General features: G+C 68.0%; 52 protein-coding genes and 2 rRNA genes (1 of these 54 running past the window's edge). 29 read left to right on the forward strand and 25 right to left on the reverse strand.

Translation table 11 applies throughout. The features are described 5' to 3' along the window. The first annotated feature begins 246 nt into the window (after positions 1-246). Both BEP68_RS17350 and rrf read left to right on the forward strand, forming a co-directional pair. Positions 247-3,351, forward strand: a 23S ribosomal RNA gene (locus BEP68_RS17350). Between the two features lie 109 nt (positions 3,352-3,460). Further along, positions 3,461-3,578 (forward strand): 5S ribosomal RNA (rrf, locus tag BEP68_RS17355). A gap of 122 nt (positions 3,579-3,700) precedes the next feature. Here rrf and BEP68_RS17360 read toward each other — a convergent pair. After that, on the reverse strand, positions 3,701-4,477 hold the full coding sequence (locus tag BEP68_RS17360) for an IclR family transcriptional regulator (protein WP_410054844.1): 777 nt from the start codon (positions 4,475-4,477) through the stop codon (positions 3,701-3,703). 52 nt (positions 4,478-4,529) lie between these two features. On the opposite strand from BEP68_RS17360, the gene hutH reads away from it, so the two are divergent. From hutH to BEP68_RS17380, 4 genes are read left to right on the forward strand one after another with little or no spacing between them, the layout of a single operon-like run. Next, on the forward strand, positions 4,530-6,071 hold the full coding sequence (gene hutH, locus BEP68_RS17365) for a histidine ammonia-lyase (RefSeq protein ID WP_187250714.1): 1,542 nt from the start codon (positions 4,530-4,532) through the stop codon (positions 6,069-6,071). Then, positions 6,064-7,743, forward strand: a complete 1,680-nt coding sequence (gene hutU / locus BEP68_RS17370) for a urocanate hydratase (protein WP_053097822.1) — start codon at positions 6,064-6,066, stop codon at positions 7,741-7,743. Before hutH ends, hutU begins: the two co-directional genes overlap by 8 nt. Continuing rightward, positions 7,740-8,957, forward strand: coding sequence for an imidazolonepropionase (gene hutI / locus BEP68_RS17375; RefSeq protein ID WP_187250715.1), 1,218 nt, complete (start codon positions 7,740-7,742; stop codon positions 8,955-8,957). Before hutU ends, hutI begins: the two co-directional genes overlap by 4 nt. Then, positions 8,938-9,843 carry an arginase family protein gene (locus tag BEP68_RS17380; RefSeq protein ID WP_187250716.1) on the forward strand — a complete coding sequence of 302 codons (906 nt, stop codon included), beginning with the start codon at positions 8,938-8,940 and terminating at the stop codon, positions 9,841-9,843. The genes hutI and BEP68_RS17380 overlap by 20 nt, the downstream gene beginning before the upstream one ends. A 22-nt stretch (positions 9,844-9,865) precedes the next feature. On the opposite strand, the gene cls is transcribed toward BEP68_RS17380, so the two are convergent. Continuing rightward, positions 9,866-11,326 (reverse strand): cardiolipin synthase, encoded by a 1,461-nt coding sequence (gene cls, locus BEP68_RS17385; protein ID WP_187250717.1) that lies wholly within the window; start codon positions 11,324-11,326, stop codon positions 9,866-9,868. Positions 11,327-11,461: 135 nt separating this feature from the next. Next, positions 11,462-12,739, reverse strand: coding sequence for a DUF445 domain-containing protein (locus BEP68_RS17390; protein ID WP_053097814.1), 1,278 nt, complete (start codon positions 12,737-12,739; stop codon positions 11,462-11,464). Positions 12,740-12,866: 127 nt separating this feature from the next. Here BEP68_RS17390 and BEP68_RS17395 point away from each other — a divergent pair, with 127 nt between their 5' ends. The 3 genes from BEP68_RS17395 to BEP68_RS17405 are packed head-to-tail and all read left to right on the forward strand — an operon-like array spanning position 12,867 to position 13,860. After that, entirely contained in the window at positions 12,867-13,148 is a 282-nt protein-coding gene (locus BEP68_RS17395) for a type II toxin-antitoxin system prevent-host-death family antitoxin (RefSeq protein ID WP_053099257.1), read from the forward strand. Continuing rightward, entirely contained in the window at positions 13,145-13,558 is a 414-nt protein-coding gene (locus BEP68_RS17400; RefSeq protein WP_187250718.1) for a type II toxin-antitoxin system VapC family toxin, read from the forward strand. Before BEP68_RS17395 ends, BEP68_RS17400 begins: the two co-directional genes overlap by 4 nt. Before the next feature lie 29 nt (positions 13,559-13,587). Further along, the gene (locus BEP68_RS17405) at positions 13,588-13,860 is read left to right on the forward strand and encodes a metal-sensitive transcriptional regulator (RefSeq protein ID WP_053097810.1); all 273 of its coding nucleotides are present in this window, start codon (positions 13,588-13,590) and stop codon (positions 13,858-13,860) included. A gap of 22 nt (positions 13,861-13,882) precedes the next feature. Here the strand turns inward: BEP68_RS17405 and BEP68_RS17410 are convergent, their stop codons facing one another. Beyond that, positions 13,883-15,430, reverse strand: coding sequence for an amino acid permease (locus BEP68_RS17410; protein ID WP_053097808.1), 1,548 nt, complete (start codon positions 15,428-15,430; stop codon positions 13,883-13,885). Between the two features lie 156 nt (positions 15,431-15,586). Here BEP68_RS17410 and BEP68_RS17415 point away from each other — a divergent pair, with 156 nt between their 5' ends. From BEP68_RS17415 to BEP68_RS17435, 5 genes are read left to right on the forward strand one after another with little or no spacing between them, the layout of a single operon-like run. Then, positions 15,587-16,942 (forward strand): glutamine synthetase family protein, encoded by a 1,356-nt coding sequence (locus BEP68_RS17415; RefSeq protein ID WP_187250719.1) that lies wholly within the window; start codon positions 15,587-15,589, stop codon positions 16,940-16,942. Beyond that, positions 16,923-17,675: a gamma-glutamyl-gamma-aminobutyrate hydrolase family protein gene (locus tag BEP68_RS17420; RefSeq protein WP_187250720.1), complete on the forward strand. Its 753-nt coding sequence runs from the start codon at positions 16,923-16,925 to the stop codon at positions 17,673-17,675. Before BEP68_RS17415 ends, BEP68_RS17420 begins: the two co-directional genes overlap by 20 nt. Continuing rightward, positions 17,672-19,033: an aldehyde dehydrogenase family protein gene (locus BEP68_RS17425; RefSeq protein ID WP_187250721.1), complete on the forward strand. Its 1,362-nt coding sequence runs from the start codon at positions 17,672-17,674 to the stop codon at positions 19,031-19,033. The genes BEP68_RS17420 and BEP68_RS17425 overlap by 4 nt, the downstream gene beginning before the upstream one ends. A 47-nt stretch (positions 19,034-19,080) precedes the next feature. After that, entirely contained in the window at positions 19,081-19,860 is a 780-nt protein-coding gene (locus tag BEP68_RS17430; protein WP_053097800.1) for a 3-oxoacyl-ACP reductase, read from the forward strand. Positions 19,861-19,893: 33 nt separating this feature from the next. Continuing rightward, a complete protein-coding gene (locus tag BEP68_RS17435) occupies positions 19,894-20,622 on the forward strand; it encodes a FadR/GntR family transcriptional regulator (RefSeq protein ID WP_053097799.1) in 729 nt (242 codons plus the stop codon). A gap of 34 nt (positions 20,623-20,656) precedes the next feature. Here the strand turns inward: BEP68_RS17435 and BEP68_RS17440 are convergent, their stop codons facing one another. Together BEP68_RS17440 and BEP68_RS17445 are read right to left on the reverse strand one after the other, a co-directional pair. After that, positions 20,657-22,045, reverse strand: a complete 1,389-nt coding sequence (locus BEP68_RS17440) for an aspartate aminotransferase family protein (protein WP_187250722.1) — start codon at positions 22,043-22,045, stop codon at positions 20,657-20,659. A gap of 36 nt (positions 22,046-22,081) precedes the next feature. Continuing rightward, a complete protein-coding gene (locus tag BEP68_RS17445) occupies positions 22,082-23,566 on the reverse strand; it encodes a CoA-acylating methylmalonate-semialdehyde dehydrogenase (protein ID WP_072591932.1) in 1,485 nt (494 codons plus the stop codon). Between the two features lie 99 nt (positions 23,567-23,665). Here BEP68_RS17445 and BEP68_RS17450 point away from each other — a divergent pair, with 99 nt between their 5' ends. Next, a complete protein-coding gene (locus tag BEP68_RS17450) occupies positions 23,666-25,204 on the forward strand; it encodes a PucR family transcriptional regulator ligand-binding domain-containing protein (RefSeq protein ID WP_315985329.1) in 1,539 nt (512 codons plus the stop codon). 1 nt (position 25,205) lies between these two features. Here BEP68_RS17450 and BEP68_RS17455 read toward each other — a convergent pair whose 3' ends face one another. The 6 genes from BEP68_RS17455 to BEP68_RS17480 all read right to left on the reverse strand — a co-directional run bounded on the left by BEP68_RS17455 (position 25,206) and on the right by BEP68_RS17480 (position 31,232). Then, positions 25,206-26,600 (reverse strand): aspartate aminotransferase family protein, encoded by a 1,395-nt coding sequence (locus BEP68_RS17455; RefSeq protein ID WP_187250723.1) that lies wholly within the window; start codon positions 26,598-26,600, stop codon positions 25,206-25,208. Beyond that, positions 26,597-27,064, reverse strand: a complete 468-nt coding sequence (locus BEP68_RS17460) for an Lrp/AsnC family transcriptional regulator (RefSeq protein WP_053097793.1) — start codon at positions 27,062-27,064, stop codon at positions 26,597-26,599. Before BEP68_RS17460 ends, BEP68_RS17455 begins: the two co-directional genes overlap by 4 nt. An 88-nt stretch (positions 27,065-27,152) precedes the next feature. Continuing rightward, complete coding sequence (locus BEP68_RS17465; protein WP_053097792.1) at positions 27,153-28,313, reverse strand: acyl-CoA dehydrogenase family protein; 1,161 nt, start codon at positions 28,311-28,313, stop codon at positions 27,153-27,155. After that, positions 28,310-29,068, reverse strand: a complete 759-nt coding sequence (locus BEP68_RS17470) for an alpha/beta fold hydrolase (protein WP_187250724.1) — start codon at positions 29,066-29,068, stop codon at positions 28,310-28,312. Before BEP68_RS17470 ends, BEP68_RS17465 begins: the two co-directional genes overlap by 4 nt. A gap of 44 nt (positions 29,069-29,112) precedes the next feature. Continuing rightward, complete coding sequence (locus BEP68_RS17475; protein ID WP_072591928.1) at positions 29,113-30,027, reverse strand: sugar kinase; 915 nt, start codon at positions 30,025-30,027, stop codon at positions 29,113-29,115. After that, entirely contained in the window at positions 30,024-31,232 is a 1,209-nt protein-coding gene (locus tag BEP68_RS17480) for an MFS transporter (protein ID WP_187250725.1), read from the reverse strand. The genes BEP68_RS17475 and BEP68_RS17480 overlap by 4 nt, the downstream gene beginning before the upstream one ends. 389 nt (positions 31,233-31,621) lie before the next feature. Between BEP68_RS17480 and nrdH the strand changes: the two genes are divergently transcribed. The 4 genes from nrdH to nrdF are packed head-to-tail and all read left to right on the forward strand — an operon-like array spanning position 31,622 to position 35,478. Continuing rightward, positions 31,622-31,855, forward strand: coding sequence for a glutaredoxin-like protein NrdH (nrdH, locus tag BEP68_RS17485; RefSeq protein ID WP_042537838.1), 234 nt, complete (start codon positions 31,622-31,624; stop codon positions 31,853-31,855). A gap of 6 nt (positions 31,856-31,861) precedes the next feature. Then, entirely contained in the window at positions 31,862-32,323 is a 462-nt protein-coding gene (gene nrdI, locus BEP68_RS17490) for a class Ib ribonucleoside-diphosphate reductase assembly flavoprotein NrdI (protein WP_053097788.1), read from the forward strand. 20 nt (positions 32,324-32,343) lie between these two features. Further along, positions 32,344-34,464 carry a class 1b ribonucleoside-diphosphate reductase subunit alpha gene (gene nrdE / locus BEP68_RS17495; protein WP_053099256.1) on the forward strand — a complete coding sequence of 707 codons (2,121 nt, stop codon included), beginning with the start codon at positions 32,344-32,346 and terminating at the stop codon, positions 34,462-34,464. 33 nt (positions 34,465-34,497) lie between these two features. Then, positions 34,498-35,478: a class 1b ribonucleoside-diphosphate reductase subunit beta gene (gene nrdF, locus BEP68_RS17500; RefSeq protein WP_056279164.1), complete on the forward strand. Its 981-nt coding sequence runs from the start codon at positions 34,498-34,500 to the stop codon at positions 35,476-35,478. Between the two features lie 73 nt (positions 35,479-35,551). Here nrdF and BEP68_RS17505 read toward each other — a convergent pair whose 3' ends face one another. The 5 genes from BEP68_RS17505 to BEP68_RS17525 are packed head-to-tail and all read right to left on the reverse strand — an operon-like array spanning position 35,552 to position 40,274. After that, entirely contained in the window at positions 35,552-36,403 is an 852-nt protein-coding gene (locus BEP68_RS17505) for a siderophore-interacting protein (RefSeq protein ID WP_315985330.1), read from the reverse strand. Further along, on the reverse strand, positions 36,400-37,236 hold the full coding sequence (locus BEP68_RS17510) for an ABC transporter ATP-binding protein (RefSeq protein WP_053097784.1): 837 nt from the start codon (positions 37,234-37,236) through the stop codon (positions 36,400-36,402). Before BEP68_RS17510 ends, BEP68_RS17505 begins: the two co-directional genes overlap by 4 nt. Then, positions 37,229-38,293 (reverse strand): FecCD family ABC transporter permease, encoded by a 1,065-nt coding sequence (locus BEP68_RS17515; protein WP_315985331.1) that lies wholly within the window; start codon positions 38,291-38,293, stop codon positions 37,229-37,231. Before BEP68_RS17515 ends, BEP68_RS17510 begins: the two co-directional genes overlap by 8 nt. Next, positions 38,290-39,342 (reverse strand): FecCD family ABC transporter permease, encoded by a 1,053-nt coding sequence (locus BEP68_RS17520; RefSeq protein WP_187250726.1) that lies wholly within the window; start codon positions 39,340-39,342, stop codon positions 38,290-38,292. The genes BEP68_RS17515 and BEP68_RS17520 overlap by 4 nt, the downstream gene beginning before the upstream one ends. Further along, a complete protein-coding gene (locus BEP68_RS17525; protein ID WP_072591924.1) occupies positions 39,339-40,274 on the reverse strand; it encodes an iron-siderophore ABC transporter substrate-binding protein in 936 nt (311 codons plus the stop codon). The genes BEP68_RS17520 and BEP68_RS17525 overlap by 4 nt, the downstream gene beginning before the upstream one ends. A gap of 161 nt (positions 40,275-40,435) precedes the next feature. Between BEP68_RS17525 and BEP68_RS17530 the strand changes: the two genes are divergently transcribed. Then, positions 40,436-40,732 carry a hypothetical protein gene (locus tag BEP68_RS17530; RefSeq protein WP_187250727.1) on the forward strand — a complete coding sequence of 99 codons (297 nt, stop codon included), beginning with the start codon at positions 40,436-40,438 and terminating at the stop codon, positions 40,730-40,732. Positions 40,733-40,802: 70 nt separating this feature from the next. Here the strand turns inward: BEP68_RS17530 and BEP68_RS17535 are convergent, their stop codons facing one another. The 3 genes from BEP68_RS17535 to BEP68_RS17545 form a co-directional block, all read right to left on the reverse strand. Further along, on the reverse strand, positions 40,803-41,243 hold the full coding sequence (locus BEP68_RS17535; RefSeq protein ID WP_187250799.1) for a hypothetical protein: 441 nt from the start codon (positions 41,241-41,243) through the stop codon (positions 40,803-40,805). 91 nt (positions 41,244-41,334) lie between these two features. Then, entirely contained in the window at positions 41,335-42,681 is a 1,347-nt protein-coding gene (locus BEP68_RS17540; protein ID WP_187250793.1) for an MFS transporter, read from the reverse strand. A gap of 5 nt (positions 42,682-42,686) precedes the next feature. Next, positions 42,687-43,127: a MarR family transcriptional regulator gene (locus BEP68_RS17545; RefSeq protein ID WP_056279186.1), complete on the reverse strand. Its 441-nt coding sequence runs from the start codon at positions 43,125-43,127 to the stop codon at positions 42,687-42,689. Between the two features lie 81 nt (positions 43,128-43,208). Here BEP68_RS17545 and BEP68_RS17550 point away from each other — a divergent pair, with 81 nt between their 5' ends. The 5 genes from BEP68_RS17550 (at position 43,209) to BEP68_RS17570 (ending at position 47,858) form a co-directional block, all read left to right on the forward strand. Then, entirely contained in the window at positions 43,209-43,946 is a 738-nt protein-coding gene (locus BEP68_RS17550; protein ID WP_187250728.1) for a copper homeostasis protein CutC, read from the forward strand. Positions 43,947-44,001: 55 nt separating this feature from the next. Next, positions 44,002-44,856 (forward strand): alpha/beta fold hydrolase, encoded by an 855-nt coding sequence (locus BEP68_RS17555; protein WP_187250729.1) that lies wholly within the window; start codon positions 44,002-44,004, stop codon positions 44,854-44,856. A 161-nt stretch (positions 44,857-45,017) separates the two neighbouring features. After that, complete coding sequence (locus BEP68_RS18420) at positions 45,018-45,755, forward strand: DUF1684 domain-containing protein (protein ID WP_187250730.1); 738 nt, start codon at positions 45,018-45,020, stop codon at positions 45,753-45,755. A gap of 49 nt (positions 45,756-45,804) precedes the next feature. Further along, positions 45,805-46,854: a biotin/lipoate A/B protein ligase family protein gene (locus BEP68_RS17565; protein ID WP_187250731.1), complete on the forward strand. Its 1,050-nt coding sequence runs from the start codon at positions 45,805-45,807 to the stop codon at positions 46,852-46,854. 38 nt (positions 46,855-46,892) lie between these two features. Then, positions 46,893-47,858 carry a site-specific DNA-methyltransferase gene (locus BEP68_RS17570; protein WP_315985332.1) on the forward strand — a complete coding sequence of 322 codons (966 nt, stop codon included), beginning with the start codon at positions 46,893-46,895 and terminating at the stop codon, positions 47,856-47,858. Between the two features lie 51 nt (positions 47,859-47,909). On the opposite strand, the gene BEP68_RS17575 is transcribed toward BEP68_RS17570, so the two are convergent. Continuing rightward, a complete protein-coding gene (locus tag BEP68_RS17575) occupies positions 47,910-48,455 on the reverse strand; it encodes a hypothetical protein (protein WP_187250732.1) in 546 nt (181 codons plus the stop codon). Between the two features lie 124 nt (positions 48,456-48,579). Between BEP68_RS17575 and BEP68_RS17580 the strand changes: the two genes are divergently transcribed. Next, entirely contained in the window at positions 48,580-50,046 is a 1,467-nt protein-coding gene (locus BEP68_RS17580; protein WP_187250733.1) for a carboxylesterase/lipase family protein, read from the forward strand. Positions 50,047-50,091: 45 nt separating this feature from the next. On the opposite strand, the gene BEP68_RS17585 is transcribed toward BEP68_RS17580, so the two are convergent. From BEP68_RS17585 to BEP68_RS17600, 4 genes are all read right to left on the reverse strand, one after another. Continuing rightward, the gene (locus BEP68_RS17585; RefSeq protein ID WP_072591915.1) at positions 50,092-50,565 is read right to left on the reverse strand and encodes a DUF3237 domain-containing protein; all 474 of its coding nucleotides are present in this window, start codon (positions 50,563-50,565) and stop codon (positions 50,092-50,094) included. After that, positions 50,562-51,017, reverse strand: a complete 456-nt coding sequence (locus tag BEP68_RS17590) for a MarR family winged helix-turn-helix transcriptional regulator (protein ID WP_187250734.1) — start codon at positions 51,015-51,017, stop codon at positions 50,562-50,564. The genes BEP68_RS17585 and BEP68_RS17590 overlap by 4 nt, the downstream gene beginning before the upstream one ends. Continuing rightward, positions 51,014-52,270 carry a flavin-dependent oxidoreductase gene (locus BEP68_RS17595; RefSeq protein ID WP_187250735.1) on the reverse strand — a complete coding sequence of 419 codons (1,257 nt, stop codon included), beginning with the start codon at positions 52,268-52,270 and terminating at the stop codon, positions 51,014-51,016. The genes BEP68_RS17590 and BEP68_RS17595 overlap by 4 nt, the downstream gene beginning before the upstream one ends. Before the next feature lie 94 nt (positions 52,271-52,364). Continuing rightward, complete coding sequence (locus BEP68_RS17600; RefSeq protein ID WP_072591912.1) at positions 52,365-53,021, reverse strand: TetR/AcrR family transcriptional regulator; 657 nt, start codon at positions 53,019-53,021, stop codon at positions 52,365-52,367. A gap of 162 nt (positions 53,022-53,183) precedes the next feature. Between BEP68_RS17600 and BEP68_RS17605 the strand changes: the two genes are divergently transcribed. The 3 genes in view from BEP68_RS17605 to BEP68_RS17615 are tightly spaced (each overlapping or abutting the next) and all read left to right on the forward strand, a layout consistent with a single transcriptional unit that may run on beyond the window. Continuing rightward, positions 53,184-54,884 carry an amidohydrolase gene (locus BEP68_RS17605; protein ID WP_187250736.1) on the forward strand — a complete coding sequence of 567 codons (1,701 nt, stop codon included), beginning with the start codon at positions 53,184-53,186 and terminating at the stop codon, positions 54,882-54,884. Further along, complete coding sequence (locus tag BEP68_RS17610) at positions 54,881-56,539, forward strand: ABC transporter substrate-binding protein (protein WP_187250737.1); 1,659 nt, start codon at positions 54,881-54,883, stop codon at positions 56,537-56,539. The genes BEP68_RS17605 and BEP68_RS17610 overlap by 4 nt, the downstream gene beginning before the upstream one ends. Continuing rightward, positions 56,536-56,759, forward strand: the beginning of a protein-coding gene (locus BEP68_RS17615; RefSeq protein ID WP_187250738.1) for an ABC transporter permease. The gene runs 733 nt beyond the window's last position; only the first 224 of its 957 coding nucleotides appear in the window; its start codon is at positions 56,536-56,538; the stop codon falls past the right edge of the window. Before BEP68_RS17610 ends, BEP68_RS17615 begins: the two co-directional genes overlap by 4 nt.

Raw genomic sequence — 56,759 nt, forward strand, 5'->3', positions numbered from 1 at the left:
TGCACGCTGTTGGGTCCTGAGGGACCGGATGCGATCTTCGGATCGTTTCTGTACCTCTGGGCCTCTTGTTGTTTCCCCTGTGGGGGTGGCGAGAAGGGGTACCGCCCGTACTTTGAGAACTACACAGTGGACGCGAGCATCTTGCAGCCGGCTTCGGTCGGTTGCACAAGATGATCTTAAAGATCATTAGTCAATTTCATGCCAGGCCTTCGGGTCTGGTGTCGATTCTGATTCAAACTCATGTGATTTCAAGTCTTTAAGAGCAAACGGTGGATGCCTTGGCATCTGGAGCCGAAGAAGGACGTAGCAATCTGCGATAAGCCTCGGGGAACTGATAAGCAAGTTTTGATCCGAGGGTGTCCGAATGGGGAAACCCCGCTGGGCGGCGTGCCGACCTAGTGACTCCCGCCTGAATATATAGGGCGGGTAGAGGGAACGTGGGGAAGTGAAACATCTCAGTACCCACAGGAAGAGAAAGCAACCGCGATTCCGTTAGTAGTGGCGAGCGAAACCGGAACAGGCTAAACCTAGCGTGTGTGATAGCCGGCAGGCGTTGCACGTTGGGGGTTGTGGGACTTTTCAGTCATCTCTGCCGAGATGGCGGCGTTACACGATGGTATAGACGAACGGTCTTGAAAGGCCGGTCATAGAGGGTGCCAACCCCGTAGTCGAAATGCCAACCGTGGCGCGAAGAGTATCCCAAGTAGCACGGGGCCCGTGAAATCCCGTGTGAATCTGTCAGGACCACCTGATAAGCCTAAATACTCCCAGATGACCGATAGCGGACAAGTACCGTGAGGGAAAGGTGAAAAGTACCCCGGGAGGGGAGTGAAATAGTACCTGAAACCGTTTGCTTACAAACCGTTGGAGCAGCCTTAGTAGCTGTGACAGCGTGCCTTTTGAAGAATGAGCCTGCGAGTTAGCGATATGTGGCGAGGTTAACCCGTTGAGGGGTAGCCGTAGCGAAAGCGAGTCTGAATAGGGCGATTCAGTCGCATGTCCTAGACCCGAAGCGAAGTGATCTATCCATGGCCAGGTTGAAGCGACGGTAAGACGTCGTGGAGGACCGAACCCACTTAGGTTGAAAACTGAGGGGATGAGCTGTGGATAGGGGTGAAAGGCCAATCAAACTTCGTGATAGCTGGTTCTCTCCGAAATGCATTTAGGTGCAGCGTTGCGTGTTTCTTGCCGGAGGTAGAGCTACTGGATGGCCGATGGGCCCTACAAGGTTACTGACGTCAGCCAAACTCCGAATGCCGGTAAGTGAGAGCGCAGCAGTGAGACTGTGGGGGATAAGCTTCATAGTCGAGAGGGAAACAACCCAGACCACCAACTAAGGTCCCAAAGCGCGTGCTAAGTGGGAAAGGATGTGGAGTTGCCTTGACAACCAGGAGGTTGGCTTAGAAGCAGCCACCCTTGAAAGAGTGCGTAATAGCTCACTGGTCAAGTGATTCCGCGCCGACAATGTAACGGGGCTCAAGCACGCCACCGAAGTTGTGGCATTGACATTATTGGTAGGCCTTCGTGGTCCAGCCGTGTTGATGGGTAGGAGAGCGTCGTGTGGCCAGCGAAGCGGCGGTGTAAACCAGCCGTGGAGGCTACACGAGTGAGAATGCAGGCATGAGTAGCGAAAGACGTGTGAGAAACACGTCCTCCGAAAGACCAAGGGTTCCAGGGTCAAGCTAATCTTCCCTGGGTAAGTCGGGACCTAAGGCGAGGCCGACAGGCGTAGTCGATGGACAACGGGTTGATATTCCCGTACCGGCGAAGAACCGCCCAAGCTAATCCAGTAGTGCTAAGTGTCTGAATCCCAGTGACTGATCCCTTCGGGGTGACGCGTTGGGCCTAGCGCACGACCCCATTCTGGTGCGGTTAGCGTATTAACAGGTGTGACGCAGGAAGGTAGTCCAAGCCAGGCGATGGTTGTCCTGGTGCAAGTGCGTAGGCCGAGAGATAGGCAAATCCGTCTCTCACATAGGCTGAGACACGATGCGGATAAAAAGTGGATGATCCTATGCTGCCAAGAAAAGCATCGACGCGAGGTTCTAGCCGCCCGTACCCCAAACCGACTCAGGTGGTCAGGTAGAGAATACCAAGGAGATCGAGAGAATCGTGGTTAAGGAACTCGGCAAAATGCCCCCGTAACTTCGGGAGAAGGGGGGCCTTCGACGTATTAGGACTTGCTCCGAAAGCGTTTGGAGGCCGCAGAGACTAGTGGGTAGCGACTGTTTACTAAAAACACAGGTCCGTGCCAAGTCGCAAGACGATGTATACGGACTGACGCCTGCCCGGTGCTGGAAGGTTAAGAGGACCGGTTAGCCGCAAGGCGAAGCTGAGAATTTAAGCCCCAGTAAACGGCGGTGGTAACTATAACCATCCTAAGGTAGCGAAATTCCTTGTCGGGTAAGTTCCGACCTGCACGAATGGCGTAACGACTTCCCAACTGTCTCAACCGCGAACTCGGCGAAATTGCATTACGAGTAAAGATGCTCGTTACGCGCAGCAGGACGGAAAGACCCCGTGACCTTTACTACAGCTTGGTATTGGTGTTCGGTGTGGCTTGTGTAGGATAGGTGGGAGACTGTGAAGCATGGACGCCAGTTCATGTGGAGTCATTGTTGAAATACCACTCTGGTCACTCTGGATATCTAACTTCGAACCGTAATCCGGTTCAGGGACAGTGCCTGGTGGGTAGTTTAACTGGGGCGGTTGCCTCCCAAAAAGTAACGGAGGCGCCCAAAGGTTCCCTCAACCTGGTTGGCAATCAGGTGTCGAGTGTAAGTGCACAAGGGAGCTTGACTGTGAGACTGACAGGTCGAGCAGGGACGAAAGTCGGGACTAGTGATCCGGCAGTGGCTTGTGGAAGCGCTGTCGCTCAACGGATAAAAGGTACCTCGGGGATAACAGGCTGATCTTGCCCAAGAGTCCATATCGACGGCATGGTTTGGCACCTCGATGTCGGCTCGTCGCATCCTGGGGCTGGAGTAGGTCCCAAGGGTTGGGCTGTTCGCCCATTAAAGCGGTACGCGAGCTGGGTTTAGAACGTCGTGAGACAGTTCGGTCCCTATCCGCTGCGCGCGTAGGAAATTTGAGAGGATCTGACCCTAGTACGAGAGGACCGGGTTGGACGAACCTCTGGTGTGTCAGTTGTTCCGCCAGGAGCACCGCTGATTAGCTACGTTCGGGATGGATAACCGCTGAAAGCATCTAAGCGGGAAGCCGGCCTCAAGATGAGATTTCCATACCTTCGGGTGAGAGGCTCCCAGCCAGACTACTGGGTTGATAGGCCAGATGTGGAAGTGCAGTAATGCATGCAGCTGACTGGTACTAATAAGCCGATGACTTGATAACACACCGTTTGTTGGTGCTACGCGTCCACTGAGTGGTTCTCGATGTACGGTCGAGAACCCTACAGACAACAATGATTTGTCTATAGGTTTGATTGAAACATCAATAGTGTTTCGGCGGCCATAGCGTGAGGGAAACGCCCGGTTTACATTCCGAACCCGGAAGCTAAGCCTCACAGCGCCGATGGTACTGCAGGGGGGACCCTGTGGGAGAGTAGGACACCGCCGGACTTCTTTTACACAGAAAAGCCACCCAATGTTGGGTGGCTTTTCTGCGTTAACGCGTGCGCAAGCGCAAGCGCAAGTGCAAGCGCAGTCGTCGACTGACCGGGCGCAGCAGAGAATGCGCAGCGTCAGCGCTTGAGCCGTGACTCGAGTACGGACGCCGTCTCGATCACGGCGTCCGCGAGGATACGCTCATCGAGCTCGCCGCCGGCCCAGGTCACTGCGACCGCGGCCACGGGCCAGCCCGCATGATCGCGGACGACGGCGCCGACGCTGCGCAGTCCGTCTGCCACCTCGCTGTCTTCGGTCGCATAGCCGCGTTCACGAACGGTGCGCAGCAGCTCGCGCAGTTCGCCCGGCTTCCTGGGGCCGCGTCCCGTACGGTCGGGGAACGCAGACGCGCTCGGATACAGTGCGCGCACCTGCTCGCGGGGGAGCGCAGCCAGCATGGCCCGCCCCGAGGCGGTGAGGTGCGCGGGCAGGCGGACGCCGACATCCGTCACGAGAGCCTGCCGTCGGGGAGCGCGCTCCTCGACGATATAGAGCACGTCGCCGCCGCTCATCACCGCCAGGTGGGTGCTCTCCCCGAGACGATCTGAGAGGGCGGCCACAAGAGGCCGCCCGATGCGCGCGAGCGGCTGCTGCCGCGCATATCCGCCGGCGAGTTCGAATGCCGAGGTGCCGAGGCCCCAGCGCCGGTCTTCCTTCATGTGCAGCACGAACCCGTGCGTAGCGAGGGTCGTGAGCAGGTGATAGACGGTGGAGCGGGGCAGCTCGAGTTCGCGGGCGATCGCCGAGGCGGCGACGGGCGCGGGGCGCCCGGCCAGATAACTCAGGATCCGCAGCGTGTTGTGGGCGGCGGGCACCTGCGCGGCGGCCACTTCATTGTCTGGGATCACAGACACAGGATGTCACGATCACCTGCCACGCGCGAGCCGTCGGGTGTGGAATCGAGACATGACCGATCTTCCCGCCGTCCTCGTCGGCGATGCACCCCTGAGCCCCGCCGACGTCGTCGCGGTGGCGCGCCATGGCGCGAGCGTTACGATCAGCTCCGCCGCTCTCGACCGGGTCGCGGAGACGCGGCGCGTGATCGACGGACTCGCGGCAGATCCGCACCCGCACTACGGCGTCTCGACGGGTTTCGGCGCGCTCGCGACGACCTTCATCGCCCCCGACCGCCGCCTTCAGCTGCAGGCGAGCCTCATCCGCTCGCACGCGGCCGGCACCGGCGCCGAGGTCGAACGCGAGGTCGTCCGCGGCCTGCAGCTGCTGCGCCTTCAGACGCTCTCCTCCGGCCGCACGGGTGTTCGCCCCGTCGTGGTCGAGACCTACGCTGCTCTGCTGAACGCGGGCATCACCCCGATCGTGCTCGAATACGGATCGCTGGGGTGTTCCGGTGACCTCGCCCCGCTCGCGCACATCGCACTCGCGGCGATGGGAGAGGGCGATGTGCGTGACGCCGAGGGCACGCTCATCCCGGCATCCGACGCGCTGGCCGCAGCCGGCATCCATCCCCTCACTCTCGTCGAGAAGGAGGGCCTCGCGCTCATCAACGGCACCGACGGCATGCTCGGCATGCTCGTGCTGGCGCTGCACGACCTCGAGACGCTGCTCGTGACGGCCGACATGGCGGCGGCGATGTCGGTCGAGTCGCAGCTGGGCACGGATGCCGTCTTCGCGGCCGACCTCATGGCGCTGCGACCGCAGTCCGGCCAGGCCGAGTCGGCGGCGAACCTGCGGGCCTTCCTGCACGATTCGCCGATCGTGCACAGCCACAAGGGACCGGAGGACGGGCGCGTGCAGGACGCATACTCCCTGCGTTGTTCGCCGCAGGTCCACGGCACCGCGCGCGACACGATGGGCTACGCATCGACCATCGCCGAGCGCGAGCTCGCCAGCGTCATCGACAACCCGGTGATCACGGTCGATGGGCGCATCGAGTCGAACGGCAACTTCCACGGTGCACCGGTCGCGGCGGTGCTGGACTTCCTGGCCATCTCGGTCGCCGACGTGGCCTCCATCTCCGAGCGGCGCACCGACCGCGCGCTCGATCCGGCACGCAACCACGGGCTGCCGCCCTTCCTCGCCGACGAGGTCGGTGTCGACTCGGGGCTGATGATCGCGCAGTACGCGGCGGCTGGAATCGTCTCGGAGCTCAAGCGGCTCGCCGTTCCGGCATCCGTCGATTCCATCCCGTCCTCGGCGATGCAGGAGGACCACGTCTCGATGGGGTGGGCTGCTGCTCGCAAGCTGCGCCGTGCGATCGACGGCCTCGGCCGTGTCATCGCGATCGAGGTGCTCACCGGTGCCCGTGCGCTGGATCTGCGCGCTCCGCTGCAGGCCGGCCCCGCGACCGGAGCGGTGCGCGACCTGGTGCGCACGGTCGCCGCGGGCCCCGGACCCGACCGATTCCTCTCACCCGACATGGAGGCCGTGACCGCACTCGTGCAGTCCGGCGCCATCGCCCGCATCGCAAAGGAGCACGCGAATGACTGACATCACGACGGATACGACTCCGACCACCGGGCCGCGCACGGTTCGCGCCGCCCGTGGCAACCAGCGCACCGCCAAGAGCTGGGGTGCGGAGGCGGCGAAGCGGATGCTGATGAACAACCTCGACGCCGAGGTCGCCGAGCACCCCGAAGACCTCGTCGTCTACGGGGGCACGGGCAAGGCGGCGCGCAGCTGGGAGGCGTACGACGCGATCGTCCGCACGCTCGATGAGCTCGAGCCGGACGAGACGCTGCTCGTGCAGTCGGGCAAGCCGGTCGGCGTCTTCCGCACGCACGAGTGGGCGCCGCGCGTGCTGATCGCCAACTCGAACCTCGTGGGCGACTGGGCCAACTGGCCCGAGTTCCGCAAGCTCGAAGAGCTCGGTCTGATCATGTACGGCCAGATGACCGCGGGGTCGTGGATCTACATCGGCACCCAGGGCATTCTGCAGGGCACGTACGAGACGTTCTCCGCGGTCGCCCGCTCGCTGGGCAAGGACTCGCTCAAGGGAACGCTGACGCTGACCGGCGGTGCGGGTGGCATGGGCGGCGCTCAGCCGCTCGCGGTGACCCTCAACGACGGCGCCGTGCTGATCGTCGACGTCGACGAGTCGCGTCTCGCCCGTCGTGTGCAGCACGGCTACCTCGACGAGTACACCACCGATCTCGATGCGGCGATCGCGCGGGTCGTCGCGGCGAAGGATGCGGGCGAAGCGCTCTCGGTGGGCGTGGTCGGCAACGCGGCCGAGGTCTTCCCCGAGCTGCTGCGTCGCGGGGTGCCGATCGACATCGTCACCGATCAGACCAGCGCGCACGACCCGCTCGCCTACCTGCCGGTCGGCATGGCCGTCGCCGACTGGAAGTCCGAGGCCGAGCGGGATGCGGAGGAGTTCACCCGCCGCTCGCGCGAGTCGATGGCTCAGCATGTCGCGGCGATGGTCGCGTTCCAGGATGCCGGGGCCGCGGTCTTCGACTACGGCAACTCGATCCGGGCCGAGGCGCAGCTCGGCGGATTCGATCGCGCCTTCGAGTTCCCGGGCTTCGTGCCGGCGTACATCCGCCCGCAGTTCGAAGAGGGTCGCGGACCCTTCCGCTGGGCGGCGCTCTCGGGCGACCCCGAGGACATCTACAAGACCGACCGTGCGATCGCCGAGCTGTTCCCCGAAGACAAGGCTCTCCACCGCTGGCTCGAGAAGGCCGGCGAGAAGGTGCACTTCGAGGGACTGCCCGCGCGCATCTGCTGGCTCGGATACAAGGAGCGCCACCTCGCCGGCCTCAAGTTCAACGAGATGGTGGCCTCGGGGGAGCTGGCCGCGCCGATCGTGATCGGCCGCGACCACCTCGACTCCGGCTCCGTGGCGTCGCCGTATCGTGAGACGGAGGCCATGAAGGACGGCTCGGATGCGATCGCCGACTGGCCCCTGCTGAACGCGCTGCTCAACACGGCATCCGGTGCATCGTGGGTGTCGCTGCACCACGGCGGCGGAGTCGGCATCGGGCGCTCGATCCATGCAGGGCAGGTGACCGTCGCCGACGGATCGGCGCTCGCCGCCGAGAAGCTCGAACGCGTGCTCACCAACGATCCGGGCACCGGCGTCATGCGCCATGTCGACGCCGGATACGAGCACGCTCGGGACATCGCCCGTGAGCGTGGACTCAAGGTGCCGATGCTGTGAGCACCTCGCTGATCACGAACATCGCCGAGCTGACGACCAACGTCGCCTCGCCCGACGGCGACCGCTTCGGCACGCTCGTCGACGCGGCAGTGCTCATCGACGGCGAGCGGATCGCATGGGTCGGGTCCGCCGCGGATGCGCCGGAGGCCGACGTCGTCCTCGACGCGGCGGGTCGCGCCGTCATCCCCGGTTTCGTCGACAGCCACAGCCACCTGGTCTTCGGAGGCGACCGCGCTGTGGAGTTCGAGGCCCGGATGGCGGGGCAGCGATACGCCGCCGGCGGCATCCGCTCGACCGTGGCCGCGACACGAGCGGCGAGCGACGACGAGCTGCGCGCGCGTCTGCGGGTATTCGTCGACGAGATGCTCGCCCAGGGCACCACGACGGTCGAGATCAAGAGCGGCTATGGCCTGAGCGTGCGAGACGAGGAGCGCCTGGTGCGCCTCGCGGCGGAAGTCACGCCCGAGGTCACCTTCCTCGGAGCGCACGTGGTGCCGGTGGAGTACGCCGACCGCGCGGACGAGTACGTCGACCTGGTGACAGGGCCGATGCTCGACGCGTGCGCTCCGCATGCGAAGTGGATCGACGTGTTCTGTGAGACGGGTGCGTTCTCGGTCGAGCAGTCGCGAAGGGTGCTCGAGGCGGGCATCGCACAGGGGCTCGTTCCCCGAGTGCACGCGAGTCAGCTCGGCCCGGGTGAGGGAGTACGCCTCGCCGTCGACCTCGGCGCGGCATCCGTCGACCACGGCACCTACCTGACCGACTCCGACATCGAGGCGCTGGCAGCATCCGACACGGTGCTCACGCTGCTCCCCGGGGTGGAGTTCTCGACGCGCCAGCCGTATCCCGACGCGCGACGACTCATCGACGCGGGCGTGACCGTGGCGATCGCCTGCGACACGAATCCGGGATCGAGCTTCACGTCGTCGATGCCGTTCTGCATCGCGCTCGCGGTGCGCGACATGGGCCTGACCCCCGCCGAGGCGGTGTGGGCGGCGACCGCCGGGGGCGCTCTGGCGCTGCGCCGCGACGATGTCGGCGTGATCACGCCGGGCGCGCGGGCGGACCTCGTGCTGCTGTCGGCGCCGACCCGCATCCATCTCGCCTACCGACCCGGAGTCCCGCTCGTCGAGCGGGTGTGGAAGGACGGCGTCGGGGTCTTCGCAGCATCCGGAACGGCAGAGGGGACGAATCATGGCACTGTCGCACGATGAGTTCTGGCCGCGCGCGGGCTCCTGGCCCGGGTTCGAGACAGGGGATGACGCGGATGCCGTGCTGCTCGGCGTGCCGACCTGGCGCACCTCGCTGTCACCGACCGGAGCACACGCGACGCCCGCCGCGATCCGCGAGGCGCTCACCCGGTACAGCGCGACGCTCATGGGGCCGCCCGTGGTCGATCTCGGGGCGGCACTCCGCGTGCTCGATGCCGGGGACGTCGACGAGCCGGACGGCGAGGACGGCATCGCGACCACCGTCCGGCGCGTGCGCGAGCTCGCTGACGCCACCCGTCTCGTCATCGCACTCGGGGGCGACAACGCCCTGACCTATCCGGTCGCGCGCGGTGCCGGGGCCACCGGACTCATCACCATCGACGCGCACTTCGATCTGCGTGACGGCATCTCGAACGGATCGCCCGTCCGTCGGCTGATCGAAGACGCGCCCGATGGCGAGAGGATCGACCCGACGAGGATCGTCCAGATCGGCATCGCGGACTTCGCGAACTCCGCCGCCTACGCGGCGCGTGCTGCCGGGTGGGGAATCCGCGTGATCACCCTCGACGAGGTTCGCCGCCGGGGCATCGAGGACGTCGTCGCGGAGGCGACGCGCATCGCCGGAGCGGGTGCCGCCGCCCGCATCCACCTCGACGTCGACGTCGACGCGGCCGACCGTTCCGCGGCGCCGGGCTGCCCGGCATCCGTTCCCGGCGGCTTCGCCGCGTGGGAGCTGCGCCACCTCGTGCGCGCGATCGTCGGCGACCCGCGTGTGGTCAGCGCCGACATCGCCGAGGTCGATGCGACCGCTGACACCGACGACCTCCGCACGGTGAGGCTCGCCGCGCTGTGCGTGCTCGAGATGCTCGCGGCGCTCGCGTCCCGCTGACACGGCGTCGGGAGAGCGCCACTCAGTTCAGCGCCGATGTCAGCCGGAACAGGCCGTCGAGGAAGGTTGACTTCGCAGGCTCGCGCAGCCATTCGTCGAGTGTCAGCTCCCGCCCGGCGGCGCGGTACTTCTGCTCGACCTGGCGCATCTGCGCGACGAAGGACCCGCCCCGCACCAGCAGCGACATCTCGGAGTTGAGGCTGAAGGAGCGGATGTCCATGTTGCTCGAGCCGATCACGGCGATGTCGTCGTCGATCGAGAAGTGCTTGGCGTGCAGGATGTACGGCGCGGGGTAGAGGAAGATGCGCACTCCGGCTCGCAGCAGCGTCTCGTAGTACGACCGCTGTGCGTGATAGACCATCGCCTGGTCGCCGAGCTCCGATACGAACAGCTGCACGTCGAGTCCGCGCTGGCATGCCGTGGTGATGGCATAGATCATCGCCTCGTCGGGCACGAAGTACGGGCTCGTCAGGATGACCTTCTCGGTCGCGCCGTGGATGAGCGAGAGGAACATCCGCAGGTTGTTCTCGGTGCCGTATGCCGGCCCGCTCGGCACCATCTGGCAGTGCAGATCGGCGGGTGGAGGTGCGGGAACGGCGGTGGCCGGTACGCGTTCGACCGCGGACAGGTCCTCGCCGGTCTCGATGAGCCAGTCCGACAGGAACACCGCATCGACCTGGGCGACGACCGGTCCGTCGACGCGGGACACCAGCTCCTGCCACATGAGGCCGCGTCTGATGTTCTTCTCCGAGTTGTAGTCGCGGGAGATGAGATTCTGCGAGCCGACGAAACCGACGTGGCCGTCGACGACGACGAGTTTGCGGTGGTTGCGCAGATCGGGGCGCTGGTACTCGCCCTTGAGCGGGCGAACCGGCAGCATCCATGCCCACGTCACGCCGACCCTGTCGAGCTCCGCGAAGGTCTCCTCCGACTTCGGGATCTTGCGCGAGGCGATGTAGTCGGCCAGCAGGCGCACCGTCACCCCGCGGGCGACGGCCCTCTCCATCGCGTCGAAGAAGCCCCGGGTCGTCTCGTCGCGCGCCGCGATGTAGAACTCCACGTGCACGTATCGCTCGGCGGAGTCGATGGCTGCGGCCATCGCGTCGATCGATGCCTGGTAGTCGTCGATCAGCTGCGCCGACGAGGCACCGACCATCGGCAGGCCGGTGAGGGCGTGATTCTGCTGCGCGACACGCTGCAGCCACCGCGGAGCCTCGGCATCCGGAAGGTCGAGGGCGCGCTCGGCGATCATCGCCGTGATGCGCTGCTGCTCGTCACGGCGCTTCTTCGGCAGCCGGAAGTCTCCGATGAGCAGGTAGAGCGCGATGCCGATGAAAGGAAGCAGGAACACGAGCAGCAGCCACGCCATCGCCGCGGTGGGCTTACGATCGCGCGGGATGTAGATCAGCGCGAGTACGTTGATGCAGAACGCCGCGATCGCGAGCACCGACCAGACCAGGTTCGCGGAGAGCAGCGAGTCCATGACTCCTCCTTCGAGGGATGCCGGCATGCCAGAGGGGTTCCCCGTGCGACCTGCGCGAGTGAGGTGCACGCTAGCAGTGGCGCGGCCGCGCCTCCACAGGCCCTCACCCGGAGGGTGCGATGCCGTCCGCGCTGCTCAGACCCCGGGGATCAGCAGGTGCGCGATCGTGAAGATCGCCAGGCCCGCGAGCGCGCCGACGAACGTGCCGTTCAGACGGATGTACTGCAGGTCGCGGCCGACCATGAGCTCGATCTTCTCGGTCGTCTCGACCGGGTCCCAGCGCTCGACGGTGTCGGTGATGATCGACGCGATGTCGTGGCGGTAGCGGTCGACGAGGAACACTGCGGCATCCGACACCCACGTGTCGACGCGGTGCTGCAGCGCGGCATCCGTCGTGAGCCTGTCGCCGATCTCCTGCAGAGCCTGTGCTGCCCGCACACGCAGACCGCTCTCGGGGTCGGCGAGGGCGGTGAGCAGTCCGTTCTTCGCCGTGTCCCAGGCCTCGGCGGCGAGGGCGCCCACGCGGGGGCTGTCGAACAGCGATGCCTTGGCGTTCTCGAGCTTGGCCCTCGTCGCGGGGTCGTTCTGCAGGCTGTCGGCGAGGCGGGCGAGGTAGCCGTCGACGGCGATGCGTGCCGGATGCTTCGGGTCGGCCTGCACGGCGCGGACGAACTTGACCGCCTCGTTGTAGGCGGTGTCGTCGACGAATCGGTGGGCGAGCTTCGGCACCCACCCGGGGAGCCTGCGCGAGATGAGTCCCGAGAACGACTCGGCGTTCGCATCCAGCCAGCGGCCGATGCTGTCGGCGGCGAGGTCGACCGCCCCGTGGTGCGCATCGGCCTCGACGATCTTCTCGAGCCAGGCGCCGGCGGGCGGTCCCCACTCGGGAGAGACGAGGTGCTCGCGGGCGAGGTCGGTGATGAGGTCGCGCACGTCGTCGTCGCTGAGAGCGTTCAGGACGGCGGTCGCGATCGTCGCCCCCTCGGCCGCCACGCGTTCGGCGTGGGCGGGCTCACGCAGCCATTCACCGGCGCGCTTCGCGATCGCCGTGCTCGCGAGCTTGGTGCGCACGACGCTCGCCTCGAGGAAGTTCGTCTCGACGAACTCGCCCAGCGTGCGGCCGATCTCATCCTTCCGGTTCGGGATGATCGCGGTGTGCGGAATGGGCAGCCCCAGCGGCCGACGGAAGAGCGCGGTCACGGCGAACCAGTCGGCGAGAGCACCCACCATGCCGCCTTCAGCGGCGGCGCGGACGTAGGCCAACCACGGCTGTCGCTCCTGGAAGGCGAACGCGATCACGAACACGACCGCCATGAAGATCAGCGCTCCGAGAGCCACCGCCTTCATGCGGCGAAGAGCGCGAAGTCGTACCTGGTCTGCGGGCGACAGGAGCGCCATCGGGGTTCGCGGCATGACGTCATCCTTTCACGGGGAGTCCTCGCTGAGGTCGGCTTGCAGCGTCCGGTCCGTTCGCCCTTCACCGAGTCCACGCTGTGTAGTACTCTCACTACAGTTCGAAACGGGGTCCATCGTGTTCACCATGACCGCTCGAGAGTTCAACCAGTCCGTCGCGCGCGCTCAGCGCGTCGCCGACGGGCAGCCCGTGATGATCACGAGACGTGGCGAGCCCGCCTATGTACTGCTGAGCATCGGAGAGTACGAACGCCTCCGGCCCGCCGCTCTGACGGAGGACACGCGATCCTTCCTGGACGTCGTCCGGCCCCTCCCTGAGGGGGCGGATCCCGATGACGTCTTCGGTCAGATCATGGACGAGATCGCCGCCGACAGATCGCGTGACTTCGGACGAGAGATCGACCTGTGACACCGTTCCTGGTCGACACGAAGGTGATCTCGGAGATCCGTCGGCCCAGGCCCGACCTCGGCGTGGCGCGGTGGTTCGGCGCGACGGCTCGGCAGTCCATGCACATCAGCGTGATCACCGGGCTCGAACTCGAGCGCGGCGTCCTCCTGGCGCGGAGACGGGATGCCGTCGCCGCCGCGTCTCTGGAACGGTGGCTGGACTCGGTCAGAAGCGGACTGGTTCACCCCGCTCTCGAGGTGACGCAGGCGATCGCTCAGATCACCGCAGCCATCCAAGTGCCGAACCGGCGTCCGCTCGGCGACTCGCTCATCGCGGCCACCGCGCTGCACCACGGACTGACGCTGGTCACCCGCAACGAGAGAGACTTCGACATCCCGGGACTCGCTGTCCTCAACCCGTTCTCGGGCTGACCGAGGCAGGATCCGAGTACCCTCGAATCGTGATCGAAGACATCAAGAAGCGTGCGCTGCACCGCACCAGCATCCTCGAGGGTCAGATGCGCGGAGTCGCGCGGATGATCGAGAGCGAGGAGTACTGCATGGACATCATCACGCAGTCCCGCGCGATCCAGCGTTCGCTCGAGTCCCTCAACCGCCTGCTGCTCGAGAACCATCTGCGCACGCACGTGACGCACATGTTCGACGAGGGTGGGGAGGAGCGCGACAAGGCCGTCGACGAGCTGCTCAAGGCGTTCGACTTCGACCGCAAGTAGCGCCGCGCTCCTCCGCTCCGCGTCAGCGTCCGCCGCCGAACACCTCGCCCTCCATGGCGTCGTAGCCCTCGGCCTGCGGGTCGCCGTGCGAACCGCCTGACAGCGCGTACTCCTCTTCGGGCGAGAGCACGAGGCGGTGCCGGAAGAACAGACCGAATCCGAGCAGGATGATCGCGTAGACGATCGCGATCGCGATGATCGCCGGGCCGAAGGTCGGGTTGAGCAGGAAGCCCACGAAGATCAGTGCCGCGATCACCAGGGCGATCACCGCGCCGGGGATGCCCCACGGGCTGACGTACGGACGGTCGACGTTCGGGAACTTCTTGCGCAGGATGATGAACGACACGAGCTGCAGCCCATAGGCGACGACGGCTCCCCAGACGGCGATGTTCAGCACGATCGCGCCGGCGACCGTTCCGGCACCCTCCGAGTCGACGGCCGTGAGCACGTCGAGCACGATCAGCGCGACGAAGCCGACCGCCGCGCCGACAGTGAGCGCGACCCACGGGGTCTGCCGCTTTCCGGTGAGCGAGAGGAAGCGGGGGTAGTAGCCGGCGCGGGACAGTGAGTACATGTTGCGTCCGTAGGCGAACATGATTCCCTGCAGCGACGCGAGCAGGCCGATGAGGGCGAACAGCGCGAGCACGGCGGCGAGCTGGTCGCCGACGATCGCGCGGAAGCCGTCGAGCAGCGGCTCACCGGCGGTGCCGGTGGCCTCGGCGCCGATCACGCCGGTGTTCAGGAACAGCACCAGGAGTCCGGTGACGATCAGGGTGCCGCGGGCCCAGAATCCTGCCTTCGGGATGTCGCGGGTCGGGTTGTGCGACTCCTCGGCCGCGAGCGGGAGCTCCTCGATGCCGAGGAAGAACCACATCGCGAACGGCAGCGCGAACAGGATCGGCAGGACGCCGTGCGGAAGGAACGCGGTCTGGCCCTCGTCGGGGACGATGTCCCACAGGGCATCCCACGAGAACGCGCCGGAGAAGATCGCCATGGCGGAGAACACCAGGATGATGCCGATGGAGATCACGGAGACGACGATCGCGAAGCGGAACGAGATGGCGGCGCCCGCGGAGTTCAGGGCGATGAAGACGACGTAGAGGATGAGATACCAGACCCAGCCCGGCAGTTCGAGGCCGAGCAGCTCGCTCGTGATGCCGTTGGCATACGACGCCGAGAAGTAGACGATCACCGCCGTGGTCGCGACGTACTCGATGGTCTCGGCGGCTCCGGTGACGAGACCGCCCCACGGACCCATGGCCGAGCGGGCGAAGGAGTACGCGCCGCCGGTATGCGGCATCGCGGCCGCCATCTCGCCGATCGCGAAGATCATGCCGTAGTACATCGCCACGAGGATGGCGAACGCGATCAGCATCCCGCCGAAACCCGCGAAGTCGATGCCGAAGTTCCAGCCGGAGAAGTCGCCCGAGATCACCGCGGCGACCGCCAGACCCCACAGGCCCCAGACGCCGGCCGACCTCTTCAGCGTCCGTTTCTCGAAGTAGTCACTCCCGGCACGTGTATAGGTCGCTCCGGCGACCTTGCGGGATTCATTGCTCTGCTGGGACATCCGCTCTCCGTTCGCATGCGTGCAGGCGCCGGGTGCACCTTGCGGATGATTGTGACAGTCAATGGTGGTTTCGTCTACCTTTAGACGACGAGTTGATCTACTCTGAGGGCGAAGCCGGTCGGCCGATCGCTTCACCGCACGAGAACGGAGCGTCAGATGTCGGGCAACCTGAGCATCGAACAGCTGGATGCCGGCATCGCCGCCGGTGAGATCGACACGGTGATCGTGGCCTTCGCGGATGCGCAGGGGCGACTGGTCGGCAAACGCGTGTCGGCGCGGCTGTTCCAGGAGGACATCCTGGCTCACGGGGCCGAGGCCTGCGACTACCTGCTGTCGGTCGACGTCGACATGAACACCGTCGACGGCTATGCGATGTCGGGGTGGGACCGCGGCTACGGAGACATGGTGCTGAAGCCCGACGTCGAGACCCTGCGCAACATCCCGTGGCTCGAGGGCACCGCGCTGGTCATGTCCGATCTCGTGTGGCAGAACGGCGAACCCGTCGGGCCCTCGCCCCGGGCGATCCTCGATCGCCAGCGCGACCGCCTCGCCGAGCGGGGCTGGACCGCGTACTCGGGCACCGAGCTCGAGTTCATCGTCTTCGACAACACCTACCGCGACGCCTGGGCGCGCAAGTACGACGGGCTGACACCCGCGACCGACTACAACGTCGACTACAACCTGCTCGCCTCGACCCGCATGGAGCCGCTGCTGCGTGACATCCGCAACAGCATGGACGGCGCGGGCCTGTACTGCGAGGGCGTGAAGGGCGAGTGCAACTTCGGTCAGCAGGAGATCGCGTTCCGGTATGCGGAGGTGCGGGAGACCGCCGACCAGCACGCGATCTACAAGAACGGCGCGAAGGAGATCGCCGAGCAGCACGGCAAGGCGCTCACGTTCATGGCCAAGTTCAACGAGCGGGAGGGCAACAGCTGTCACATCCACCTGTCGCTGCGCGACGAGTCGGGTGCCCCGGTCATGGCAGGCGACGGAGAGCACGGCTTCAGTCCCGTCATGGAGCACTGGATCGCCGGCATCCTCGCCACTCTGCGCGAATTCACCCTGCTGCTCGCGCCGAACATCAACTCGTACAAGCGTTTCGCGAAGGGCAGCTTCGCGCCGACCGGTGTGGCATGGGGCATCGACAACCGCACGTGCGCTCTGCGGGTAGTCGGCTATGGATCGGGGCTGCGGGTCGAGAACCGGGTGCCCGGCGGAGATGTGAACCCGTACCTCGCGATCTCGGCGATCATTGCGGGCGGTCTGCACGGCATCGAGAACGAACTGCCGCTGCCCGAGCGCTTCACCGGCAACGCCTACGAGGATGCGGTCGACCACCTGCCGACCACCCTGCGCGAGGCGGCGAAGCTGTTCAGCGAATCGACCATCGCGCGGGCGGCGTTCGGCGACGACGTGGTCGAGCACTATCTGAACCAGGCCCGCATCGAGGTGGAAGCCTACGACGCGGCCGTCACCGACTGGGAGCGCATCCGTGGCTTCGAGCGCCTCTGACCCCGCGCCGCTGATCGGCGTCACGACCTATCTCGAGCGCGCGCAGCAGGGGGTGTGGGATGTCAGGGCCGCGTTCCTGCCGGAGCAGTACCTCACAAGCGTGACCTCCTCCGGCGGCATCGCCCTTCTTCTTCCACCACAGGATCCGGATGCTGCAGATGCGGCGATCTCGGGGATGGACGGGCTCGTGCTCTCGGGGGGCGCGGACGTCGCCCCCGAGCTGTACGGCGAGGACCGGCATCCGCTCACCGACCCCGCGAGGGTCGACCGCGACGCGTGGGAGCTCGCGCTCTTCCAGGCGGCCGAGCGTCGTGGCATCCCGGTGCTCGCCATCTGCCGCGGTCTGCAGCTCGTCAACGTCGCCCGCGGCGGAACCCTGCAGCAGCACCTGCCCGAGTCGCTCGGCACCGAGAAGTACCGCATCGGCGGCGGTGTCTTCGCCGAGAACGACGTCGCGGTGTCGACCGACACCCCTCTCGCCGACATCATCGGCGAGACCGAGATGCGGGTGCACAGCTACCACCACCAGGGGGTCGACCGTCTCGGCGAGGGGCTCGTCGCCGCCGCGCATTCGGACGACGGTCTCGTGCAGGCCTTCGTCGACACGTCAGCCGGCCACATCGTCGGCGTCCAGTGGCACCCCGAGGAGAACGCCGAGGATCGGCGGCTCTTCACCGATCTCGTCTCACAAGCCCGTGCGTTCGCCGCAGGGCGGAAGGAGGACGCCCGATGAGCGCGTTCACAGTCATCAACCCGTCGACCGGCGCGGCGATCCGCGAGGTCGCGCGCGCCGACATCGGAGAGACGGATGCCGCGATCGCCCGCGCGGTCGCAGCGCAGCGACGGTGGGCGGCTCTCGCCCCGGTCGATCGAGCCGATGCACTGCGGTCCTTCGCTCGTGCGGTCGAGGCCGCCACGGAGGAGCTCGCACAGCTCGAGGTGCGGAACTCCGGGCATCCGATCGGCTCGGCCCGCTGGGAGGCCGGACACGTCGCTCAGGTGCTCAACTACTACTCGGCCGACCCCGAGCGGCTGTCGGGCCGTCAGATCCCGGTGGCGGGCGGACTCGACGTCACCTTCCACGACCCCTACGGCGTGGTCGGAGTCATCGTGCCGTGGAACTTCCCGATGACGATCGCGGCGTGGGCGTTCGCGCCGGCGCTCGCCGCAGGTAACGCCGTCGTCCTGAAGCCCGCCGAGCTCACGCCGTTGACAGCCATCCGACTCGGCGAGCTCGCCCTCGAGGCGGGCCTTCCCGAAGGGCTGTTCGAGGTGGTCACCGGGTCGGGATCCGTGGTGGGGCAGCGTCTCGTCGAGCACCCCGACGTCCGCAAGGTCGTGTTCACCGGGTCGACCGAGGTCGGCATCGAGGTCGCCGCCGGATGCGCACGCGCGCTCAAGCCCGTGACGCTCGAGCTCGGCGGCAAGAGCGCCAACATCGTCTTCGCCGACGCCGACCTCGAGAAGGCCGTCGCCGCGGTGCCCGGCTCGGTGTTCGACAACGCGGGCCAGGACTGCTGCGCCCGCAGCCGGCTGCTCGTGCAGCGATCGGTGTACGACCGGTTCCTCGAGATGCTCGAACCCGCGGTCAGGGCGTGGCGTGTGGGCGACCCGTCGAGTGCCGACACCGACATGGGGCCGCTCATCTCGGCCGCGCATCGCGACACCGTGTCGGGGTTCCTCGACGACGCGAACGTCGCGTTCCGCGGCAGCGCTCCGAGCGGCGACGGATTCTGGTTCGCGCCCGCCGTGGTGCTCGCCGACCCGTCCGACCGGATCGCCCAGCAGGAGGTGTTCGGCCCGGTCGTCGCGGTGATGCCGTTCGAGGATGAGGCCGATGCGATCCGCCTGGCGAACGACACCGCCTACGGTCTCGCCGGGTCGATCTGGACCGAGAGCCTCGGACGGGCCGTGCGCGTCTCGCGCGGCGTGCAGAGCGGCGTGCTCTCGGTGAACTCGCACTCGTCGGTGCGCTACGCGACGCCGTTCGGCGGCATGAAGGCATCCGGACTCGGGCGCGAGCTCGGTCCCGACGCCGCAGAGCACTTCACCGAGACCAAGAACGTCTTCTTCGCGACAGACGAATCCTGACCAGCGACACCCGGCCCGACCATCCCCACCTGCAACGGAGAGCACACATGACCATCGATCTGACCCAGCGCCTCAAGGACCGCGTCGCGATCATCACCGGAGGGGCGAGCGGGATCGGCTTCGCCACCGCTCAGCGCTTCGCGGCCGAAGGCGCGTTCGTCGTCATCGCCGACGTCGACCCCGCCACGGGCGAGAAGGCGGCGGCCGAGGTGGGCGGTGCGTTCCGTCCCGTCGACGTGGCCGACGAGACCATGGTGAACACGCTCTTCGACGGCGTCGCCGCGGAGTTCGGCCGTATCGACATCGCCTTCAACAACGCCGGCATCTCGCCCGCCGACGACGACTCGATCGAGACGACCGAGCTGCCGGCCTGGGATCGCGTGCAGGACGTGAACCTGAAGAGCGTGTACCTGTGCAGCCGTGCGGCACTGCGCCACATGGTGCCGGCGGGTCGCGGATCGATCATCAACACCGCGTCGTTCGTCGCCCTGCTGGGGTCGGCGACCTCGCAGATCAGCTACACCGCGTCGAAGGGCGGCGTGCTGGCGATGTCGCGCGAGCTCGGCGTGCAGTTCGCGCGACAGGGCGTGCGGGTGAACGCGCTGTGCCCCGGGCCGGTGAACACGCCGCTGCTGCAGGAGCTGTTCGCCAAGGATCCCGAGCGCGCGCAGCGACGACTCGTGCACGTGCCGATGGGGCGCTTCGCCGAGCCGTCCGAGCTGGCCGCCGCTGTGGCCTTCCTCGCCTCGGACGACTCATCGTTCATCACCGCCAGCGCCTTCGTGGTCGACGGCGGCATCACGAACGCCTACGTCACCCCGCTGTGAAGCGGGACCATGTCACTGTGACAAGGTGAAAGCATGAGCGAGCACCCTTCCGACGGCGATCTCGTCGAGGTGCGCCGGGCGGTCTACCGGCCGCTTCGCCGAGGCAACGCCCTCGAGGATGCGGTGGCTCGCCTCGTGCAGACCATCCGCCTCGGCGTCGTCGCCCCGGGGGAGTCGCTGCCGCCGGAACGAGAGCTCGCCGCCTCGTTCGGCGTCAGTCGCGACACCGTGCGCGAGGCGATCCGCGAACTCGCCGACACCGGATACCTGGTGCCCAAGCGGGGGCGGTACGGCGGCACGTTCATCGCCGATCCGCTGCCCCAGCCCTCGGATGCCGGGGAGGTCACGGCGGACGAGATCGACGATGTGCTGGGGCTGCGGCGGGTGCTCGAGACGGGAGCAGTGCGGGCTGCGGCGAGCCGGGCGCTGGATGCCGCGACCCGCGCCGACCTGTGGGCGCGACATGAGGCCGCGCTGCCCGCCGGGCCCGAGGAGTATCGGCGTCTCGACACGCTGCTGCACCTCGCGATCGCGGAGGCGGCCGGCATCCCCTCGCTCGTCGCGCTGGTCGCCGAGAACCGGGCCGACGTCAATGCGTGGCTCGACACGTTCCCGCTGATGCCGCGCAACATCCAGCACTCGGGTGAGCAGCATGAGCAGATCGTGACGGCGATCCTCGCCGGGCGGCCCGACGTCGCCGAGGCGGCGATGCGCGATCACCTCGCCGGTTCCGAAGCGCTGCTGCGCGGATTCCTGATCTGAACCCGCGCAGCAGCGGCTGCGCCTCACGGCACTGTCAGCTCGTGGCTGCCTCGTCGGCCACTGCGAGAGCCTCGTCGAGCACGGCCAGACCGCGCACGAGATCGTCCTCGCCGATCACGAGCGGCGGTGCCACGTGCATGCGGTTGAAGTGCGTGAACGGCCAGACACCCGCCTTCTTGGCGGCGGCGGCGAAGGCGGCGACGGGCGCGGCATCCGCTCCGCTCGCGTTGAACGGCACGAGCGGCTCACGCGTCTCCTTGTCGCGAACCAGCTCGACGGCCCAGAAGAGCCCGCGGCCGCGTACCTCTCCGACGCTCGGGTGGGTGTCGACCCAGCGGCGCAGGGTCGGCTCGACGATGCGCTCGCCGAGGTCGCGCACCCGCTCGAGGATGCCGTCGCGGCGGAACACCTCGAAGGTCGCGACGCCCGCGGCGCACGCGAGCGGATGCCCGGAGTATGTGAGCCCTCCCGCGAACGGCGTGGTGTCGAAGGCCTTCGCGATGCGCGCGGAGATGACGACGCCGCCGAGCGGCACGTACCCGGAGTTCACGCCTTTCGCGAAGGTGATCAGGTCGGGACGCCCGTCGTACGCGTCGATGCCGAACCACTCGCCGAGGCGGCCGAAGCCGACCATGACCTCGTCCGCGATGTAGATGATGCCGTAGCGGTCGCACAGCTCGCGCACGCCTTGCAGGTAGCCGGGCGGCGGCACGAGCACGCCGTTCGTGCCGACGACGGTCTCGATGATGATCGCCGCGATCGTCGAGGGTCCTTCGAGCTGGATGGTCTGCTCGAGGTGGGCGAGGGCGCGCTCGGACTCCTGCTCCGGCGTCTCGGCGTGGAACGGCGAGCGGTAGAGGTAGGGCCCGAAGAAGCGCACGGCTCCGGAATCCGGTGTGCCGTTCGCCCACCGGCGAGGGTCACCCGTCAGCGAGATCGCCGTGGAGGTCGACCCGTGATAGCTGCGGTACATCGACAGCACCTTGTGGCGGCCCGTCGACTGGCGCGCCATGCGCACGGCGTACTCGTTGGCCTCGGCGCCGCCGTTGGTGAAGAAGACCTTCTCGAAGCCCTCGGGCGCGACCTCGACGATGAGTCGGGCGAGCTCGCCCCGCACGTCGTTGGCCATCGCCGGCTGGATGGTCGAGAGGCGACCCGCCTGCTGCTGGATCGCGGCCACGAGGTCGGGATGCTGGTGCCCCAGGTTGAGGTTCACCAGCTGGCTCGAGAAGTCGAGGTAGGCGTTGCCGGCGTAGTCCCAGAACGTCGAGCCCTCACCCGCGGCGACGGGCAGCGGATCGATGAGTCCCTGGGCGCTCCAGGAGTGGAAGACGTGGCCGCGGTCGTCCGCCCGCACCTGCGCCTCGGCCTCGGGGGCGGGGAGCGGATGCGATGCGCCGTGGCGATCGATGAAGTTCGTCATGTCTCGTGTCTCGGTTCTCAGTGTCTGCTCGGGGGCTCAGTGGTTGCTCGGGAAGCCCAGGTCGATCTGCGAGGGCGTGTGGTCGGGCCAGCGCGTCGTGACCACCTTCGACCGAGTGTAGAAGTGCACCGACTCGGGTCCGTAGATGTGCGAGTCGCCGAAGAGCGAGTCCTTCCAGCCGCCGAACGAGTAGGCGCCGATCGGCACGGGGATCGGCACGTTGACGCCGACCATGCCGACCTCGATGTCGAACTCGTACTGACGGGCGGTGCCGCCGTCGCGGGTGAAGATCGCGGTGCCGTTGCCGTACGCGTTCGCGTTGACGAGCTCGACGGCCTCGGCATAGGTCTCGACGCGCACGACCGAGAGCACCGGGCCGAAGATCTCGTCGTCGTACACCTTCATGCCGGGAGCGACCCGATCGATGAGGCTGACCCCGATGAAGAAGCCGTCGGAGTCGAACTCCTTCGTCGTGCCGTCGACCACGACGGTCGCACCCTCCGCGGTGGCGCCGGTCACGTAGGAGGCGACGCGGTCGCGGTGCTCGCGGGTGATGAGCGGGCCCATCTCGCTCGCGGCATCCGTGCCCGCGCCGATGGTGAGTCCGTCGATGCGCGAGGCGATCGCTGTGACCAGGTCGTCGGCGATGTCTCCCACCGCGACCAGCACCGAGACGGCCATGCAGCGTTCGCCGGCCGAGCCGTACGCGGCCGAGACCGCCGCGTCGGCCGCGGCGTCGATGTCGGCATCCGGCATCACGACCATGTGGTTCTTCGCGCCGCCCAGAGCCTGCACGCGCTTGCCCGCGTTCGCCGCCCGCTGGTAGATGGAGCGGGCGATCGGGGTCGATCCGACGAAGCTGATAGCGTTCACCCGCGGCGACTCGAGCAGCGCGTCGACGGCCTCCTTGTCGCCGTTCACGACATTGAGCACGCCGTCGGGCAATCCTGCCTCCTGGAAGAGCTTCGCGATCCAGATGGCCGCCGACGGGTCCTTCTCGCTCGGCTTGAGCACGACCGTGTTGCCGCAGGCGATCGCCGAAGCGACCATCCACAGCGGCACCATGACGGGGAAGTTGAACGGCGTGATCGCCGCGACGACCCCGACGGGCTGCTTGACCGAGTGCACGTCGACGCCGCGCGAGACCTGCTCGCTGCGCTCTCCCTTGAGCAGGTGCACGAGGCCGGCGGCGAACTCGACGTTCTCGATGCCGCGCGAGACCTCGCCGGCGGCATCCGAGAGCACCTTGCCGTGCTCCGAGGTGACGATCGCCGCGAGCTCGGGCGTGCGCTCCTTGAGCAGCTGACGCAGGCGGAAGAAGACGTCGGCGCGCTTGATGAGGCTCGTCTCGCGCCAGGCGGGCAGAGCGGATGCCGCGGCGGCGATGGCCTGGTCGACCTCGGCGGTCGACGCGAAGGCGACCTGCTTCGACACCTGACCGGTGGCCGGGTCGAAGACCTGTCCCGTGCGCGCCGCGTCGGCGGTCTCTGCTCCATTGATGAGGTGACGGACGATGTCCACGGGACTCCTTCGTGCTGCGTGATCCGTATCGAACACTCTGACCGAGCAGCGATACGCTGGGTTCTCTCCCATGATCACAGAGCACGAGAGGGTGAACAGGTGTCAGAACGTAGCGACATCGAGCTGGGTCGGACAGAACGTCCGGATGGCAGCACGTTTCTCAGCGTCTCCGACGTGCTCTCCGAGCCCGCCGTGCAGCAGGGCGGCCCGTCCGTGCTCGTCGGCGGCGCCGCTCTCGATGTCGCCGTGCGGTGGGTGCATGTCTCCGACAGCCCGGACGTCGCGCGGCTTCTCGACGGCGGCGAGTTGCTGCTGACCACCGGCGCCGGGTGGCCGAGCGACGTCGAGCAGCTGCGGGACTTCGCGACCAGCCTGCACCGCGCGGGCATCGCCGGCATCGTGTTCGAGCTCGGCACAGCCCGTGAGGCGGTGCCCCAGCCGCTGGTCGACCTGTGCGCGACGGTCGGACTGGCGCTCATCGCGTTGACCCGCGAGGTCAAGTTCGTCGCGGTGACCGAGGCGGTGCATCACGCCCTCATCGCCGCGCAGACGCACGCGCTGCACGAGCGTCAGCACCTGCACGAGCTCTTCACCGCGCTGAGCCTGCAGGGCGCGCCAGCCGATGTCGTGGTGTCCGAGACCGCGCGGGCGCTGCGCGCACCGGTGATCCTGGAGAACCTCGCAGGTGAGGTGATCGCGGCCGAGGGGCTCGACTCTCCGATCGCCGACGTCCTGAGCTCGCGTGGCGACGCCGAGCGGGTGCCGGTGCAGGCGCGGGGAGTGCGCTGGGGCACGCTGCTCGCCCAGCCGGGACCGGCTCACCCCGCCGGGCGGGTCACGGTGCTCGAACAGGGGGCGACGGCCCTCGCGTTCGGCTGCATCGCCGACGGCGGCGACACCGAATGGTCGCTGCTCGCGCAGCGCACGGTGATCGATGACCTGCTGGGGGCGCGCTTCGCGAAGGCCGACGACATCGACGCGCGGCTGCGTGCCGGCGGTTTCGCCCTCGCCGACCGGCAGTGCCACGGGATCGTCGCCCGAGGGTCGGCGTCGATCAGCGAGCTCGCGTATCGCGCACGGCAGGCGGGGTTCGCCGTCATGGCGGCCAGGGTCGAGGGCGACGACGTCGCTCTGCTGTCACTTCCGGCATCCGCAGTGCTGTCCGACGTGGTCGTGCTGCGCATCGCCGGTCCCGACCGCGCGGTGTTCGTCGGCCCGGTCGCCGATGACGTCGTCGGACTGCTCGGCTCGCTGCGCGCCGCGCGCGATCTCGCCGACAGCGACCGCGCCGAGGCGGGGGCCAGAGTGCGGCGGGTCGACGATCGCCCGCTCGAGAGGCTCGTCGCCACGCTGCGCGACGATCACCGACTGCACGAGCACAGCGAGCGGATGCTGGCGCCGCTGATCCGTCACGACCGCGAGCGTCGCGGCGACCTGCTCGCCGTGCTCGCGGCTCTCGTCGCACACCCGGGCAACCGCTCGGCGGCGGCCGCCGCGAGTCACCTGTCGCGGTCGGTGTTCTATCAGCGCCTCACGCTGATCGGCGATCTGCTCGGTGCCGACCTCGACGACGGCGAGACGATCGCGGCGCTCCACCTCGCGCTCCTCGCGAGGCGGCGCACCGCGGTGACCGACTGAGTCAGAGCACCGACTGGGCGTCGGTGAGCACGCTCCGCAGGATCTGCTCGATCTGACGGAACTCCGCGGGTCCCACCGTCAGCGGCGGTGCGAGCTGGATCACGGGGTCGCCGCGGTCGTCGGCGCGGCAGTAGAGCCCGGCCTCGAACAGGGCGGGGGAGAGGAAGCCGCGCAGCAGGCGCTCGGACTCGTCGTCGTCGAAGGTCTCCCGCGTCGCCTTGTCCTTCACAAGCTCGATGCCGAAGAAGTAGCCGTCTCCGCGCACATCGCCCACGATCGGGATGTCGAGGAGCTTCTCGAGCTCGGCGCGGAACAGGGGCGAGTTCTCGCGCACGTGCTCGTTGAGCCCCTCCTCGTCGAAGATCGCGAGGTTCTCGAGGGCCACGGCCGCCGAGACCGGATGCCCGCCGAACGTGTAGCCGTGCGGGAACGACACGTCGTCCTTCGAGAACGGCTCGTAGATCCGGTCGCTGATGACGGTCGCGCCGATGGGCGAGTAGCCGCTCGTCATGCCCTTGGCGCACGTGATCATGTCGGGCACGTAGCCGAGGCCCGTGCACGCGAAGGTGTGGCCCAGGCGACCGAACGCGCAGATGACCTCGTCCGACACGAGCAGCACGTCGTGGCGGTCGCAGATCTCGCGCACCCTGGCGAAGTATCCGGGAGGAGGCGGGAAGCATCCGCCCGAGTTCTGCACCGGCTCGAGGAAGACCGCGGCGACCGTGTCGGCGCCCTCGAACAGGATCATCTCCTCGATGCGGTCGGCGGCCCAGCGGCCGAAGGCCTCGAGGTCGTCGCTCGGGCCGCCCATCTCGGCCGCGCGGTAGAAGTTGGTGTTCGGCACGCGGAACCCACCCGGGGTGACGGGCTCGAACATGGACTTCATCGCCGGGATGCCGGTGATGGCCAGTGCGCCCTGAGGGGTGCCGTGATAGGCGACCGATCGCGAGATGACCTTGTGCTTGGTGGGCTTGCCCATCAGCTTCCAGTAGTGCTTCGCGAGCTTGAACGCGGTCTCGACCGCCTCGCCGCCGCCCGTCGAGAAGAACACCCGGTTCAGATCGCCGGGCGCCTCGGCCGCGAGTCGATCGGCGAGCTCGATGGCCGCCGGGTGCGCATACGACCACAGCGGGAAGAACGACAGCTCGGAAGCCTGCTTCGCCGCGGCCTCGGCGAGCCGACGGCGGCCGTGGCCGGCGTTGACGACGAAGAGTCCGGCGAGGCCGTCGAAGTACTCCTTGCCCTTCGAGTCCCAGATGCGGTGACCGTCGCCCTTGACGATGATCGGGACGCCGCTCTTCTCCATCGTGGACTGCCGTGTGAAGTGCATCCACAGGTGGTCCTTGGCCATGGTCTGGAGTTCGGACTCGGACGGTGTCGGGCGTTGCGTGCTCATCTGGTCCCCCAGTTGTAGAGCTGCTTCTGCAGCTTGGCGTAGATGAAGGTCTCGGTCGACAGGACCCCGTCGATCGGGCGGATGTGATCGTTGATGAGGGCGAGGAGGTCCTCGTCGTCCTCGCAGACGACCTCGGCGAGGATGTCGAACGAGCCCACGGTGATGACGACGTAGTCGATGGCGGCGATCTCGGCGATGGCCTCGGCCACGACCCTCGTGTCGCCCGAGACGCGGACGCCGATCATGGCCTGCCGGGGGAAGCCGAGCTGCATCGGATCGGTCACTGCGACGATCTGCATCACGCCGGACTCGGTGAGCCGCTGCACGCGTTGGCGGACGGCGGCTTCGCTGAGTCCCACCTCTCGCCCGATGTCGGAGTACGAGCGTCGCCCGTCCTCCTGCAGCAGTTCGATGATCGTCTTCGCGACATCGTCCAGTGGGGGGTGCTTCTTCGAGGACGCCATGATGCGATCCTCGCACCGCAGCGGCCGGTCTTCAACTGATTCCGCAGAATCGGCAGAGCCTCAGGGGTGAAACCGCAGAATATCGCGCTTATGCCTCGAGGGGTCCGAGCCAGGCGCTCGCCGCAGTGGAATGCGCCGATTCGGGATCGGAGGGATGGAATGCGCCCGCGAGGACGTCCCGGTAGAGACGCGACAGTTCGTTCGACGAGAAGTACGAGCCGCCGCCGGCGACGAGCATCGCCTGATCGACGACGTGCTTCGACATCGTGATCGCCCGGTGCTTGACGCCCGACAGCAGCGTGAACCACCGAGCGCCGTTGTCGACCCTCTCATCGACATCGCGGGCGAGCACCGCGATCTGCGGCGGGAGCGCGTCGTACGCGAGGCCCATGTCGGCGATGCGCCAGCGGATGTCGGGATCCTGGCTGTACGTCGCACCCGTCTTCTTCGAACGGCGCATCTGCGCGGTGAGCACCGCGAGGTCGAGGGCACGGCGTGCGATGCCCGTGTAGACGGAGGCGAGCAGGATCTCGAAGACGGAGAAGATCCCGAAGACGATGGGGTCGGGGTTCGGGCCCGGATCGATGCGACGCACCACGTGCGCGGCATCCGCCACGGCTCCGTCGAGACGCGTCGTGCGGCTCTGAGTGCCCCGCATGCCGAGGGTGTCCCAGTCGTCGCCCGTGACGACCGCGTCGGTGCGGTCGACGAAGGCGAAGACCAGCTTCGGAGCGTCGGCGCTCGTCGTGTCGAGGCCGTGCAGCCCGAGCCTCGTCCATACGGGCGCGAGCGAGGTGAAGATCTTCGTGCCGGTGAACGCGTAGCCTCCGTCGGCGGTGGGCGCGGCCTCGGTGTCGCTCCCGAACAGCACCAGGTCGTTGCCGCCCTCGCTGATTCCGAAGGCGAAGACCTCGCCCGCGACCGCGCCGTCCTGCACGAACTCGAGACCCGGCACGCCGCGGTCGGAGAAGACCTTCGCGACGCCGGTCCACACCAGGTGCATGTTGATCGCGAGCGCCGTGGCGGGAGCGGCGGTCGCGAGACGCTGCTGCAGGATCGCCGCCTCGGCGAGGCCGAGCCCCGCGCCCCCGCGTTCGGCGGGCACGAGGATCGACAGATATCCCGCGTCGCGGAGCTCATCGAGGTCCTGCTCGGGGAACGTGTTCTCGCGGTCGTGGATCGGCGCCCGCTCGCGGATGCGCTCGAGAAGGTCGTCGGGAAGGTACGCGGTCGGATCGAAGGTGCTCACGCGAGTGCCTCTCTCAGCTGTCGGACGGTCTCTTCGGGCTTGTCGCGGTGCAGCGAGTGCCCGGCGCCCTCGACGACCGACATCGTGACGAGGGGGTTGGAGGCGAGGACGCCGGCCGCGACCTCGCCGGTGAAGATGCTGTAGACCGCGGGATCCGAGGCGATCACATGGGTGGGAACGGTCAGCCGGGCGGCATCCGCAGTGACGTCCCACGGAGTGTTCTGCGCACTCGTCTGCTCGACCGCCCAGGCGCTCGCGCGGTGCACCGCGTCGACCTTCAGCTCCCAGTCCTGCGGGTGCCAGTGCGGATGCTCCTGCTGCACCAGCTCCACCCTGTTGTCGGCGAAGGCGCGCTCCTGGCTCCTGCGGACGATCGCGGCATCCCGGCCGCCGACGAGGATCGCCGGATCGAGCAGCACGAGTCGGCGCGTCCACTCGGGAGCGGATGCCGCCGCCGCCGTGCTGGAGGCCCCGCCGAGCGAGTGGCCGACGACGGCATCCCAGGGTCCCCCTCCGTCGGGCGTCGTGGTGGCGAGGTCTGCCGCGTAGGCGGCGACCGAGTAGTCGAGGGCGCGCGGGGCATCGCCGTGGCCACGCAGATCGACGGCGGTCGCATGCCATCCGGCGTCGGCGAGGTCGGTGCCGACGCGCCACATGAGAGCCGCGGACGAGCCGAGCCCGTGCACGAGGAGAACGCGACGATCGGATGCCGGGTCGCCCCAGGAGATGCGGGGCAGCGTGAGCGGTGCGGGCATGCAGCAAGCCTACGACCGGCTCGCGGCGGTGAGGCCTGCGGAGCTCAGTCGAGGGGCGGCAGGTCGCCGTGCGTCGTCAGCACGCGGGCCGCTGCGGTGTGGCCCGCGGACAGCCGTGCCGACAGATCTGCGCCGTCGAGGGTCGCGGCGAGGAACCCGGCCGCGAACGCGTCTCCGGCGCCGACCGGCTCGACGACCTCGACACGGGGAGCGGGCACGAACACCGGCTCGTCGTCGCCGAGGAACGCGGTCGCCCCGACGTCGCCGTCCTTGACGATGAGCAGCCCGCAGTGCGGCAGACGGGTGCGGATCTCGGCGGCGGTCGCGGTGCCCCAGATGCGCTCGGCCTCGTCGCGTCCGACGAAGGCGATGTCGGCGGCGTCCGCGAGGCGGGCGAGAGTGTCGGCGGCATCCTGCATCGTCCACAGTGCGCGGCGATCATTGACGTCGAAGGACACGAGGGCGCCGGCGGCGCGAGCGTCGACGAACAGCTGATCGACCATCGCGCGGCAGGACGGCGAGAGCGCCGGGGTGATGCCCGTGGTGTGCACGATGCGGACGCCGGCGAGCTGGGCGGCGTCGAGGAACCCCGGTGCCATCAGCGAGGCGGCCGAACCGCGCCGGTAGTAGTAGACCGACGACGACTCCACGCCGGGGTCCTTGAACATGACGCCGGTGGGAGCATCCGCATCCGTCGTCACCCAGAGGTCGACGCCGCGCCGCTCGAGCTCGGTCGAGATGCGCACGCCGATCGGGTCGTCACCGAGGCGTGAGGCCCACGCGGCGCGGTGCCCTGCCGACACGAGCCCGACCGCGACGTTGCCCTCGGCTCCCGCCAGACCGAGCGCAGCCGTCTCGGTCTCGGCGAGCGGGGCGCCGAGAGCGGTGACGAGTCCCATGGACTCGCCGATGCAGACCACCTCGGGGGCGGCGGATGCGGGGGAGGGGGCAGAGCTCATGAAGGGGTGACCGCCAGAGGTTCGGTGTCGGGGTGGGGACTCGCGTCGCGATGGCGCAGGTCGGGGAAGGAGCGGACGAAGACGATCGAGACGACGAGGCCGGCTGCGGCGAACAGCGTCGCGGCGAGGTAGGCGCCTCGCGGATCCGTCGCGTCGACCAGGAAGCCGGCGACCGCCGAGCCCGCCGCGGCACCGATGAGCTGTCCCGTGCCCGCCCAGCCGAACGCCTCGGCGGTCTCGCTGAACTTCACGCTCGCGGTCGTGATGGCGAACAGCACGGCGAGGGCCGGCGCGATGCCGATGCCGGCGAGGACCAGCGTGCCGCCGAGCCAGAACACGTTGAGGGAGAACATGGTGAGCGCCAGGCCGACGGTGACGATCGCGAGACGGCGGGCCATCGCCCAGGGGCCGATGGGGATGTGTCCGAACGCGAGTCCGCCGGCGAGGCTGCCGACCGAGAAGACGGCGAGCACGAGGCCGGCGGCGAGGCTGCCGTGCTCGAACGTGGCGACGACGCCGACCTCGACGGCGGAGCAGGCGCCGATGAGGAGGAACCCGATGACGGTGGCGAGCAGCACGGGCGGCTTGAGGACGACCTTGCCGAGGGCGTTGCGGCTGCGGGGGATGCGCACGCGACCGACCTCGGGCGAGAGGATGAACCACGCCCCGCCGCCCACCAGCACGACGGCGACGAGCAGGAGACCCTCGGCGGTGCCGACCTGGGTCGAGACGAGGGTGATCACGACGGGCGCGATGACCCAGATGATCTCCTGCAGCGAGGCATCGAGGGAGAACAGCGGAGTGAGCTGCTTCGAGTTCACGAGCTTCGGATAGATGGTGCGCACGGCGGCCTGCACCGGCGGGGTCGAGAGACCGGCGATCATGCCCAGGATCATGTAGCCGGGGATGCTGAGGGGGAGGAGCGCGAGCCCCAGCACGGCGACGACGCAGACGCTGAGCGTCAGGGTGAGCACGCGGCGCATGCCCCAGGCGCCCATCCACCGACTCGTGATCGGGCCGGCGACGGCCTGCCCGACGCTCGTCGCGGCCAGCACGAGGCCCGCCGAGCCGTATGACCCGGTCTGCTGCTCGACGTGCAGCAGGATCGCGAGCGAGGTCATCCCGTTGGGGAAGCGAGCGGTCAGCTGTGCAGCGATCATGCGCGCCACTCCGGGCGTGCGAAGAAGGTCCCGATATCCCGCCACGGGTCAACGCTACCGGGAGGCGCGGACGCGGGTCCAAGCGGCTCCTCCGCGACACGCCGCGACACGCCCAAACCGAGTTTCCACAGAAAATCCGATGTCCGAGGTCGGCCGTATCGTCCCCCCTGTGGATGGATCTCTCACAGGTCGTTCCCAGCCGCGATTTCTCGCGGTTCGGAGGCACTGTCAAGGGGGCTGTGCCTGTGGAAGAAACGGTGGAGAACCTGTGTTGTAACAGTGGAGAGCGGTGGAAAACTACACGTATGTAACTACTACCCCTAGTGGTCACCCTGAATGTCCGTACCTATATGTAGTATTGAGATCCCGGTGAGGGTCTACCGGAAAACAGCCTGATTCAGATGCAGGCCAGAGATGTGAGGGGAAGCGAAAAGATGTCGATCACGGTCTACACGAAGCCGTCCTGCGTTCAGTGCAACGCCACCTACCGCGCGCTCGACGCCAAGGGCATCGAGTACGAGATCCTCGACCTGTCGGAGGACGCCACGGCGCTCGAGCAGGTCAAGGCGCTCGGCTACATGCAGGCACCCGTCGTCGTCACCGACGAGGGTCACTGGTCGGGCTTCCGCCCCGACAAGATCGACGAGCTCGCCTCGCGTCTGGCGTGATCCGCCATGAGCGCCGTCGCGACCGCCGCGCCGCTCCTGGTCTACTTCTCGAGCGCCTCGGGTAACACCGCGCGCTTCGTCGAGAAGCTCGGGCTCCCGGCCCGACGCATTCCCCTTCTCCGACAGCAGGAAGAACTCGTCGTCGACGAGCCCTTCGTGCTGGTCACCCCCACCTATGGCGGGGGTGAGGGGCGCGGCGTCGAACGAGGCGCGGTGCCCAAGCAGGTCATCCGGTTCCTCAACGACGAGCGCAACCGGCGTCACATCCGCGGAGTCATCTCGGCGGGCAACACCAACTTCGGCGACTCGTTCTGTCTCGCCGGTGACATCATCAGCCGCAAGTGCAACGTGCCTCACTTGTATCGGCTCGAGATCTTCGGCACACAAGACGATGTAGATCGCGTGAGCGACGGATTGGAGCGACGGTGGGTACCGCAGTTGACGAGCAGGCAGGAGCCGACTCAGTGACGGATACGGTGGCGTTCAAGATGAACCCGACCTACGAGGGCCTGGACTATCACGCCCTCAACGCGATGCTGAACCTGTACGACGCGAACGGCAAGATCCAGTTCGACGCCGACAAGCGGGCGGCGCGCGAGTACTTCCTGCAGCACGTCAACCAGAACACGGTGTTCTTCCACTCGCTCAAGGAGCGCCTCGACTACCTCGTCGAGAAGGAGTACTACGAGCCGGCCGTGATCGAGCAGTACTCGCTCGAGTTCATCCAGAAGCTCAATGACCTCGCCTACGGCAAGAAGTTCCGCTTCGAGACGTTCCTCGGCGCCTTCAAGTACTACACGAGCTACACGCTCAAGACGTTCGACGGCAAGCGCTACCTCGAGCGCTTCGAGGACCGCGTCGTGATGACGGCCCTCGGCCTCGCCGGCGGCGACGAGCAGCTCGCCGTCGCACTGGTCGAGGAGATCATCTCCGGCCGCTTCCAGCCCGCGACCCCGACCTTCCTCAACTCGGGCAAGGCCCAGCGCGGCGAGCTCGTCAGCTGCTTCCTGCTGCGCATCGAGGACAACATGGAGTCGATCGCCCGCGGCATCAACTCCGCCCTCCAGCTCTCCAAGCGCGGCGGCGGAGTGGCGCTCCTGCTCTCGAACATCCGTGAGGCCGGTGCGCCGATCAAGCAGATCGAGAACCAGTCCTCGGGCATCATCCCCGTGATGAAGCTCCTCGAAGACAGCTTCAGCTACGCCAACCAGCTCGGTGCGCGTCAGGGTGCGGGTGCGGTGTACCTCAACGCACACCACCCCGACATCATGCGCTTCCTCGACACCAAGCGTGAGAACGCCGACGAGAAGATCCGCATCAAGACGCTGTCGCTCGGCGTCGTCGTGCCCGACATCACGTTCGAGCTGGCGAAGAACGGCGAGGACATGTACCTCTTCTCGCCGTACGACGTCGAGAAGGTCTACGGCGTCCCCTTCGGCGACATCTCGGTCACCGAGAAGTACCGCGAGATGGTCGACGACCCGCGCATCAAGAAGACGAAGATCAACGCGCGCGAGTTCTTCCAGACGATCGCCGAGATCCAGTTCGAGTCGGGCTACCCGTACATCATGTTCGAGGACACGGTGAACAAGGCCAACCCGATCAAGGGCCGCATCAACATGTCCAACCTCTGCAGCGAGATCCTGCAGGTGAACACGCCGACCACGTACAACGACGACCTGTCGTACGACCAGATCGGCAAGGACATCTCCTGCAACCTCGGCTCGATGAACATCGCGCTGTCGATGGATGCCGATGACCTGGGCCAGACGGTCGAGACCGCGATCCGTGCGCTGAGCGCGGTGAGCGACCAGAGCCACATCCGCTCGGTCCGCTCGATCGAGGACGGCAACGACCGTTCGCACGCGATCGGCCTCGGCCAGATGAACCTGCACGGCTACCTCGCCCGCGAGCACGTGCACTACGGCTCCGAAGAGGGCATCGACTTCACGAACATCTACTTCTACACGGTGCTGTTCCACGCGCTGCGCGCCTCGAACAACATCGCGATCGAGCGCAAGCAGGCCTTCGACGGCTTCGAGGACTCGACCTACGCGTCGGGGGAGTTCTTCGACAAGTACATCGAGCGCGCCTGGGTTCCCGAGACCGAGAAGGTCAAGGAGCTCTTCGCGGGCAAGCACATCCCGACGCAGGAGGACTGGGTGGCGCTGAAGGCGTCGATCCAGGAGCACGGCATCTACAACCAGAACCTGCAGGCGGTGCCCCCGACCGGCTCGATCTCGTACATCAACAACTCGACGTCGTCGATCCACCCGATCGCGTCGAAGATCGAGATCCGCAAGGAAGGCAAGCTCGGCCGCGTCTACTACCCGGCGCCGTTCATGACGAACGACAACCTGGAGTACTACCAGGACGCGTACGAGATCGGCTACGAGAAGGTCATCGACACCTACGCCGCCGCCACCCAGCACGTCGACCAGGGCCTGTCGCTGACGCTGTTCTTCAAGGACACCGCCACGACGCGTGACATCAACAAGGCTCAGATCTACGCATGGCGCAAGGGCATCAAGACGATCTACTACATCCGTCTGCGTCAGATGGCGCTCGAGGGCACCGACATGGCCGAGTGCGTCTCGTGCATGCTCTGATCCGGCCCTGAACACGAGAAACGACGAAGAATCATGACTCCTCACCCCCCGCTCAAGCTGGTCGACAGCGTTCAGGCGATCAACTGGAACCGCATCCAGGACGACAAGGACCTCGAGGTCTGGAACCGCCTGGTGAACAACTTCTGGCTGCCTGAGAAGGTGCCGCTGTCGAACGACGTCCAGTCGTGGAACACGCTCACGCCCGATGAGCAGCTGCTCACCATGCGCGTGTTCACCGGTCTGACGCTGCTCGACACGATCCAGGGCACCGTCGGCGCCGTCTCGCTGATCCCCGACGCGATCACGCCTCACGAAGAGGCCGTGTACACGAACATCGCGTTCATGGAGTCGGTGCACGCGAAGAGCTACTCCTCGATCTTCTCGACGCTCGCGTCGACGAAGGAGATCGATGAGGCGTTCCGCTGGTCCACCGAGAACCCGAACCTTCAGAAGAAGGCTCAGATCATCATGGACTACTACCAGGGCGACGACCCGCTCAAGCGCAAGGTCGCCTCGACGCTGCTCGAGTCGTTCCTGTTCTACTCGGGCTTCTACCTGCCGATCTACTGGTCGTCGAAGGCGAAGCTCACGAACACGGCCGACCTGATCCGCCTCATCATCCGTGACGAGGCCGTGCACGGGTACTACATCGGCTACAAGTTCCAGAAGGGTCTCGAGAAGGAGACCGAGGAGCGCCGCCAGGAGCTGAAGGACTACACCTTCAACCTGCTGTTCGAGCTCTACGACAACGAGGTGCAGTACACGCAGGACCTCTACGACGGCGTCGGCCTGACCGAGGACGTCAAGAAGTTCCTGCACTACAACGCCAACAAGGCGCTGATGAACCTCGGCTACGAAGCGATGTTCCCCTCGACCGTCACGAACGTGAACCCGGCGATCCTGTCGGCTCTCTCGCCGAACGCCGACGAGAACCACGACTTCTTCTCGGGATCGGGATCGTCGTACGTCATCGGCAAGGCCGAGGCGACGGAAGACGACGACTGGGACTTCTGAGTCACCTGCTGAACGACACGAAGGGGGCGGATGCTGCGGCATCCGCCCCCTTCGTCGTGCTCCGCTCCGCGGATCACCCGACGAGTGGCCCACCTCGACGCCAGTAGCCGAGGAAGGAGACCCGTTCCTTCGGAATGCCGAGGCCGGAGGTCAGATACCGGCGAATACCGGTGGTCATGCCGGACTCACCCGCGATCCATGCGTAGAAGGCGGTGTCCTCGCGGGCCGACGCACCGTGGGTGGCGCCCCAGGCGTGCACCGCCCGTTCGATCGCCGTCGAATCCGGGGCGTCGCGCAGCACGCGATGCACGCGCGCGGTGTCGGGGGCAGCCGGCGAGATGAGATCATCGGCGGGGTGACCGCATTCGAGGATGACCTCGGCGCGCGCGTCCGGCCCGAGGGAGTCGAGGATGCCGCGCACAGCCGGGAATGCCGTCTCGTCGGCGATGATCAAGAACCGCCCCGCATCGCCGGGATGCCAGTGCAGTCCGTACCCGGTCCACCCCATTCGCGCGTCGGGACCGTTGACGACGAGCCGGTCGCCCGGGGTCGCCGCGGCCGCCCATGCAGAGGCGGGCCCGGCGGGCTCGTGGAGGAAGAAGTCGATGTCGATCTCGCGGTCCTCGGCTCTGATCGCGGCGGGGGTGTAGGTGCGCAGCACGTTGCGTTCGTCTTCAGGGAGGGCGCGCCACCGTGTGTACCAGTCGGAGGGATGCGGTGTCGGCTCGTCGAGCAGTCCGAAGTCGGCGATGCCTCCGTCGGCCAGCGGCAGGACGACCTTGATGCGCTGATCCATGCCCCAGTCGGCGAAGTTCCGCAGACTCTCACCGCCCAGGGTCAGCCTGACGAAATGCGGGCTGAGCATCACGCGTGCGCGAACCTCCACCGGGAAAGCGCTGTAGGCCCATGGGCGCTCGGCGGTCACGACCGCACTCCCGCAGGAGCCGAGCCGCGCAGCGGCACCACCAGCGGTCCTCCGGTGACGGGATCATCGATCACGACGTTCGCCAGGCCGAACACCTGCTGCACTCGTTCGCTCGTGATGACCTCGCGGGGTGGGCCTTGAGCGACGATGCGGCCCTCGCGCATCGCGATGATGTGGCTCGCGTAGCGTGCGGCGTGATTGAGGTCGTGCAGAACGGCGACGAGTGTGCGTCCCTGCGTATTGAGATGCGCGAGCAGCTCCATGAGATCCACCTGGTGGGCCACGTCGAGGAAAGTGGTCGGCTCGTCGAGCAGCAGCAGATCCGTCTCCTGCGCGAGCACCATCGCCACCCAGACGCGCTGGCGCTGCCCACCGGACAGAGCATCGACGGGGCGTGACGCGAGATCTGCTGTTCCTGTCGCGTCGAGAGCGTGCCGCACAGCACTCTCATCGGCATCCGACCATTGGCGCATCAGACTCTGATGCGGGTAACGTCCGCGGGCGACCAGATCGGCCACGGTGATGCCGTCCGGCGCTGTCGCACTTTGAGGAAGCAGCCCCAGCCGGCGGGCCACCTCCTTCGCCGGGTACTCGCTGATCGACCGGCCGTCGAGCACGACGCGCCCGCTCGAGGGAGGCAGCAGGCGCGACAGGCCGCGCAGCAGCGTGGACTTGCCGCACGCGTTCGGCCCGATGATCACCGTGAAGCCTCCTGCGGGCACAGCCACGGAGAGTTCGCGGACGATCTCGGTGCGGTCGTATGTGAGCGTGATGCTCTCGGCTCTGAGGCGCGAGGCGGCGCTGGGGTCGGGCGAGGTCGAGTTCTCAAGCACGGCGGCGGATCTCCAGGATGATCATCAGGACGAGGTAGGCGCCGCCGACCGACACGGTCACGACGCCGACAGGCAGAGCAGTGGGCAGCATGTGCTGGGCGATGAGGTCGGCACCGAGCAGGAGGAGTCCTCCGAACAGCGCCGACAGCATCAGCGAGAGGTGCGGGGTGCGGGCCACAATGCGCGCGATCTGCGGTGCAGCGAGCGCGACGAACGCCACGGGGCCGGCGACGGTCGTCGCGGCGGCGACGAGTGCGACACCGATGAGCAGCGCCACGACCCGGATCCGCCCCGGCCGGGCCCCTGTGGCTGCGGCCATGTCGTCGCCCAGCTCGAGCTGACGCATGCGCGGCACGAGGAGAAGCGCTGCGACGGCGAACGGCAGGGCGCACAGCAGCGCGCCCGCGAGCGGGCCTGCGGTGACGCCGTTCAGTGATCCAGTGCCCCAGGCAGACGCGAACATCGCGGTCTCGAGCTCGATCTGCAGGAGCAGCCAGGTGTTGAGAGAGGCGAGGATCGCCGAGACTCCGATGCCCACGACGATGAGGCGGAAGCCGTGCACACCGCCTCGTGCCGACAACAGCCAGATCACCACGGCTGTCGCGAACCCGCCGATGAGAGACCCGGCGGTGAGCACGGGCCAGCTCCCCGAGACCAGCACCAGCGCGATCAGCATGCCCGTGAACGCGCCGTTGGACAGGCCGAGGATGTCGGGGCTCGCGAGCGGATTCCTCGTGACGGTCTGGAAGAGCGCGCCGGCGATGCCGAGGAGCGCACCGACGGTGATCGCCGCGATCGCGCGTGGCAGGCGCCAGTCGATCACGACCGTGCGGTGCAGGGCGTCGCCCCCGCCGAGCAGCGTCTGCACGACCTCCTGGGGAGTGAGGGGATAGCTCCCCAGCCCCAGCGCCAGGATGCCCAGAACGATCAGAGTGGCCGCTGCAGCGACGCCGACGAGGATGCTGCGCCGGCGAACCGGCATCCGCAGCGGCCCCAGGTGCAGGATCATCCTGGAACGGGTGGCGTCCGTGAGCGCCGAGGCGATCGACGCGCTCACAGGGCGCTCACCTGGCGTCGTCGCGCCAGCGCGATCAGCACCGGCGCTCCGACGAATGCCGCGACGATTCCGACAGGCACTTCCGCCGGGGCGATGATGACCCGGCCGAGGACGTCGGCGAGAAGCAGGATCACCGGTGCCAGCACGGCGGAGAGCGGCAGGATCACTCGCTGGTCGACGCCGAACGTCCAGCGGATCACGTGCGGCACCATCAGCCCGATGAACGAGATCGGGCCGGCGAGGGCGGTCGCTGCGCCCGCGAGAAGTGTGACGGCGATGATGACCCCGACGCGGATGCCTGCGACGTTCGCGCCCTGTGCCCGAGCGACGTCTTCGCCGAGGCCGATGGCGTTCAGGCCGGGACCGAGCAGCACTGCGAGTGCGACTCCGACAGCGACGAACGGGAGGACGGGAATGATGACGTCGAAACCACGTCCGAGCAGCGTTCCGGCGTTCCAGCTGCGCATCGAGTCGAAGGCTTCCGGATCGCTGAGGGAGATGCCCGTCGTGATGCCGGAGAGCACGGCTCCGAGTGCGACCCCGGCGAGCGTGAGGCGGAGCGGGTCAGCGGAGCCGCGTCCCGCCGAGCCGATCAGGTAGACGGCCACCGTGACGATGAGGGCGCCGAAGAAGGCGAACCAGACGAACTGCGAGACGTGGCGCAGGCCGAGCAGGCTCACGCCGAGGGCGACCGCGAGCGCGGCGCCGGCGTTCACGCCGAGGATGCCCGGGTCGGCGAGCGGATTACGGGTGAAGGCCTGGATGAGAGCGCCGGCCACACCCAGCGCCGCGCCGGCGACGATCCCCGTGACGGTGCGAGGTATGCGCAACTCGAACAGGACGTAGTCCGTCTCCGGAGTGCCCCCGCCGCGCAGCGTCGTCCAGACAGCCTCGGGGGACAGGGGATTGGCGCCGATCGCAAGGGAGAGGACGACAGCGACTGCGAGTGCAGCGAGAAGGACGATCGCACCGACGACCGCACGACGGCCGCGTCGGGGGATCCGCGCGTGCGGAGCCCCCGACGTCTCGACCTCGAAGAGAGTCGTCACCGGCTCTCTTCGAGGTACGCCTCGATGTCATCGAGCACGGCCTGTGCGCCCTTCGGCCCGACTCCTGAGACCCAGTAGCTCGTGTCGACAGGGGTGACCGAGGGGAAGGCTGCGGCGTTCTGCGTGATCGCGGTGGGGATCTCCGAGGCCTCGTCGACGTCGGTCACGGTGACGAACACATGGTCCGCTGCCGCCGAGACGATGTTCTCGGGTGAGATGTCTGCCTGCAGCCCATCGGCCCACTCCTGCGCGGGGATCGTGAACCCGGCGCACTCGAGGAGGCTGCCCGAGAACGACACCGGTCCGTAGAGGCTCAGGGTCGTCTCGTCGCGGGGGCGGATCAGCTGCACGCTCTCGCCGTCAATCGCATACTCGCCGGCCAGCGACTCGCACCGGTCGTCGACGGCCGAGAGCAGATCAGCGACCTCGGCCTCGCGGCCCAGCGCTTCGCCGATGAGCATGGCGTTGTCTCGCCACGGGTCGGCCTGGGTCTCGATGAACACGGTCGGGGCGATCGCCGAGAGCTGCTCGTAGAGCTCGGAGTGCCGGGCCTCGGTTCCGAGGATCAGATCGGGCTCGAGCGCGGCGATGGCCTCGAGGTCGGGTTCGGGAACAGTGCCCACGGGCTCGACGTCGTCGGCGCCGAGGTATGCCGGTGCTCCTGCGACGTTGCTCGCGACCGCAGCGCCGACCGGCTCGATGCCGACCGCGACGGCGGTGTCGAGCTCGAGCGGTTCGAGGGTCACCACGCGCTGCGGCTCGTCGGGGACCGCGGTGGTGCCGCGGGCATGCTCGACGTCGTGGGTGCCGGCGGATTCCCCCGCCGCATCGGTGACGGCGGTCGGCTCAGCGGCGCAGCCGGCGAGCAGAAGCAGTGCGCATCCTGAGGCGGCCAAGGCCGTGACGGCGCGAAGACGGAGGCTGGAGGGCATGGTGAATGACCTTTCGGGACCGGGGAGGGGAACGACACCGATCAGATCGATGTTGGTTAGGCAACCCTAACAGTTTGGTCACTCGTGCCGTGCACCATGACGCCCCACCGTTCCGAGCAAGGGGTGAAAACAGGGGGTGAATTCGGCTCATTCGGGCGGGGGTGATCTCCCCGATCGGTCCGATCGCTGCGGTGCCGATGGTCTGCGCCGCCATCGCGCTCGATCTGGTCCTGCCGCTCCAGCGGGGAACGACAGCGAGCGCACGCCGCATCCTCCTTGCCGCTGCGGTCGCCGGCGTCGTGCTGTTCCTCGTCGCCTTGCCGGTGTTCTCCCCCGAGCACTTGGTGCCCGGCGTGCTGACGGCGACGTTCGGCGCGCGCCTCGTCGGCGAACTGGCGGTGGCGGCAGGCGTGATCGGAGTGCGGCGGTTGCTCGTGCGGGCCGGGACGATTCGCTGAACGCCCTGTCAGACGGCGCACGAAGGGGGCGGATGCTGCGGCATCCGCCCCCTTCGTCGTTCCCGCGCGCTCAGGCCGGGGTGTCGTTCGGGTCCAGCGTGCGCAGGGTGTCCTGCTCGACCTCATTGTCGGCCGTCAGCTGGTCTTCGGTGTTCTCGTCGCCGCCGATGGCCGCGTCGCGGTCGGGGCTGGCGTCGCCCTGGATGGCGCCGCGGGGTGATTCGCCGTGCGAGCTGTCGCCCTGGATGGCGCCGCCCTGGGCAGCGCCCTGCGCGTTCTCGTCGTCGGCGTCGCCCTGGATGGCACCGCGCGGCGAGTCGCCGTGCGAGCTGTCGCCCTGGATCGCGCCGCCCTGAGTGGAGCCCTGGGCGTTTCCGTCGAGCTCGTCGGGCTGACGCCCGGCGTCCGCCGTCGACTGGCCGTCAGGAGCGGTGTTGTGCTCGGGGATCACGTCGGGGGAGCCTTCTGCGGGCTGCTCGGGGTGCGGGGTGCGTCCTGTGTTCTGGTCCATGACGTGACGGTACGTCCACCCCGCCTGCGCGTGGAGGGCATTGACAAACCGGTCTCACGCGTTCCGCCCGCGATGCCCGGTCAGAACGCGGTCAGTTCTTCTTCGAGGTGCGGATCGGCGTGGTGACGGCTGCCTCGTCGCTGAACTCGACCGGTTCGGCCTTCTTCGCGAGGATCTCGGCCTCGTCGACGATGTTCAGCGGTCGCGTCTCGTCGAGCGTCATCAGGAATCGGCTGCCCTCGGAGCGGTGCAGTCGTCCGGAGGTGAAGACCCAGATCGCGCCGATCGCGCACGCGACGAAACCGGCGGTGCCGCCGAGCATGATCGCCGTGCGCGGCCCGAAGGTGTCGGCCACCCACCCGGCGATCGGGGCGCCGACCGGCGTCGAGCCCATGATCACGGCCATGTACAGCGCGAGCACGCGGCCCCGCAGGGCAGGCGCGGTGGTCATCTGCACGTAGCCGTTGGCGGTCGTCAGCAGCGTCACGATCATGAACCCGGTGAACGTCAGCGTGATCGCGTACGTCAGATACGTGGGCATGGATGCGGAGACGAACGCCGCGACGCCGAATCCCCCGGCAGCCAAGATCACGACACGCACCCTGGCTCGGTCACGCCGGGCAGCCAGGAGCGCACCGGCGAGCGAGCCGATCGCGAGCACCGAGCTCAGCACGCCGTAGCCGTCGGCACCAGCCCCGAACTCGATCGCCATGGTCGAGGCGAAGATCGGGAAGTTCATGCCGAACGCGCCGATCAGGAACACCGTCACGAACACGACGCGCAGGTCGCTGCGTCCCCACACGTAGCGGAATCCTTCGGCGAGCCCGCCGGGACGGCGGTTCTTCAGCCGGGGTGCGAGTTGGCCGGTGCGCAGCAGCATCAGCGCGACGAGCATCGCCAGGAAGGTCACCGCGTTCGCGATGAACACCCACCCCGAGCCGATCGCGACGATCAGCAGTCCGCCGACGGCCGGGCCGATCATGCGGGCCAGGTTGAAGGATGCCGAGTTGAGGGCGACCGCGTTGGACGTGTCGCCGGCGGAGACCATGTCGGAGACGAACGCCTGCCGCGCGGGGGCGTCGAAGGCGTTGACGACACCGAACGCCGCAGCGAAGCAGAACATCATCGGCAGCGTCATCACGCCGTTGAGCAGCAGCACGCCGACGGCGATCGCGAGCATCAGCAGCGCGCTCTGGGTGGCGAGCAGGATGCGGCGGCGCTCGAAGCGATCGGCGACCCATCCGGTGAGGCTCACGAGCACGAGCGGCGGACCGAACTGCAGCGCCATCGTGACGCCCATGGCCGCGGCGTCGTTGTCGGTGAGCTCGGTGAGCACGACCCAGTCCTGGGCGGTCGCCTGCATCCACCCGCCGATGTTCGAGACGAGGGCGCCGGCGAACCAGATGCGGTAGTTGATGTTCGAGAAGGAACGGAACATCGCGCTCATCGGTCGACCACCTTTCGCATCAGGGCGCTCGCTGCGCGCAGCGTCGCCAATTCGTCCTCCGTGAAGTCCAGTTCGCCGAGCATCTCGGCGAGCAGCTCGTCTCTTCGTCGGATGGTCTGCTCCACGATCTCGGTGCCTGCCTCGGTGATGTCGACCTGCACGCGGCGGCGATCTTCGGCATCCGGAGTGCGGAGCACGAATCCCTGCTCTTCGAGCCCGTTGATCATGTTCGTCATCGACGGCGCGGTGACCCGCTCGCGCTCGGCCAGGGAGCTGATGGTGCGGCGACCGTGCATGCGCAGCGTCGCGAGCACCGCGAGCTGCGCGTCGCTCATCGCGTCGACGGCGCGAGCGCATCGCAGGCGCCGTGCGAGCCGGAACGTCGCCATGCGCAGGTCTGTCGCGGTGAGGTGGAGGGAATCATCAGGCGCAGACATTACTTAGACAGTCTAAGTAATTTTCGCCCGGATCGGAAGTCGGTGGCAGGACGCACCCGCCGCACAGGTCACAATGGACGGGTGACCCGAACCCCCGCGATCGAAATCGCCGTCCAGGATCCCGCCGGAGTGCGCATCGCCGGGGCCGTCGGCGCCGCGCGCGTCGAGCTGGCCCAGGCCCTCGCGCTCGGCGGCCTCACTCCGTCGCCGGCGACCCTCGACCTGTCGATCGACGCCGCGCATGCCGTCGGTGTCGAGGTGCACGTGCTCGTCCGGCCTCGGGCGGGCGGCTTCCGCTACTCCGCCGACGAGATCGCGATCGCCGAGAACGATGTCCGACGTGCGATAGAGGCGGGAGCCGACGGTGTCGTGATCGGCGCCCTCGACGACGAGGGGCTGCTCGACATCCCCGCCATGCGGCGTCTGCGCGACGCCGCCGGGGCGGCATCCGTCACCCTGCATCGCGCGATCGACGTGACCCCCGACCCCGTCGCCACGCTCGTCGCCGCTCGCTCGCTGGGCCTGCGCCGCGTGCTGACCTCGGGCGGCGCCTCGGTCGCGATCGACGGCATCGACACGCTCCGGGCGCTCGTCGTCGAGGCCGCCGGCGAGATCGAGATCATGGCGGGCAGCGGAGTGGATGCCGCGAGCGCCGCCGCCCTCGCCGCCGCCGGTGTCGACGCCCTGCACTTCTCCGCGAAGCGCACGGTGAGAGAAGACGGCGGCGTGCGCATGGGCTCCGCCGCCGACGGCGTCGGAGGATACGAGGTCACCGACCTCGAGATCGCCCAGGGCGTCATCGCCGCGCTGTCGAGCTGACGCGTCCGACGCGGTCGGCCTGACGCATGTCGCGCACTCTCAGTAGGGTGGGGGCGTGACCGATACGCGCGAATTCACGGATGCCGACGGCATCGCCATCGTCTACGACGTGCACCCGGCGGTCGGTGATGCGCGGGGAGTCGTGCAGCTGCTGCACGGGGTGGGCGAGCACGCCGGTCGGTACGGCGCGCTGATCGCCGCGCTCACCGAGGCCGGATTCATCGTCTACGCCGACGATCATCGGGGGCACGGGCGCACCGGCATCCGTCAGCACGGCGGACCCGAGAAGCTCGGTCGACTCGGCAAGAACGGTCTGCGTGCGGCGGAGGCGGCGATCTGGCAGCTCACCGGCATCATCAAGGACGAGCACCCCGATCTGCCCCTCGTGCTGCTGGGGCACTCGTGGGGATCATTCCTCGCGCAGATGCTCGTGAACGACCACCCCGAGGCATGGGATGCGGTGATCCTCTCGGGCTCGGCTCTGCGTACGCCCGGATCGCTCAACGCTGCACCGCTCAACGCCCGCTGGGCCGCCGACGACGCGACGGGCCTCGAGTGGCTGAGCCGCGATCCGGCGGTGTGGACGGCGTTCGACGAGGATCCGCTCACCACGAACCAGCCGCTGCTGAAGCTGTTCGGCCCCGTCGAGGCGGCCAAGCTCTACGGCCGTCCGCGCAAGGACCTCGGCCGCGACATCCCGCTGCTGCTGCTCGTCGGCCGCGACGACCCGGTCGGCGGCCCGCGCAGCGTGCACAAGCTCGCCGACGAGTACCGCACCCGATCGGGACTCTCCGACATCACGACGCTGGTCTACCCCGACGCGCGTCACGAGATCTTCAACGAGCTGCAGCAGGACGAGGTGCGCGCAGACATCCTGTCGTGGCTCGACACCCGCATTCCCGCTCGCTGACCGTCGCCTCGATCCGGGCGAGCCGCGCCATCATCCGGTCGGCTCGCGCGTCGGCGTGTTACGCCCCGTGAACGGACGTTACAGCGGGTGAATCCGCGTGACGTCATCCCGGCACATCGGCCTCTCCTCCGCATAGATTCGCGGCGAGAGGGAGGTGCGGGGTGGGATTCGAAGACGAGTGGCGTGCATGGCACGACGCGCGAGAGCGCTATGCCGGCGCGGAATACGGCCCGGCCGCGCTCGAGTCGACGAACTGGCTCATCACCGAACCCGCCGCCGTGGAGGGGGTCCCGGGTCTCTGGGCGCTCACGGGAGACGGAGGGATCCGCGGCAGCGATCTCGGCACGGCCGGGTCGGTCGTCACGCTGAGGGGCCGTGAGACGCTGCGGCTCGGACGCCGCGAGCTGCGTGTGTTCGACCGGCGCGGCGAGGTCGCGCTGCGGGTGTTCAACCCCCGACGCCCCGAGCGCGAGCGGTTCAGCGCGATCGACGCGTATCCGCCTCGGGCGGGATGGCGGATCCCGGCGGTGTTCGAGCCCACGCCGGGCGATACGATCACCGTGACCTCGATCGACGGGCGCTCGCACGACACCGATCTCGCCGGACGGCTGCGGTTCACGCTCGACGGTGTCGCGGTGGCGCTGGCCGCGACGCGTGCGCCGCAGGGCGGCCTGAGCGCCGTCTTCGCCGACGGGACCAACGGCACTGAGACCTATCGGTTCCGCTTCCTGCCGGTCGAGGAACCGGCATCAGACGGCTCGGTGGTCATCGACTTCAACCGCGCCTACCTGCCGCCGTGCGCCTTCTCGGACCAGTACGTGTGTCCTCAGCCGCCGCCGGGCAACCGCTTCTCGGCGCCGATCCGCGCCGGAGAGCGCGCGGTGGTGCACGGGCGCTGAGTCCGAGGCGTACCGCGCCGACCTGACGGCCCCGCCTTAAGCTGTAACCGTGCACGGTGAATACAAGGTTCCAGGAGGAAAGCTCGTCGTCGTCGACCTCGAGGTCGAAGACGGCAGGATCGCCCGTTTCCGGCTCGCCGGCGACTTCTTCCTCGAGCCCGACACGGCGCTCGACGACATCGACCGGGCGGTCACCGGGCTGCCCGTCGAGACGGACGCCACGGCCATCGCCGCCGCGGTGCGCGGTGCGCTCCCCGACGGTGCACAGCTGCTCGGGTTCACTCCCGAAGCGGTCGGCACGGCCGTGCGCCGCGCCCTGGTCACGGCTCCCGGCTGGAACGACTTCGACTGGGAGATCGTGCACGAGAAGGCGGTCTCGCCGCGCATGAACCTCGCGCTCGACGAGGTGCTCACCTCTCGGGTCGGCGAGGGGCGCCGTCGTCCGACGCTGCGCATCTGGGAGTGGGATCAGTCGGCCGTCGTCATCGGCTCGTTCCAGTCGTACCGCAACGAGGTCGACCCCGAAGGTGCTGCCCGCCACGGCTTCGACGTCGTGCGCCGCATCTCGGGCGGTGGCGCGATGCTCATGGCGGCGGGGCAGATCATCACCTACTCGCTCTACGTGCCGGCGTCGCTCGTGCAGGGCATGACCTTCGCCGACTCCTATGCCTTCCTCGACGACTGGGTGCTGCACGCCCTGCGCTCGCTCGGCATCGACGCGATCTATCAGCCCCTCAACGACATCGCCAGCTCGTCGGGCAAGATCGGCGGAGCCGCGCAGAAGCGCCTCGCCAACGGGGGAGTGCTGCACCACGCGACCCTGTCGTACGACATCGACGGCCAGACCATGACCGAGGTGCTGCGCATCGGCCGCGAGAAGCTCAGCGACAAGGGGACGACGTCGGCCGCGAAGCGGGTGGATCCGCTGCGCAGCCAGACCGGCCTCGCGCGGGCCGAGATCATCGAGCGCTTCAAGGACACCTTCCGCTCGCTCACCTCGGCGGAGGACGGCACGATCAGCGCCGACGAGTACGCGGATGCCGAGGCTCTGGTGGAGTCGAAGTTCGCCACCGACACGTGGCTGCACCGGGTTCCGTGACCGACCCCGCGCCTGACCCCTCGTCTGATCCCGGGGCGGTGGATCCCGCTCCTGTCGTCCGCGGTGACGTCTCGATCATCCAGGGCGACAACCTCGCCGTCGCGGCGACCCTGCCGTCGGCGTCGTTCACGCTCGTCTACCTCGACCCGCCGTTCAACACGGGCCGGACGCAGGAGCGACAGGTGGTCACCGCCCGTCGCACGTTCACGACTCAGCAAGAACCGGGTGCTCCCGGAGTCGGACTCCCGGAATCCCGCGGGTCGGATGCGGCGGTCACGCCGATCGTGCTGAGTTCTGAACCGGCGGCGCCGCCGGCCGAGGTGCGGCACGGTTTCCACGGCCACGCCTATGAGCGGGTGCGCGGGATGCTCCGCACCTACGACGACCGCTTCGACGACTACGGCGCCTTCCTGATGCCGCGACTCGAGGAGGCGTGGCGATTGCTGGCCGACGACGGCACCCTCTATCTGCACCTCGACTACCGCGAGGCGCACTACGCGAAGGTGATGCTCGATGCGGTCTTCGGCCGCGACTGCTTCCTGAACGAGCTCATCTGGGCCTATGACTACGGTGCGAAGTCCCGCCGTCGCTGGCCCACCAAGCACGACACGATCCTCGTCTACGTGAAGAACCCCCGCGAGTACGTGTTCAACTCCGACGACATCGATCGCGAGCCGTACATGGCTCCCGGCCTCGTCACGGCCGAGAAGGCCGCCCGAGGCAAGCTGCCCACCGACGTGTGGTGGCACACGATCGTGCCGACGACCGGCCGCGAGAAAACCGGATATCCGACGCAGAAACCCGAGGGCATCCTGCGGCGCATCGTGCGGGCGTCCAGCCGTCCGGGCGACCGTGTGCTCGACCTCTTCGCCGGCAGCGGCACCACCGGGGCCGTCGCCTCGGCTCTCGGGCGCGACGCGGTGCTCGTCGACGACAACCCCGAGGCCGTGCGCGTCATGACCGAGCGGATGCCCGATGCCGTGGTGACCCGCGTCGGGGAGTAGCCCCGCACGCGGAGCACTCTCAGCAAGGAGGCTCGCCTGCCGCAACAGGCGTCAGCGTGGTGGGTGGGTTCTCGTGTGCGCGTGGCAACGCGCGAGCAGGTCGGCGCGGCGTCTGATGGCGGCTTGTGCGCTCTCGGTGACGCTGCGTCCCACGCTGCTCGGGGTGGTCACATCGAGACCGGGGCGGGCGAACAGGACGTCGTAGAACGGAGCGAGAGTCTCGTCGGAGAACTTGAGCGTGCGACTGAGCGTCTGCAGCGGCGTGCCCCACCGACTGCCGCTGTCGGCATTGATATCCGCACCTTCATCGATCAGGCGGGCGAGCAGAGGCGCTTCGGCGGTGAAATCGTGTGCTGTCGCGCTCAGCAACACGTGCAGAGCGTTCACGTGGCTCTCGGTCGCTGCGGCGGCATCAGCGCCGTCGTCGAGCAGTCGCGTGGCGATCGCGACCCGGCTGGCGGGATCGGCGTTGCGGAGGGCTCGCATCAGCAGGGTCGATCCGTCCTCGTCTGCCCACCGTGCGAGCGAGGGGTCGTAGTCGGCGAGAAACTCGGCCTCGTTCGTGATCGCGGAGAAGTAGACGCGGGGGTAGACCATGACGTCGACACTAGGCGACGGGCGCGGTCGGTGGCGGGAACATGCGGGACGAGGATCGGCCGACGGGACACCTCCCGGGCTGCCGTTCGGCGGGAGAGAGTCTCGGCGTGAGAGTGTGAGAGTCATGACCGAGTACGTCGAGGTGCAGACCGCCGCGGGGCGGGTTCGCGGGCGGTGGCGCCCGACCGCCGGAGGCAGGGGCGCACCGCGGTCGGCGGCCTTCCTCGGCATCCCGTTCGCAGAGGCGCCGATCGGTGACCTGCGGTTCCAGGCTCCGGTGCCGAAGGCGCCCTGGGACGGCGTGCTCGACGCCCTCGAGTTCGCTGCGACCGCCCAGCGCGGCGATCCCGGGGTGACACTGATCCCCGAGCCGAGTGTCGAGGGCGACTCGACTCTGAACGTCAATGTCTTCACGCCCGATCCCACGGCGGCGGGTCTTCCCGTGCTGGTGTGGATCCACGGCGGCGGATACTTCGCGGGCTCTCCGGCGAGCCCCTGGTACGACGGCCGGAACTTCAACCGCGACGGCGTCGTCACCGTGTCGATCTCGTATCGGCTCGGCTTCGACGGATTCGGCTGGATCGAGGACGCCCCGTCGAACCGTGGCGTGCGCGACTGGCTGCTCGCTCTCGAATGGGTGCAGCAGAACATCGCCGCATTCGGCGGAGACCCCGAGCGGGTGACGATCGCCGGGCAGTCCGCGGGCGGCGGCGCCGTGCTGACTCTGCTCGGCATGGAGAAGGCGCAGCACCTGTTCCACGGCGTCTATGCGATCTCGGGAGCGCTCGGCGATGTCGCGGCACCGCGAGCCGAGGCATTCGGGCGGGCGCTCGCTGCGGCGGCGAGCGTCGACCCCACCGTGGCCGGATTCTCATCGGTCGCGGAAGAGCGTCTGCTCGCGCTGCAGAAGAAGGCCACCCAGCTCGGTCCGTCGTCGATGACCAGCATGATCGATGAGGGGCTTCCGCTCGGTCCCGCGATCGACGGCGACCTTCTCGTACGTCCGACCCCTGACTCTCTGCGTGCCGGCGTCGGTGCCGACAAGCCGCTCGTGATCGGCGCAGCCGACGACGAGTTCACCATGGCGTTCACGGGCAGCGCCGCGAGGGCGCTGCGCTGGGTGCCGCAGGGCGTCCTCCTGACCCGGCTGGGCCTGCGCAAGACGATCCGCGCGGACTATCTCGCCGCGAACGCCGACGTCGCCCGTCTCGGCAAGGCCCGCCTCGCCGGTCGCGTCCCCACCGATCGGATGTTCCGCAGCGGAGTTCCCCGCATCGCAGCCGCCCGGGGCGACGCGCCCACCTGGCTCTACCGGTTCTCGTGGCCGTCAGGGCATTTCGGCTTCGCGGAGCACTGCCTCGACGTGCCGTTCTTCTTCGACTGCCTCGACGGCCCCTCGATGGAGGCGCTCGCCGGACCGAATCCGCCGCAGGAACTCGCCGACGAGCTGCACGATGCCGCCGTCGCGTTCCTCACCACGGGTGATCCCGGCTGGCCGGAGCACCAGGGGGATGCCGGAATCGTGCGGGTGTACGACCTGCCCACCCGCGACGTCGCCGATGCGTACGCGTCGGTGCGTGCGCTGGTCTGACACGCCTCGACGGGCCCGAGCCGGGCCCGTGCCCGGCTGCGGGGCTCAGTTCACCCGGTAGGCGCGGTAGCGCACGGCATCCGCCTGCCTCTGAGCGGCCGAGAGGAACAGGGTTCGCTGCAGGTGGGCGAGTGCCGGCGCGGCCGTCTCGATCTGCACGGTCGTGCGGAAGTAGTACGCGCCCGGGTCGACGTCCTCACCGCGTCGCAGCTGCTCGAGCACGTCGGGAGTGCCTGTGCGCAGTCCCTTCGCGTGCAACAGCAGCAGGTCGCCTCCGTCGGTCCGTGCCGAGTAGCGGCCGTCGATCTCGATCGTCCCGTCGGGTCGCACGATCTGCCAGTCCGCTCCGCCGGGCAGGATCTCGGCCTCGACGGCGCCCGTGATGCGCCCGCCGAGGATCGGCACGACACGGCGATGGCCGACGCTGGTGGCGTGGTGATCTTCGAGCGGGCCGAGGTCGACGGTGACGTCGAAGGCGAACTCGAGGTCGGGTCGGGGGAGTTCATCGTGCGAGGTCATCGGGTCTCCTCATGGTCGGCGGCGAGCAGGTCGCAGAGTCTCTCCAGCACGGGAACCGCGGCCGCGAGCGCGGTTCGCTCCTCGTCGTCGAGCCGACTCGTCGCCTGTACGACGAGAGCGGAGTTCGCGGCGTCGAACCGGTCGAACAGGTCGAGCGCCTTCGCCGATGCCTGCACCATGACCCGACGGCCGTCGGAGGGCGCCGGGCGTCGTTCGATGAGGCCCTCGCCCTCCATCGCCCCGAGGAGATTGCTCACGGTCGATCGGCTGAGACGCAGCCGCGCGGCGATCTCCGCCGGACCCTTCGAGGTGCCGCGTGGCAGGGCCCGGATGACGTCGATCTGGGCATCCGACAGCTCGGGAAGCCCAGCCTCCGCCCGCGTCGCGGCGAGGAGCGCGCGCCGCAGGGGGGAGATGACGCCGGCGAGTCGAGCCGCATCGAAACCGCTCATCGACCCACCGCCGACGCCGGGGTGAGCGAGGGGCGCTCGTTGAGGATCTCGGGAAGGAAACCCGCCGCCTTCTTGTAGTCGGCGGCGATCCGCTCGCGCTCGTCAGAGGGGATCACGTCGTCGATGTCGGCGAAGCCCTGCGGCGCGCGCTCGCGAGCCAGCTGCATCACGCGCTCCGGCCCCGTGGCGCGAGTGCCGGCGAGCAGAGCGGTCATCGCGGGGCGGCGGTCCTGCTCGTACGCGGCGAGACCCTCGTCGATGCTCGGGGCTGTCGCGAGGTGGAAGGCCAGCGTGCGCGCATCGAGGATCGCCTGGGACCCGCCGTTCGATCCGTTCGGGTACATCGCGTGCGCGGCATCACCCAGCAGCGTGGTGCGACCGAACGTCCACTGCGGCAGTGCGTCTCGGTCGACCATGGGGTACTCGAGGATCTCGTCGGCGGCGGCTATCGCGGCCGGCACATCGAGCCAGTCGAAGCGCCAGTCGCGGAAGAGCTCGGCGATCGGTCCGGGCTCGACCTGGCGGTTCCAGTCGGCGTCTCCCGTGCCGCCGACGCGGCGTTCGGCGATGAAGTTCACCAGCATCCGTCCGTCGGCGTCTGCGGGTGCGAGCGGATACGCGACGAACTTCTGCTCGCCGTCGCCCGCCATGATCATGGTGCGGCCGTCGAGGAACGCCGGAATCCGCGTGACCCCGCGCCACAGGGTGAGGCCGCTCCAGGGCGGGGCTCCTTCACCGGGGTAGCGCAGAGCACGCAGTGCCGAGTGGATGCCGTCGGCGCCGATGATCACGTCGGCGGTCTCCTCGACCGTGCCGTCGGCGGTGGCGAAGCGCGCGGTCTCGGTGCCGTCATCGTTCGTGGTGACGTCGATGAGGCGGTGATCGAGGCGGATGGGCTCTGCGAGTCGCGCTGCAGCGAGGTCACGCAGAGCGAGTTGCAGACCACCGCGGTGCACCGACAGCTGCGGCCAACGGTATCCGGCCTCGCGCCCGCGCGGTTCGCTCCAGATCGGCTGCCCGAAGCGGTTGTAGTAGGCCAGCGTCTGCGGTTCGACCCCCAGCTCGGCGATGGTGTCGGCGACGCCGAGCTCGGTGAGCTCGCGCAGTGCGTGCGGCAGCAGGTTGATGCCCACGCCGAGCCCACGGATCGCCGTGCTCCGCTCGAACACGGCGACGTCGCGCAACCCGGCCTCATGCAGGCTGACCGCTGTGGCGAGTCCGCCGATCCCTGCGCCGATGATGATGATCTTCATTGATCGCTCCTGTTCGCGGCTCATCCGAGCCGCCGTCAGATATAGTTTTGTCACAAAACCATATCCAGCGCAAGAGGCGGATCGACCTAGCTCCTCAGCGAGCGGCGGCCGTGCGTGCGGCCTCGATGATCACGTCGACGCCCAGCAGGAAGAGCTCCCGGTCCTGCAGATCCGACAGCAGCGCGCTGTTCTCGGCGATCAGGGGGAACTGTCGCGGATCGGCGAGCAGCGGCGAGTCGATCCAGGGGCTGTCCTCGCCGTCGTGGCTGCGATCCGCTCTCGCTCGAGCGATCCCCGCGGCGCCAGACAGCACGTGCGAGGCGAGCAGTGCGTAGTGCCGCACCAGCTCCTGCCCTCGCAGCCCGGCGCGGTGGAAGGCATCGAGCATCAGCTCGATCGCCGCGAGCTCGCCCGCGCCGTGCGTGGTCAGGCTCGTCGCCTCCGCGCCGATGGCCGGGTAGCGGGTGAAGGAGGCGAGGGTCGCTTCGCTCAGCATGCGCAGGCGGCCCGCCCAGTCGTCGACCGGAAGGTCGACGCTTGCTGCGGCCTGGCCGTTGAGCTCGTCGAGGAGTGCGCCCATCAGGGCGTCCTTGCTCGCGAAGTGACGGTAGATGGCGGTCGGGTCGGCGCCGAGATGGGCACCGAGCTCTCGCACCGAGATGGATGCCGCTCCGGTCTCGGCGAGCTCCATGCCGGCGTCGATGATCGTCGCCCTGTCGAGCCGCACGCGCGCGGATGCCTTGTTCGCCATTCGTCTCTCCGGTCTTCTCTGCTCCATCGTGCCATGCGATGCGGCGATCCCGAGCCGATGGCAACGGAATCGCATCGCCTCTGACAACACTGTTGACACCACAGATGACCGAGGATACGTTTGTCGCGTTCCAGCAGCATCGACGATGAGGGAAGGTCCACTATGGCGAGCGAGTTCGTCTTCCACGGAGGTCTCGTGTTCACCGGCAGCGGTTCTCCGCTCGCGGATCATGCCGTCGTCGTACGCGACGGTCGCATCGCGGCGGTCGTCCCGGAATCCGAGGCGGACCTCGACACCTTCCCCGACTCGTGCCGCATCGACCTCGGCGGGGCGCTGCTCAGCCCCGGCTTCCAGGACGCGCACATCCACCCGGTGGGCGGCGGAATCGAGCTGCTGCAGTGCAATCTCTCGGACGCGGCCGATGCGGACGACACCGTCGCGATCATCCGCGCGTACTCACAGGCGCACCCGGAGGAGGAATGGATCCTCGGCGGAGGCTGGAGCATGGACCACTTCGCCGGGGGCAACCCGCGGCGTGAACTGCTCGACGACGCGACAGGCGGTCGGCCCGTGCTGCTGCAGAGCCGGGATCACCACAGCACGTGGGCGAGCACGGCGGCCATCGAGCGGGCGGGGATCACGGCCGAGACGGAGGACCCGGCGGACGGCCGGATCGTTCGCGATATCGACGGCTCTCCCGCCGGTACGTTCCACGAGGGTGCCGGCGACCTCTTCGCCGCGGTGCGCCCCGCGACCTCTGCCGATCTCGCCTACCAGGGACTGCTGCGTGCACAGGAAGAGCTCATCGCCCTCGGCATCACCGGGTGGCAGGACGCCATGGTCGGTGCGGACTCCGGCGGGATCTCGGATCCGCTCGCCGCGTATGAGCGGGCCGCGGCCGAGGGGCGATTGCTCGTGCACGTCGTGGGGGCGCAATGGTGGTTGCGAGACGGCGGAGTCGACCAGGTCGCCCGCATGACCGAACGCCGCGAGCGCGCCGCCGCCGCTCATCCCGATCGCCGGATCGACCTCGGAACCACGAAGATCATGGTCGACGGCGTCGCAGAGAACCAGACCGCGGCGATGCTCACCCCCTATCGGGACGAGTCCGGACACGACACGTGCAATCACGGACTGAGCTTCATCGACCCGGACCGGCTGCGCGAATACGTGACGGCCCTCGACGCCTCCGGTCAGCAGGTGCACATGCACGCGCTCGGCGACCGCGCCGTGCGCGAGGCCCTCGATGCTCTGCAGGTCGCCCGTGACGCCAACGGCGACACCGACGGACGCCACCACCTCGCGCACCTCCAGGTCGTCTCGGAGGACGACACCACCCGCTTCGCGCCGCTCGGAGCGATCGCCAACATCCAGGCGCTCTGGGCGACCCACGAAGACCAGCTCGACGACCTGACGCTGCCGTTCCTGCAGGACGGACAGGTGGACCGCCAGTATCCGTTCGGCGATCTCGTGCGACAGGGTGCGCGACTGGCGGCGGGCAGCGATTGGCCGGTCTCCACGGCAGATCCGCTCGCGGCCATCCATGTCGCCGTGAACCGCTCGTATCCGTTGTCCGAGCGGCCGCCGCTCGGGGGAGCGCATCAGCGACTCGACCTCGAGACGGCATTCGCCGCGTACACCTCGGGGTCCGCGTACGTGAACCGACGCGATGACGATACCGGCAGCATCCGCGAGGGATACCTCGCCAATCTCGTCGTGATCGAACCGAATCCCTTCCGACTGCCGGTGGCGGAACTGCACCGGGCGCGCGTCACGTCCACCTGGATAGACGGGCGCCGCGTCCACACGGCAGACGCTCTCGCCTCCACCTCGCCCGGCACCGACCGCAAGGAGTCCCGATGAACCGCACGCTCCGCTCCCGTTCCCTCGCCCGAGGAGGCGCGACCGCGCTCGTCGGCGTCCTCGCCGTCGCGGCGCTCGCCGGCTGCGGCCCGGCCGACACGACCGGCTCCGGGTCGGACGAGCCGATCGACTGGGAGCTGACCGAGACGACGGCCGCGCCCAGCGGCGACATCGACTCGTTCACGTTCGCGACCTATGCCGAGCCCTACTCGCTCGACTACGCCTACGCCTTCGACTACGCCGACAACTCGATCCTCGCCAACACCTGCGAGTCTCTGCTGCGGCTGAACCCGGACTACTCCCTCAGCCCCGGCCTCGCGGAATCGTTCGCGCATCCGACGCCCGACACCTGGGTGTACACGATCCGAGAGGGCGTCACCTTCCACGACGGCACTGCGCTCACAGCGGCCGATGCGGTCGCGTCGATGAGCAGACACCTCGACCCGGCCGTCGGATCGTTCTGGTACTCCGTCTACCAGAACGTGAAGTCGATCGAGCAGACCGGCGAGCGCGAGGTGACGGTGACGATGACGGGGCCCGACTCGCAGTTCAATCTCGGCATGGGCGGGTCCGCCGGCGTGATCGAGTCGGCCGCGACCCTGGCCGAGAAGGGCGCCGACTACGGCAACTCGACGGGCGGTGTGAACTGCACCGGTCCCTTCGAGCTGACCTCGTGGGAGTCCGGTGAGTCGATCACGATGACCCGCTACGACGACTACTGGGATGAGGGACTCCGGGCGCGGTCCGGCGAGGTCGAGTTCGTCTTCATGACCGACCCCACCGCGCGCATCAACGCACTCAAGTCCGGAAGCGTCGACGGATCGTGGATGGTTCCCATGGAGGCCGTCTCCACGCTCCGATCGGCGGGCAAGGGAGACGTGCTCTTCGGGATGAGCACCGCGGTGGGCAACATCGTGGTCAGCGATCTCGACGGTCCCCTCGGCGACGTGCGCGTGCGCAAGGCCCTGCTGCTCGCGATGGACCGCGACGGCATCCTTCAGGCTGCGTACCGAGGCGTCGGCGAGACGACCGACGTCATGACCACCGAGTCGGTGTGGCAGGACGCCTCTGATGCCGCGCGCACCGCGGCCTTCGACGACGTCACCTCCTACGAGCAGGACCTCGAGCAGGCGAAGAGCCTCATCGCCGAAGCCGGCGCCGAAGGAGCCGAGCTGACCTACGTCACCGCGCCGATCAGCAACGACTTCGCCGTCATCTCGCAGGCGACCGTCGCCGCTGCCCGGTCGATCGGGCTGACGGTGAACGTCGAGACCGTCACCCCGAACGCCTACACCGCGCTGTTCTCCGACCCCACCGCCCGCGAAGGCGTCGACCTCTTCTACACGAGCTGGTATCTCTCGAGCCCGGATGCGCTGGAGATGTACTCCGTGCTGCGGACAGGCGACTTCAGCAACTACGGCGGGTGGTCCGACCCCGAGTTCGACGCGATCCTGCAGGAGGCCGTCACGCTCGACGACCCGGCCGAGCGCAGCGAGCTCACAGCCGAGGCCCAGCGGATCGCGAATGCGGAGCTGCCGTGGATCCCGCTGTATCAGGCGCCGATTTCGCTCTATCTGGGCGAGAGGATCACCGGAGTCCAGCCGTCGATCGCCTTCATGTACTACCCGTGGGCGGCCACGATCGGCGCCCGATGACAGCCGCACGCCGGGTCGCCGGGAAGCTCGGTGGGCTGCTGCTGACCCTGTTCCTGGCATCGCTGCTCGTCTTCTTCTCGCGCTTCCTCGTGCCCGGCGACCCGGTGAGCTTCCTGTTGCGCGGGCGCAAGCCCAGTGCAGAGGCGGTGGCGCAGGTGACCGCCCAGTACGGACTGGACCTGCCGCCGTGGGAGCAGTACCTGCGTTGGGTTCTCGGTCT

It is taken from the genome of Microbacterium sp. 4-7 (assembly GCF_014332665.1).
In the GTDB taxonomy this organism is placed as follows: domain Bacteria; phylum Actinomycetota; class Actinomycetes; order Actinomycetales; family Microbacteriaceae; genus Microbacterium.

What these genes read in the sequence shown, in the direction of transcription:
- hutH (WP_187250714.1), top strand. Translation starts at nt 4,530, where the DNA reads ATGACCGATCTTCCCGCCGTCCTCGTCGGCGATGCACCCCTGAGCCCC.
- hutU (WP_053097822.1), top strand. Translation starts at nt 6,064, where the DNA reads ATGACTGACATCACGACGGATACGACTCCGACCACCGGGCCGCGCACG.
- BEP68_RS17380 (WP_187250716.1), top strand. Translation starts at nt 8,938, where the DNA reads ATGGCACTGTCGCACGATGAGTTCTGGCCGCGCGCGGGCTCCTGGCCC.
- cls (WP_187250717.1), bottom strand. Translation starts at nt 11,326, where the DNA reads ATGGACTCGCTGCTCTCCGCGAACCTGGTCTGGTCGGTGCTCGCGATC.
- BEP68_RS17390 (WP_053097814.1), bottom strand. Translation starts at nt 12,739, where the DNA reads ATGCCGCGAACCCCGATGGCGCTCCTGTCGCCCGCAGACCAGGTACGA.
- BEP68_RS17395 (WP_053099257.1), top strand. Translation starts at nt 12,867, where the DNA reads ATGACCGCTCGAGAGTTCAACCAGTCCGTCGCGCGCGCTCAGCGCGTC.
- BEP68_RS17410 (WP_053097808.1), bottom strand. Translation starts at nt 15,430, where the DNA reads ATGTCCCAGCAGAGCAATGAATCCCGCAAGGTCGCCGGAGCGACCTAT.
- BEP68_RS17415 (WP_187250719.1), top strand. Translation starts at nt 15,587, where the DNA reads ATGTCGGGCAACCTGAGCATCGAACAGCTGGATGCCGGCATCGCCGCC.
- BEP68_RS17425 (WP_187250721.1), top strand. Translation starts at nt 17,672, where the DNA reads ATGAGCGCGTTCACAGTCATCAACCCGTCGACCGGCGCGGCGATCCGC.
- BEP68_RS17430 (WP_053097800.1), top strand. Translation starts at nt 19,081, where the DNA reads ATGACCATCGATCTGACCCAGCGCCTCAAGGACCGCGTCGCGATCATC.
- BEP68_RS17435 (WP_053097799.1), top strand. Translation starts at nt 19,894, where the DNA reads ATGAGCGAGCACCCTTCCGACGGCGATCTCGTCGAGGTGCGCCGGGCG.
- BEP68_RS17440 (WP_187250722.1), bottom strand. Translation starts at nt 22,045, where the DNA reads ATGACGAACTTCATCGATCGCCACGGCGCATCGCATCCGCTCCCCGCC.
- BEP68_RS17455 (WP_187250723.1), bottom strand. Translation starts at nt 26,600, where the DNA reads ATGAGCACGCAACGCCCGACACCGTCCGAGTCCGAACTCCAGACCATG.
- BEP68_RS17460 (WP_053097793.1), bottom strand. Translation starts at nt 27,064, where the DNA reads ATGGCGTCCTCGAAGAAGCACCCCCCACTGGACGATGTCGCGAAGACG.
- BEP68_RS17470 (WP_187250724.1), bottom strand. Translation starts at nt 29,068, where the DNA reads ATGCCCGCACCGCTCACGCTGCCCCGCATCTCCTGGGGCGACCCGGCA.
- BEP68_RS17475 (WP_072591928.1), bottom strand. Translation starts at nt 30,027, where the DNA reads ATGAGCTCTGCCCCCTCCCCCGCATCCGCCGCCCCCGAGGTGGTCTGC.
- nrdH (WP_042537838.1), top strand. Translation starts at nt 31,622, where the DNA reads ATGTCGATCACGGTCTACACGAAGCCGTCCTGCGTTCAGTGCAACGCC.
- nrdI (WP_053097788.1), top strand. Translation starts at nt 31,862, where the DNA reads ATGAGCGCCGTCGCGACCGCCGCGCCGCTCCTGGTCTACTTCTCGAGC.
- nrdE (WP_053099256.1), top strand. Translation starts at nt 32,344, where the DNA reads ATGAACCCGACCTACGAGGGCCTGGACTATCACGCCCTCAACGCGATG.
- nrdF (WP_056279164.1), top strand. Translation starts at nt 34,498, where the DNA reads ATGACTCCTCACCCCCCGCTCAAGCTGGTCGACAGCGTTCAGGCGATC.
- BEP68_RS17525 (WP_072591924.1), bottom strand. Translation starts at nt 40,274, where the DNA reads ATGCCCTCCAGCCTCCGTCTTCGCGCCGTCACGGCCTTGGCCGCCTCA.
- BEP68_RS17535 (WP_187250799.1), bottom strand. Translation starts at nt 41,243, where the DNA reads ATGGACCAGAACACAGGACGCACCCCGCACCCCGAGCAGCCCGCAGAA.
- BEP68_RS17540 (WP_187250793.1), bottom strand. Translation starts at nt 42,681, where the DNA reads ATGTTCCGTTCCTTCTCGAACATCAACTACCGCATCTGGTTCGCCGGC.
- BEP68_RS17545 (WP_056279186.1), bottom strand. Translation starts at nt 43,127, where the DNA reads ATGTCTGCGCCTGATGATTCCCTCCACCTCACCGCGACAGACCTGCGC.
- BEP68_RS17575 (WP_187250732.1), bottom strand. Translation starts at nt 48,455, where the DNA reads ATGGTCTACCCCCGCGTCTACTTCTCCGCGATCACGAACGAGGCCGAG.
- BEP68_RS17580 (WP_187250733.1), top strand. Translation starts at nt 48,580, where the DNA reads ATGACCGAGTACGTCGAGGTGCAGACCGCCGCGGGGCGGGTTCGCGGG.
- BEP68_RS17585 (WP_072591915.1), bottom strand. Translation starts at nt 50,565, where the DNA reads ATGACCTCGCACGATGAACTCCCCCGACCCGACCTCGAGTTCGCCTTC.
- BEP68_RS17590 (WP_187250734.1), bottom strand. Translation starts at nt 51,017, where the DNA reads ATGAGCGGTTTCGATGCGGCTCGACTCGCCGGCGTCATCTCCCCCCTG.
- BEP68_RS17595 (WP_187250735.1), bottom strand. Translation starts at nt 52,270, where the DNA reads ATGAAGATCATCATCATCGGCGCAGGGATCGGCGGACTCGCCACAGCG.
- BEP68_RS17600 (WP_072591912.1), bottom strand. Translation starts at nt 53,021, where the DNA reads ATGGCGAACAAGGCATCCGCGCGCGTGCGGCTCGACAGGGCGACGATC.
- BEP68_RS17605 (WP_187250736.1), top strand. Translation starts at nt 53,184, where the DNA reads ATGGCGAGCGAGTTCGTCTTCCACGGAGGTCTCGTGTTCACCGGCAGC.
- BEP68_RS17610 (WP_187250737.1), top strand. Translation starts at nt 54,881, where the DNA reads ATGAACCGCACGCTCCGCTCCCGTTCCCTCGCCCGAGGAGGCGCGACC.